Origin of the sequence: Brachybacterium halotolerans subsp. kimchii (assembly GCF_020792675.1) — a bacterium.
Taxonomy (GTDB): domain Bacteria; phylum Actinomycetota; class Actinomycetes; order Actinomycetales; family Dermabacteraceae; genus Brachybacterium; species Brachybacterium halotolerans.
Window position 1 is genome coordinate 2,212,521 of the sequence record NZ_CP086254.1, and the last position, 55,832, is coordinate 2,268,352.

Below are 55,832 nucleotides of genomic sequence, written 5' to 3' on the forward strand. Positions count from 1 at the left end.
GGCCCCGGCCGATGGCCGCCGACCCCGTGACGCCGCTCACCGCACGGGGTAGCGTCGAGCCATGAAGAAGCTCATCGATGCCACGGCCGACGTCGTCGTCGACGCCCTGCGGGGCATGGCCCTCACTCATCCCGATGACCTGCAGGTGGACCTCGAGAACCGCGTGGTGCTGCGCGGCCGCCCGAAGGCCGACGGCAAGGTCGCGATCATCTCCGGCGGGGGCAGCGGGCACGAGCCGCTGCACGGCGGCTTCGTGGGCGAGGGCATGCTCGACGCGGCCTGCGCGGGCGAGGTCTTCACCTCCCCGGTCCCCGACCAGATCACCGCCGCGATCGCCGCCGTGGACCGCGGCGCCGGCGTGCTGCAGATCGTCAAGAACTACACCGGCGACGTCATGAACTTCGAGATGGCCGCGGAGCTGGCCGACGCCGAGTCCGGCACCGAGGTGCGCAGCGTCGTCACGAACGACGACGTCGCCGTCGAGGACTCCACCTTCACCGCCGGCCGCCGCGGCGTGGGCGGCACCGTGCTCGTCGAGAAGATCGCGGGCGCCGCCGCCGAGGAGGGCCGGTCGCTCGACGAGGTCACCGCGATCGCGGAGAGGGTGAATCAGAACGCCCGCTCGCTCGGCGTGGCGCTGACCTCGGTGACCGTGCCCGCGAACGGCAAGCCGTCCTTCGAGCTGGGCGATGACGAGATCGAGATCGGCATCGGCATCCACGGGGAGCCCGGGCGGCGCCGGGAGAAGATCGCCCCGGCGCGCGAGGTCGCCCGCACCATGCTCGAGCCGATCCTGGCCGAGCTCCCCGGCGAGGGCCCGGTGCTCCTGTTCGTCAACGGCATGGGCGCGACCCCGCTCCTCGAGCTCTTCATCCTCGCGGCCGACGCCCACGCGGTCCTCGAGGAGGCGGGCGTCGAGGTCGCGCGCGACCTGGTCGGGAACTACATCACGAGCCTCGACATGGCCGGCGCCTCGATTACCCTGCTGCGCCTGGACGAGGAGCTCACCGCGCTTTGGGACGCGCCGGTCGCCACGCCCGCGCTGCGCCGCGGGCTCTGAGCCCGTCGGCCGTACCCGTCGGCCCTACCCGGCGGTCGCCCCGTCGGCCGCCCCTCATCAGCCACCACGAAAGGAGCTGGCGATGACCAGCGAGAACACCCCCGTCTCGGAGCTCGGGCTGCCCGAGCTGACCACCTGGCTGCGCCGCTGCACGGAGCTGGTCGACGAGAACGCCCCGTATCTCACCGACCTCGACGCGGCGATCGGCGACGCCGACCACGGCGCGAACATGCAGCGCGGCTTCGACGCCGTCGCCGGGATCCTCGACGCCGAGTACGAGGACGTCCAGGCGCTCATGAAGAAGGTCGGGATGACGCTCGTCTCGAGCGTCGGCGGCGCGTCCGGGCCGCTCTACGGCACGTTCTTCCTGCGCTTCGCGACCAGCGCGAAGGGGGCCGACGCGCTTGACCTGCACGCCCTGTTCGCCGCGCTGCAGGCGGGCGTGCACGGCATCGAGGAGCGCGGCAAGTCGATGATCGGCCAGAAGACCATGCTCGACGCCTGGGTCCCGGCGCTCGACGCCTACCAGCGGGCGGGCGAGACCCTGCAGGGCGCGGTCCTCGCCGGTGCCGCGGGAGCGCAGGAGGGCCGCGACGCGACCGGTCCGATGGAGGCCACCAAGGGACGCGCCTCCTACCTGGGCGAACGCTCCGTCGGCCACATCGATCCCGGCGCCGCCTCGACCGCGCTGCTCTGGGAGGCGCTGGTCGACGTGGTCCGCCCCGGCGGCCCGACGCCCGACGGCGAGGCCGGCGCCGACGGAGAGACCCGCGCCGACGGAGAGGCGGCCTCATGACCGGCATCGTCGTCGTCTCGCACTCGCGTCCGCTCGCCGAGGCCGCCGTCGACCTCGCCCGACAGATGGTCCGCGACGGCGGGCCCCGCATCGAGATCGCGGCCGGCGTGCAGGACCCCGAGACCGATCAGCTGGGACTGGGCACCGACGCGGCGGCGATCAGCGCGGCGATCGAGGAGGCCGACGACGGCCAGGGCGTCGTCGTCCTCATGGACCTGGGCTCGGCGATCCTCTCCGCGCGCACCGCCCTCGAGTTCACCGAGCCCGACATCGTCGAGCGCACCCGCCTGAGCTGGGCACCGCTCGTGGAGGGGCTCGTGGGCGCGGTCGTCACCGCCGCGAGCGGCGCCGATCCCGCCGAGGTCGCCGCGCAGGCCGAGGTCGCCTCCGAGGCCAAGCACCAGCAGCTCGCGGACTGACCGGCGCCGCTGCGCCCGGTGCACCCAGCCCAGCCGAGCCGCACCTCACCGTCGGCCCCGTCGGTCCCGTTCCGCAGCGCACTTAGCCAGTCCGGGCCGTGAGAAGTGCGAAACGGTTGCCAAGAGCGCTCTTGGCAACCGTTTCGTACTTCTCACGCGGCCCCCGCGTCCGATCGGCGCGAAGTCGGCGTCCTATCGGCGCGAACGCCGCACCCATGAGCGCGAGCGCCGCCGCCTCGGGATCACTCCCCCGCGGTGATCATCTCCGCGCACTTCTCGCCCATCATCATCACGGTGATGTTGGGGTTGACGGTGACGATCTCGGGCATCGCGGAGGCGTCGACGACGCGCAGGCCGGTGACGCCCTTGACGCGCAGCTGCGGGTCGAGCGGCGAGTCGGCGTCGTCGAGCGGGCCCATCCGGCACGTGCCCACCGGGTGGTAGACGGTGTTGTGGGTGGCGCTGATGTACTCGGCGAGCTCCTCGTCGGTCTGCGCCTCGATGCCCGGGGACAGCTCGCGGCCCGCCCACTCGGCCATGGCCGGCTGGGAGACGATCTCGCGGGCCTTGCGGATCCCGGCGATCATCACGCGCATGTCGTGGCCCTCGGGATCGGTGAAGTAGCGGGGATCGACCTTAGGCTTGTCACGGAAGTCCCGCGAGCGCAGGCGCACGGTGCCGCGCGAGCGGGCGTGGGTGACGTTCGGGGTGAGGCAGAAGACCTCCTCCGCCGTCGGGTAGCCCGCGCGGTAGGTGTGCATGTCGAAGGGCACCGACCCGTAGTGCATCATCAGGTCGGGCCGGTCCAGGCCCTCCTCGGTAGGGGCGAACACGCCGATCTCCCACCACTGGGTGGACTCGCGGACCATGGGCTGCTTCGACTCCCACTGGACCAGTCCCTCGGGGTGGTCCTGCAGGTGGGCGCCCACTCCCGGGGAGTCCACGCGCACGTCGATGCCGTGCTCCTCGAGGTGCTCGCGCGGGCCGATGCCGGAGAGCATGAGCAGCTGCGGGGTGTTGATTGCCCCGGCGGAGACGATCACCTCGCGCCGGGCCTCGATGAGCGAGGGCCGCCCGAAGGCGTTGTCGACGACCTGCACGCCGGTGCAGCGCTGGTCGTCGTCGAACTGGAGCTCCCGTGCCCAGGAGCCCGTGAGGATCGTGAGGTTCTCGCGCTCGAGGATCGGGTGCAGGTAGGAGACGGACGACGAGGAGCGGGTGCCGTCGGCCCGACGGTTGACCTGGAAGAAGTTCGCGCCGTTCACGACGGTCTGCCCGGCGTTGAAGCGCGTGCGGGGGATGCCCGCCTGCTCGCAGGCCTCGAGCAGCGCGACGCCGGAGGGGTCGCGCGGGGGAACGTTCATGAGGTGCACGGGACCGTCGTGCCCGTGGTGGGCGTCGGTGTCCTCGTTGGTCTCGAGCTTCGTGTACAGCGAGTAGGTGCGGTCGGACTCCCAGCCCTTGGCGCCGTGGACGTCGGCCCACTCGTCGAGGTCCTCGCGCGGCGCCCAGAAGGCGATGCAGGAGTTGTGGGAGGAGCAGCCGCCCAGCACCTTCGCGCGCGCGTGGCGCATGAACGAGTTGCCGTTCTCCTGCGGCTCGATCGGGTAGTCCCAGTCGAAGCCGGACTCGAGCAGCTCCATCCAGCGATCCAGCTGCAGGACGACGTCGTGGTCCTGGTCCGAGGGGCCCGCCTCGAGGAGGCCGACGCTCACCTCGGGGTCCTCGCTCAGGCGGGCGGCGACGGCGGCGCCGGCGGAGCCGCCGCCCACCACCACGTAGTCGAAGGCGTGGGTGGTCTGCATGTGTCGTGTTCTCCTTCGTTCGGTGTCGGGCCGGCTCAGTGCTGGGGGAACCAGCCGGTGACCGCGGGGCGCAGGTTCTGGTAGATGTGCTTGGCCTCCTGGTACTCCGCGAGGCCCGTCGGCCCGAGCTCGCGGCCGGAGCCCGACTGCTTGTATCCGCCCCACTCGGCCTGCGGCAGGTAGGGGTGGAAGTCGTTGATCCAGATGGTGCCGTGGCGCAGCGCGCGGGCGACGCGCTGGGCGCGGCCGGCGTCCTGGGTCCAGACGGCGCCGGCGAGGCCGTAGAAGGTGTCGTTGGCGATGGCGATCGCCTCGTCCTCGCTGGTGAAGGTCTCGACGGTGACCGTCGGCCCGAAGGCCTCGTCGCGCACGACGGACATGCCGCGGCGCACCTGGTCGATGACGGTGGGCTGGTAGTAGAAGCCCTCGTCCAGGCTCTCGCCGGTGGCGAAGGCGCCGCCGGTGCGCACGCGCGCGCCCTCGGCCTCGCCGGCGCGCACGTAGGCGTCGACCTTCTCGCGGTGGGCCTTCGAGATCAGCGGGCCGGTCTCGGCGGCCTCGTCGAAGGGGCCGCCCAGGCGGATCTGCTCGGCGCGGCGCACGAGCTCGTCGACGAACCTCTCGGCGATGGACTCCTCGACGATCAGCCGGGCGCCGGCGGAGCACACCTGCCCCGAATGGACGAAGGCGGCGTTCATGGCGTTGTCCAGGGCCGCGTCGAAGTCGGCGTCGGCGAAGACCACGTTGGGGTTCTTGCCGCCCAGCTCGAGGGCGACCTTCTTGACGGTGCGCGCGGCGTTCTCCGCGATCAGGCGGCCGGTGACGAGTCCGCCGGTGAAGGACACCATGTCCACGTCGGGGTGCGTGGACAGCGGACCGCCGACGCTCGCACCGGCCCCGAGCACGAGGTTGCCCACGCCCGCGGGCAGACCCAGGTCCTCGAGCACCTGCAGCATGAGGATCGCGGTGTGCGGGGTGAGCTCGGCGGGCTTGAGCACGAAGGAGTTCCCGGCGGCGAGTGCGGGCGCGATCTTCCACGCGGCCTGCAGCAGCGGGTAGTTCCACGGGGTGATCAGCGTGCACACGCCCACGGGCTCGTGCTCGATGCGGCTGGCCACGTCCGGGTCGCCGGCGTCCACCACGCGGCCGGCGTCCTGCGCGGCGATCCGCCCGAAGTAGTCGAAGCAGGCGGCGATGTCGTCCATGTCCAGGCGCGACTCGACGAGGCGCTTGCCGGTGTCCAGGGACTCGGCGCGGGAGAACTCCTCCTTGCGCTCGCGCAGCTGCTCGGCGGCGCGCAGCAGCAGGGCGCCGCGGTCGGCGGCGGGCACGGAGGTCCACACGCCGGAGTCGAAGGAGCGGCGAGCGGCCTCGATCGCGGCGATCGTGTCCGTCTCGGTGCCCTCGTCGACGACGGCGACGAGCTCGCCGTCCGCGGGGCAGCGGATCTCGCGCGTGCCGCCCTCGGCGGCGGCGCGCCAGGTCCCGTCGATGAACAGGGTGCTGGGCATGGTCTCTCCCTTCGTGGTGGGGCGCAGGCCCCGGGGGTGATGGTCGGTGCTGTCGGCGGGTGGGGTGGGGTCGGGCGGGGTCAGCGCACCGGGGTGGGCTCGTCGTCTGTCCGGTCCTCGTCGGCCCGGTCCCCGCGCGCCGGATCCCCGTCGGCCGACGGGCCCTCAGGATCCTCCTCGACCGCCGGGAAGTCCTCGTGCCAGTCGGTGGTGACGGCCGAGGCGAGGGCCCCGTCGACCCCTCCCTGCGAGACGCGCAGGTATTCGAGGTGCGACTCGTAGAGGTCCAGGACGTCGGTGATTAGGTGCTCCGAGGAGTAGCCGTACACGTCGTAGCCGCGTGAACCGGTCGCGGTGAAGACCTCGAGCCGGTAGTAGTCGTCGTCCTCGGGGGCGACGCGCACGGCGAAGGACGGCATGGGCTGGGCGACGGGGTGCACCTGGTAGACGAAGTCGTCGCATCCGGGCAGGCGCACGCGCAGCACGAGGCTGGGCACGGGATGGCCCTCGACGTCCTGCCGCTCGACGTCGACCTCGGCGCCGCCCTCGCGCATCTCGGAGGCGACCTCCTGCAGGGCCGGGGCGACGGTGCGCTCGAGGTAGCGCAGGGTCGCGCCGCGCTGCGGGTAGGACATGGAGCGGCGCAGTCGCGAGCGCCAGGAGTGCTCGGAGGCGCCGGAGCGGGCCACCAAGGTGGCCCGGAAGCTGTCGACCTGCTGGGTCTCGCTGCGCAGCGCGCGGTACAGGGAGATCATCACCAGGTACAGGACGATCGAGAAGGGCACGCCGATCACGAGCGTCGCCCCCTGCAGGGTGGTGATCCCGCCGACCAGCAGCATCGCGAGGGTGAGCACGCCGGTGAGGACCGCCCAGAACACGCGCAGCCAGGTGGCGCCGTCCTGCTTCGGGTCCTCGATCACGGAGGTGAAGTTCGCGAGGACGAGCGCGCCCGAGTCGGCCGAGGTCACGTAGAACAGCAGGCCGGTGAGGGTCGCGAGCCCGATGAGCAGCGTCGCGCCCGGGTACTGGGCGAGCAGGTCGTAGAAGGCGCGCTCGGGTGTGGCCATCGCGACCTGTCCGAAGGCGTCGTCCCCGCCGATCACGAGCTCGAGGGCGCTGTTGCCGAACACCGAGATGAACAGGGCGATGAACAGGAACGGCACCACCAGCACGCCCAGGACGAACTGGCGGAGCGAGCGGCCGCGGGAGATCCGCGCGAGGAACAGGCCCACGAACGGCGCCCAGGCGATCCACCAGGCCCAGAAGAACAGGGTCCAGGTGCTCGACCAGGTGTCCGGCTGCTCCCACGCGAAGGTGTCCAGGAGCATGCCCGGGAAGCGCGAGAGGAAGTCGCCGACGTTCATCACGAGGCCCTCGAGGATGCGGCGCGTGTTCCCGGTGGCGGCGATGTAGACGAGCAGCACGATCGCGAGGATGACGTTGAGCTCGGAGAGCCGGCGGATGCCCTTCTCGACGCCGCTCACGGTGGACACGGTCGCCATCAGCACGCTCAGCACGATGAGGCCGATCTGCGCGCCGACGCCCTCGGGTAGTCCGAAGAGCTGGTGCAGGCCGTAGTTCAGCTGCACCACGCCGATGCCCAGCGAGGTCGCGATCCCGAAGACGGTGCCCAGCACGGCGGCGATGTCGACCGTGTGCCCGGCCCAGCCGTCCATGCGCCGGCCGAACAGCGGCGAGAGCAGCGTGCGGATGCTCAGCGGCATGTTGCGCCGGTAGGCGAAGTAGGCGAAGGCCGCGCCCATCAGCGCGTACATCGCCCAGCCCACGGGCCCGTAGTGGAAGAGCGTCCAGACGATCGCCTGCCGGGCGGCCTCGATGTTCTGCCCGCCGCCCGTGGGCGGCTCGTAGTACTGGGAGATCGGCTCGGAGACCGAGAAGAACATGAGGTCGATGCCGATGCCCGCGGCGAACAGCATCGCCGTCCAGGTGAACAGGTTGAACTGGGGCCGGGCGTGGTCGGGGCCGAGCTTGACGGCGCCCGTGCGGCCGAGCGCCAGGAACAGCACGAAGGCGACGACGATGCCCGCGGTGACGATGTAGTACCAGCCCAGGTTCTGCGAGGTCCAGGTGACGATCGCTCCGATCACCACCCCTGCCTGAGCGGGCGCCAGGATCGCCCAGAGCGCGACCGCTCCGATCAGGGCGGCCGAGCCGATGAGCACGGGCGGGTTCGCGCGGGGTCCGCGCGGGGTTCCCGGTGCCGGTGCGCTCGGGCCGCTCGGGACTGCGGCCGACGATGCGGCCGACGGGTCCGGCGTCGGCGGGGCCGTGGTGGTCGGGGTGCGGTCGGTGCCTGCTGTCATCTGCTCCTCGTCCTGCTGCGGGCGGTCGCGGATCCCGGCACGAGGACGCCGAACGCCCAGGGCTCGCCGTCGATCCTCCAGCACCCTAGACGAGGCATCAGACGGCAACAGCGGTCGCCCGCAACCGGCTGACCGGTTGCGGCAGTCCTCGGGACAGACCTGCCGTCACCAGCGCAGACCACCGCTTTCCCGGGGTCGTCCGCGCGCAGCGCGGGACAGCCGGAACGCCCGGAGGCGACCCCGCGGATCGGGAGGCACGTCACAGCCCGTGTCCGTACGATGGACCGATGGAGACCTCATCCGCCCCTGAGGCCCTGCCCGCTCCCGACTCCGACGCGCCGCGATGGCAGCACGCGATCTGCTGGCAGGTCTACCCCCTGGGATTCTGCGGCGCCCCGCTGCACCGCGAGGACCTGGGTGCCGAGACCTACGGCGAGCGCCAGGGCGACAACGTGGTCCATCGGCTGGACCGCATCGTCGGCTGGCTCGACCACCTGCTCGCGCTCGGCGCGGACGTGCTGATCCTGAACCCGATCTTCGACTCCGTCTCCCACGGCTACGACACCCTCGACCACCTGCGCGTGGACCCCCGGCTGGGCGACGAGGCGGACCTCGACGCGCTCATCGCGGCGTGCCGCGAGCGCGGCATCTCGCTCGTGCTCGACGGCGTCTTCAACCACGTCTCGCACCTGCATCCGCTGGTGCGACGGGCGCTGGCCGACGGTCCCGACTCCCCCGCCGGCGCGTGCATCCGCTGGTCCGGCGCCCATCCGTACGGCTTCGAGGGCAACGAGGACCTCGTCGAGCTGAACCTCGCCGAGCCCGCGGTCCAGGAGCGGATCGCCCAGGTGATGAACCTGTGGCTCGACCGCGGGATCGACGGCTGGCGGCTGGACGCGATGTACGCGGCGGGCCCCGAGGCCTGGGCGCCGATCCTGGACATGGTGCGGGCAGAGCACCCGGAGGCGTGGATCCTCGGCGAGGTCATCCACGGCGACTACCGCGCCTTCGCCGAGGCCTCCGGCGCGGACTCGATCACCCAGTACGAGCTGTGGAAGGCGATCTGGTCCTCGATCCGCGAGACGAACCTCTTCGAGCTCGCCCACGCGATCGGCCGGCACGAGGCCTTCGTGCACGGCGGAGAAGACGACGGCGAGGGTGCCCCCTTCCTGCCGCTGACCTTCCTGGGCAACCACGACACCACGCGCATCGCCTCGCAGCTCGAGGACGGGCGTGACCTCGCGGTCGCGTTCGCCCTGCTCGCACTGCTGCCGGGCATCCCCGCCATCTATGCGGGCGACGAGATGGGCGCCGTCGGCACCAAGGAGGAGCGCGCGGGCGGGGATGACTCCGTGCGTCCCCTGTTCCCCGCCTCGCCCGACGCCCTGCGCTCGGGCATCGGACCCGACGGCACCTGGCACGGCGAGATCCCCGTCGGCACCTCCCCCTCGCTCGCGCTGCTCTCCCGCCCCGCCGCGCCGCGCCTCTTCGAGGTGCATCAGCGCCTGCTCGGCCTGCGCCGCCGCGAGGGATGGCTCGCGACCGCCCGGATCCGCGTGGACGAGGACTCGCTGACCAACGCGTCCGTGCGCATCGTGCTCGAGCCCGACGGCCTCGCCCCGTCCGATACCCCGCGCGGCCTCGCCCTCTGGCTCAACCTCGGCGACGAGCCCCTCGACCTGCCGAACGACGCGGAGGTCCTCACGCAGGTCTCGGGCGCCGACATGCTCGATGCCGTCGGCCCCGCCGCTCCCGGCACCGTGCCCGCCCACGGAGCCGCCGCGGTGCGGTGAGCGATGCGGTGCAGTGCGGTGACGGCCCGACCCCGCCGCCTCACACACCCCCTGCACCTGTCCAGCGTCGCGTCATAGGCTCGGCCCCATGAGCACCTCCACCGCGCTGAAGCCCGCCGAGTCCGTCCGCACCGCCCCCGTCGTCGCCACAGGTCTGCTGGGCGGCTGGATCACCGCGCGGGAGACGGGCATCCGCCCACTCGGCGGCGTCGTCCTCGCCGCCGCAGGCGTCTATGCGGGCCGCACCTGGCTCGCCAAGCGCGGCGCCGGCACCACCGCGGCGCTGAGCGCGCTGTACGTGCTGGGCTTCGGGCTCTCCCACCCGCTCGCGAAGAAGATCGGCCCCTGGCCGTCCGTGCTGGCCGTCGCCGGCGCGAGCGCGGGCGCCGCGGCGCTGCTCTCGGACGCGAAGCCCGCGCGGGACTGAACCGCGCCGAGCGGCCGCAGCGACCGCACAGGACCGAGGGACCACCCGCGACGCCGCGCCGTCGTCCGGCCCGACTCGACGTCCCGCTCCGATCACGCCTCGGAATCCTCTGGATTCCCACGTGATCGTTGACTAGGCTAAAGGGCCGGTCCGCACGAGGCTCCCGATGCCCCCGGAGCCCGCCGGACCGGCCCGCCCCGCATCCCGCCCCTTCTCAGCCCGGTGCCCCGACCTGTCGGAGCATCCGGGCTGGACCGTCCTCCCCGCCCGCTCCGCCTCCTCAGCCCGCGCCGCACTCCCCCGCCCATCACCGCACAGCGAGGTGCCGCCTCTTCATGATCGCGTCCATGGGCCGTCTCTGGCAGACGGTCCGCCCCATCCGCTTCCGCCTCTTCCTCGGACTCCTCAGTGCGCTCGTCGCCTCCACGAGCGCCCTGCTCATCCCGCAGGCCCTCGAATGGATCATCAACCGCCTGGACACCGATCCGACCGCCGCCGCGGTGTGGACCGGCGGCGCGCTGGTGATGGGCATCGGGCTCCTCGAGGCCTCCCTCATCTGGCTGCGACGCATGTTCGCCGTCTCGCCCTCGACCACGGTCGAGAAGGAGATGCGCGTCAGCTTCTACCGCAAGGTCATCCACCTGCCCGTCGCCTTCCACGACGCCTGGGGGTCCGGCCAGCTGCTCTCGCGCATGATGAGCGACATCAGCCTGATCCGCCGCTGGGTCGCCTTCGGCATGATCATGATCGTCACCGACGTGGTCACGATCATCGTCGGCATGGTGCTGCTGTTCCGCTCGAGCTCGCTGCTCGCGCTGATCTTCGTCTGCGCGGCGGTGCCGGTGTGCATCCTGGCCTTCCGCTTCAACCAGCGCTTCGCCTACCTCTCGCGCCTCTCGCAGGACCAGAACGGCGACCTCGCCACCACCATCGAGCAGTCCGTGCAGGGCATCCGCGTGCTCAAGGCCTTCGGCCGCGGCCCGACGGCCCTCGAGGGCTTCACCGCGCAGGCCGACGAGCTGCGCCGCACCGAGGTGAAGATGGCGACGGCCATGGCCACCTTCAACATGTTCATGTTCATGCTCCCCGAGCTCGCCCTCGGCCTCGCGCTGCTGCTGGGGCTGTACGAGACGGCGCACGGGAACATGACCGTGGGGCAGATGGCCTCCTACTTCGCGACCGCGACGATGGTGATCGGCCCGGTGCGGATGCTCGGCAACCACCTGGGCCAGGCGATCAACACGAACACGGCGCTCGACCGCCACTTCGAGGTCATGGACCTGTCCAACGACATCACCTCGCCCGAGAGCGCGGACGAGCCCGCCCCCGCCGGCTCGCGCGGCGACGTGCGCCTGACCGGCGTCCACTTCCGCTACGCCGACGCCCCCTCGCGCATCCCCGACGTCATCGACGGCGCCGACCTGCACATCCGCCCCGGGGAGACCATGGCGCTGGTGGGCGTCACCGGCAGCGGCAAGTCCACGCTGCTGCAGCTGATCCCCCGCCTCTACGACGTCACCGCCGGCCGCATCACCATCGACGGCGTCGACGTGCGCAACATGGACCTGGTGGACCTGCGCTCGCTGACGGCGGTCGCCTTCGAGGACGCCACCCTGTTCTCCGACACCGTGCGCGGCAACGTCATGCTCGGGGCCGACGAGACGCTCACCCCCGAGCAGTCCGAGGAGCTGCTGCACCTCGCGCTGCGCACGGCCGACGCGGGCTTCGCCCTCGATCTGACCGACGGCCTGGACACCCGCATCGGCGAGGAGGGCATGAGCCTCTCCGGCGGCCAGCGCCAGCGCCTGGCGCTCGCCCGCGCGATCGCGGCGCGGCCCTCGGTGCTGCTGCTCGACGACCCGCTGTCGGCCCTGGACACGAAGACCGAGGAGCGGGTGACCGACCGTCTGCGCGAGGTGCTCGAGGGCACCACCACGCTGATCGTCGCCCACCGCACCTCGACGGTGGCCCTCGCCGACCGCGTCGCGCTCATCGACCACGGGGAGATCGTCGCGGTGGGCACCCACACCGACCTCATGCGCAGCTCCGCCCGCTACCGGTACGTGATCGCGAACCAGGAGGAGGAGGCCCGCAGCAACCAGGACATCGAGACCCTCACCGGGGAGCTCGATCTGCGGGAAGTCCAGGAGACCGCAGGGAAGGAGGGCGAGCGATGAGCGCCCCCGCACGCGAGGAGGACGAGGAGCAGCGCGTCCTCTCCCCCGAGGAGAACAGGCAGGCCCGGTCCCGCTCGCTGACCCTGCTGCGCGAGCTGCTGCACCCCGTGCGCGGCCAGTTCGCCGCCATGAGCGTGATGGTCGTGATCGCCCAGCTCGCGGTCGTCGCGGGCCCCGCGATCATCGCCTGGGGCATCGACAACGCCCTCACGCCGATGGTCGAGGGCAACCCCGCGCCAGCGCTCGGCGCCGCCGCCCTGCACCTGAGCTGCGCGATCGTCGGCGGCGTGCTGACCTTCGGGTACGTCCGCCAGGGCACCGTGGTCGGTGAGCGGATGCTGCTGAGCCTGCGCCGGAAGGTCTTCCGCTTCACCCAGAAGCAGGACCTCGAGTTCCACGAGCGCTACACCTCCGGCCGCATGGTCTCCCGCCAGACCTCCGACATGGAGGCCCTGCGGGAGCTCGTCGACTCCGGCGTCGACATCCTCGTCGGCTCCACCCTCTCGATGGTGTTCACGGTGATCCTCATCGTCACCATGGACTGGGTGACCGGCGTGGTCATGCTGCTGATGCTGATCCCCGGCGTCATGCTCACCAGCTGGTTCCAGAAGCGCTCGCGCGAGCAGTACCGGCAGATCCGCACCCATTCCGCGCGGCTCATCGTCCACTTCGTGGAGACCATGGGCGGCATCCGCGCCGTCCAGGCCTTCCGCAAGGAGCCGGCCGACGAGAAGCGCTTCGACGACCTCGCCCAGGACTATCGGGACGCCTCGCTGGCCTCGACGATGACCTTCGGCATCTACCAGCCGGCCCTGCGCATCCTCGCCAACGCGACGATCGCGGTGGTGCTGCTCGTGGGCGGCTTCCGCGTGCTCGGCGGCCACCTCGAGGTGGGGTCGCTGGTGGCGCTCGCGCTGTACTCGCGGCGCTTCTTCCAGCCCATCGACCAGCTCGCGAGCTTCTACAACACGCTGCAGAGCGGGCTGTCGGCCCTCGAGAAGATCGCGACGCTGCTCGCGGAGTCGCCGAGCGTCAAGGAGTCCGAGCACCCCACGCCGATGCCGGCCTCCACCGGGCGCGTCGACTTCGAGGACGTCTCCTTCCGCTACACGGCCGACGGCCCCCTCGTCCTGAAGCCCCTGGACCTCCACATCCCTCCGGGGCAGACGATCGCCCTGGTGGGGCAGACGGGCGCGGGCAAGTCGACGGTCGCGAAGCTCATCAGCCGCTTCTACGACGCGACCGAGGGCGAGGTGCTGCTGGACGGCGTGGATCTGCGGGACATCTCCATGGAGGACCTGACGCGCAACATCGTCATGGTCACCCAGGAGGCCTACCTGTTCTCCGGGACGGTCGCGGACAACATCGAGTTGGGCATGCCCGGTGCCCCGCGCGAGGACATCGAGCGGGCGGCCCGCGCCATCGGCGCGGACGACTTCATCGAGAACCTCCCCGACGGCTACGACACCGACGTGAACAAGCGCGGCGGCCGCGTCTCCGCCGGTCAGCGGCAGCTGATCTCCTTCGCCCGCGCCTTCCTCGCCGATCCGCGCGTGCTGATCCTCGACGAGGCCACGAGCTCGCTGGACATCCCCAGCGAGCGCATGGTCCAGGAGGGGCTGACCAAGCTGCTCGGCGAGCGGACGGCGCTGATCATCGCCCACCGCCTCTCGACGGTGATGATCGCCGACCGGGTGCTCGTGGTCCACGGAGGCGAGGTCGTCGAGGACGGCTCCCCCGCCGAGCTGGTCGCCGCCGGCGGCCGCTTCGCCGCGCTCTACCAGGCCTGGCAGGAGTCCCTCTGACGGCACCCCTGGGCGATGTCGCGCAGACGACATCGCTCAGGGGGTGCCGGCCTCCGTTCCGGGTGCTATCTTCCGACATATCCCCGTCGGACCGGGTCCCCGCAGGACGATGACGCCCCGCGGCCCCTCAGATCCTCCAGAGGTCACCATGCATCTGCCCCTCCTCCAGCGCGCCCGATTCCAGGACGTCCGCGTCCGGCCCCTGCTCGCCCTCCTGCTGCTGCTCGCGCTCGTCGCGGGCCCGATCGCGGTCGCCCCGTCGGCCGATGCGGCGACGAAGAAGCCGCTGGACATCGTGAAGATCGTCTACGACCCCTCGGGCCGCGACACCTGGAAGAACGGCCACCTGAACAAGGAGTACATCGTCCTGAAGAACACAGGGAAGAAGACCCTCTCGCTGACCGGGTACACGCTGCGCGACAACGGCCCGCAGCGCTTCCGCTTCCCCAAGGGCACCAAGATCAAGCCCGGCAAGACCCTCACGATCCGCTCGGGCAAGGGGAAGAACACCTCCTCCACCCTGTACTGGGGCACCAAGAGCTACATCTGGAACAACACCCACGACACCGCCCGGACGTACAACTCCAAGGGCAAGAAGCTCGAGTCCTGCTCGTACAAGAAGCTCACCAAGAAGGCGACGAAGAAGTACGTGCGCACCACCGCGACGACCGCCTACTGCTGACGCCGCCGGGTCGTCCTGCGGCACCTGCACGTCCAGCCGGCGAGCAGGTGCCGCACGGGCCGGGCGATAGAGTGGGAGAGCTCCCGCGACCTCGGACCCCACCGGCGGTGTGTGTCCGCTTCGCCCGAAGCCCCTGACCGCCCGTCGCTGCCGGTCCCGCGCAGCCGGCGCCCACGACCCCGGAGCCGCCCATGATCAACCTGGCGCTGGTCATCGGCCTGCTCGCCGTCACCGTCGTCTGCGTCGCCCTGGGCGAGCGTCTGCGACTCCCCTATCCGATCCTCATGCTCCTGGCGAGCTCCGCGATCGCCTGCATCCCCGGTCTCCAGCACCTCGAGATCGACGAGGACCTGATCCTCCCCCTGTTCCTGCCGCCGCTGCTGTTCGCGACCGCGCAGAAGACCGACTGGTCCGTCTTCCGCTTCCGCTGGCGCACGCTGCTGTTCCTCGCCGTCGGGCTCACGGCGACCACGGCCGTGCTCGTGGCGGGCGCCGTGTTCTTGCTCGTGCCGGCCGTGTCCATCCCGCTCGCGCTGATGGTGGGAGCGATGGTCGCCCCGCCCGATCCGGTCGCGGTCGAGGCCGTCGCCGGCCCCGCGCGGATGCCGAGGCGGCTGCTGTCGATCCTGCAGACCGAGGGCCTGTTCAACGACGCCGTCGCGATCGTGCTGTTCACCGCCGCGCTGAGCGCGCTCACCGGCCCGGACACCCTGGGTGTGGGCCAGGGCGTGGGCCTCGTGCTGAACTTCTTCGTGGGCGCCGCGATCGCCGTCGCGATCGGCCTTGTGATCGGCTTCCTCTACCGCTTCGCCTCGCACCGCGTGACCACGACGGCCGCGCGCACCGCGATGAGCGTCGTGGTCCCCTTCGCCGCCTACATGCTCGCCGAGGAGCTGCACGCCTCCGGGGTGATCGCCGTGGTGGTCACCGCGCTGGAGACCCGCCGCCGCGCCCGCGCGGAGGACTCCGAGGCCCGGATCTCGCGCGCGACCTTCTGGGACGTGGCGAACCTGCTGGTCACCGGCCTCGCCTTCGGTCTGATGGGCATGCAGCTGCGCGACATCGTCGCGAACGAGGGCGCGGACGTGCTCCGCTACCTCCCCGTCGCGGCCGTGGCCTGCGTGATCGTGGTGGCGGTGCGACTGGTGGGCATGCTCCTCATCAAGCCGATCGTCCGCTTCGACGCCGGCGAGGTCCTCTCGCTCAAGGACTCCTCGGTCCTCACCTGGTGCGGGATGCGCGGCCTGGCGACCCTGGCCCTGGCCCTCGCGATCCCCACCTCTGGGGTCTCCGGGGCGGAGGCCGACGCCCGCAACATGATGGTGATCGTGGCCTGCTCGGTGCTGCTGGTGACCCTGGTGCCGACGGGTCTCGGGCTGGGCTGGCTGCTGCGCCTGCTCAAGCTCCAGGACGACGGCACGGTCGCCGACCAGGAGATCGCCGAGCTCACCCACCGTGCGCAGCGCGCCGCCCTGGGTGCGATCCACGAGCGCTTCGAGGAGACCGGCGAGCTCACCGAGGAGCAGATGCGCGCGGTGAAGAAGCGCTTCAAGGGCCTGCGCCAGGAGCTGGACTCCACGACGCAGGCGATGAGCGCGATCAACCCCGACGGCTCACCGGTGGACCCCGAGGCGCAGAAGGCCCTCGCCGCGCGGCGCAAGAAGATGAAGCGGGGGCGCGAGCTCATGGTCGCCGCGCAGACCGTGGGCCTGGACGCCGCGCGCACCGAGGTGCTCCTGGCGCGATCGGAGCCCGGCATCGACCCCGAGGCGGCCGACGTGGTGCTGCGTCAGCTGGACCTCCAGATGCTCGCGGCCCCGCCGCGCATGCGCGCCCGCAAGCACTGACGAGCACCGAGATCGGCGGGAGCTTTCCACCCCCGGGGCGGGTGCCTGCCCGGTCTGCAGCGCGCAGCCCCCGGCCCCGGGTCGGACGTCACCCCTCGGCGCCCTCGTGCACGCCGGGCTGGGGGATCGGCTCGAGGTCACGCAGCTGCGTGACGTGGCGCGGCTCGAGCTCCTCGATCGAGTGCACCTGGAGCAGGCGCATGGTGCGGGCGACCTCCTCGGAGAGGATCTCGATGGTGCGGTCCACGCCGCGACGTCCGCCGGCCATGAGGCCGTAGAGGTAGGCGCGGCCCACGAGCGTGAAGTCGGCGCCGAGGGCCATCGCGGCGACCACGTCGGAGCCGTGCATGATGCCGGTGTCCACGATGATCTCCGTGGCCGAGCCGACCTCGCGCTTGACCTCGGGCAGCAGGTGGAAGGGCACGGGCGCGCGATCGAGCTGGCGGCCGCCGTGGTTGGAGAGCACGATCGCGTCGACGCCCAGGTCGGCGAGCTTCTTCGCGTCCTCGACGTTCTGCACGCCCTTGATGGCGATCTTCCCGGGCCACATCGCGCGGATCTCGCGCAGGTCGTCGTAGTCGATCGACGGGTCCATCGCGGAGTCCAGCAGCTCGCCGACGGTGCCGCCCGTCGAGGTGAGCGAGGCGAACTCGAGCTTCGGGGTGGTCAGGAAATCGATCCACCACCAGGGCCGCGGGATCGCGTTGATGACCACGCCGGGGGTGAGCTGCGGCGGGATCGAGAAGCCGTTCTTCTTGTCGCGCAGGCGGGCGCCCGCCACGGGGGTGTCGACGGTGAAGAAGAGGGTGTCGAACCCGGCCTTGGCGGCGCGCTCGACCAGCCCGTAGGAGATCGACCGGTCCTTCATGACGTACAGCTGGTACCAGTTGCGCCCGTGCGGGTTCGTGGCGTGCACGTCCTCGATCGAGGTGGTGCCCAGGGTGGACAGCGTGAAGGGGATGCCCGCGGCGCCCGCGGCGCCCGAGCCGGCGATCTCGCCCTCGGTCTGCATGAGCCGGGTGAAGCCGGTGGGGGCGATGCCGAAGGGCTGCGCCGAGGGACCGCCGAGGATCTCCACGCTCGGGTCGACGTGGGAGACGTCGGTGAGGATGCCGGGGTGGAACTCGACGTCCTCGAAGGCCTTGCGGGCACGGCGCATCGAGATCTCGCGCTCGGCGGCGCCGTCGGTGTAGTCGAAGGCCGCGGCCGGGGTACGGCGCTTGGCGATCTTCCGCAGATCGTAGATGGACTGCGCCTTCTCCAGTCGGGTCCCGGTGAAGTCGAGCGAGGGCTTGCGGAACTTCATCAGCTCGAAGATCTCTTCGGGCTTGGGGAACTGGCGAGTGACCATGGGGCCTCCTTGTGCGAGGTGCGGTGTCGGGGCATCGCGTGCGGATCTTTCCTGGACCTCGGGTCGACGACGGCGGCACGTCGCCGTCGGCCGAACGGACGGGGATCGGGAGAGCCGGCGGTGTGGGACTCCGTCGGCCCGCCCCCTCAGCGTGTCACGAGTTCGAGCACGGGGACGCCGGGCGGGGTGAAGCCGAAGACCTGGCCGTAGAAGGACAGCGAGGACTCGGTCGCCCGGATGATGCTCTCCGCCTTGCGGAAGCCGTGCTGCTCGCCGTGGAACAGCAGGTAGGCGTGCGGAATGCCCTTGGCGGCGAGCGCGTCGCGGAACATCTCGGACTGGCTGGGCGGGACGATGCGGTCCTCGTCGCCCTGCAGCAGCAGCACGGGGCACTCGAGCTCGTCGACGTGGCTGAGCGGTGCCCTCTCCGCGTAGAGGTCCTTCCGCTCGGGGTAGGGGCCGACGAGCCCGTCGATGTAGCGGGACTCGAAGTCGTGGGTGTCGCGGATGAAGTTCTCGAGCTCGGCGACCCCGAAGCTCGAGACGCCCGCGGAGAACGTGCTGGTGCGGGTCAGGCATGCGAGCGTGGTCCACCCGCCGGCGCTGCCGCCCTCGATGCCGAGGCGCCGGCCGTCGGCCAGTCCGGAGGCGACCAGGTGGTCCATGACGGCGACGGTGTCGGCGACGTCGACCACCCCCCATTGGCCCTTGAGGCGGTCGCGGTAGGCGCGCCCGTAGCCGGTGGAGCCGCCGTAGTTGACCTCGACCACGCCGATCCCGCGCGAGGTGTAGTAGGCGACCGGGAGGCTGAGCACGGGAGGCACGGCCGACGTGGGTCCGCCGTGCACGCGGGCGATGACGGGCGGGAGCTCGTCGGCCGGGCCCTCGATGCCGCTCTGGCGCGGAGCGAACCAGATCGCGTGGACGGTGCCGCCGTCGGGCAGCGGCACCTCGATCTCCTCGGCGCTCGGGAGGACATCGGGGTCGGGAGCGTCGTCCCGCGAGGAGCGCACCTGGCGGAGGGCGCCCATGTGCGGGGCCGCGAACCCGCCCTCGATGCGGGTGAGGTAGATGGCGGAGAAGCGGGCCGGGGAAGCGCCGAGCAGGACGAGGCCGCCGTCCTCGCACACGTCCATCCCGGCGATCGAGGTGAGCGGCAGGTCGAGGTCGACGACCTCCCCGCTCGAGATCGTGAGCATGCCCAGGGTCTCGCCGGCGTGCCCGTGGGCTGCGAGCACGTGATCGGCGTCGAGCACCGCGTACCACGTGGTGCCGAGCCCCCACATGGCGCCGCCGAACTCCTGCCGCGCGAAGGGCGAGTCCGCCGGGAGCACGGCGCGACTCCCGTCGGCCGCGGACCACACGCGCGGGTTCCACCAGCCGGACTCGTCGGAGACGAACATCAGGCGCTCGTCGTCGAGCCACTCGGGCTGCAGCACGGAGATCTCCCGGTCCCCCTCGGCCGCCCCGCCGGGCCCGCCGAAACTGCCAGGGCCGACGGGCCCGCTGGGTCCGCCGGCGACGATCTCGCCGGTCCCGGCGCTGCCGCCGATGAGCGGGGCGACATGCAGGAGCGTCCCGTCCCAGGGCATCTGCGGATGCTCCCAGCTGATCCAGGCGACGCGGGTGCCGTCGGGGCTGAGGCGTGGGTAGGCGACGAAGCGGGAGGCGGGGGTGACGCGGCGGATCGCGCCCGGGTCCACGGCGGCCGAGCCGTCCAGCGGGACCGCGGCGACGAAGCGCTCGATGTGCGGGGCGCCGTCGGGATCCGTGCGGGGCCCCTCGGCCCCGCCGGTGTGGTCCTCGCAGATCCACCAGACCTCGCGGGAGCCGTCGGCGAGGGTCACCGGGGTGGGGCAGGCCCATCGCAGCGAGGGCCCGTGGGCGGACTCGACCTCGGGGCCGACGGGGGTCAGGGGACGCGGCTCGCTGCCCTCGGTGAACGCATAGACCCGCTGGTCATCGAAGTTCACGAAGAGCACGAGGGGGGCGCGGAGGACGGCGGGGTCCTCGTCGACGAGGGCGTCCGGGATGGCGGCCCACGACCCTCCGCCGTACTCGTGCACGCGGGAGCGCGCGTTGAAGGGCGCGGGCAGCACGGTGACCGTCCCGGCGTCCTCGGGGGCCGGCGCGGGAGAGCGCCCACCCGCGCCGGTGGGCGTGGCGACGGGATCGGCGGTGCGCACGATCGCCTGCCGCCCGCCCTCGGCGGCGATGCCCTCGAGCCACCACAGCTGCTCGCCGACGAACACCGGGCCGCCCAGACGCGCTCCCCCGGTGGCGAGCTGCTGGGCGGTGATGGGCGAGGGCCAGGTGCCGTACGGGAGCGTCGTCGTCATGGGGCCAGGGTATGCCGGGCGGCGCGGAGCGGGCAGACTGGACCCATGGCAGACTCCACCGACCCTCGCGTCGCCGTCTACCTGGACTTCGACAACATCGTCATGTCCTGGTACGACCGCGTGCACGGGCGCCACTCCTTCAGCCGCGACCGCCAGAAGATCGCCGCCGACCCCACCGACCCCGAGGTCGCCGAGCGCCTCGCGGAGGCCACGGTCGACGTGGGCGCACTCATCGACCACGCCGCATCCTTCGGCTCCATCATGCTGACCAGGGCCTATGCCGACTGGTCGGCGCCCGTGAACGCCGACTACCGCTCGCAGCTGGTCGCGCGCGCCGTGGACCTCGTGCAGCTGTTCCCGGCCGCCGCCTACGCGAAGAACGGCGCGGACATCCGCCTGGCCGTCGACACCGTGGAGGACTGCTTCCGGATCCCCGACCTCACGCACGTCGTGATCGTCGCCGGGGACAGCGACTACGTCCCGCTCGCCCAGCGCTGCAAGCGCCTGGGCACCTACGTCGCCGCGGTGGGCGTGGCCGGCTCGACCGCGAAGTCCCTGGCCGCTGCCTGCGACCAGTTCGACTCCTACGAGACCCTGCCCGGCATCGAGCTGCCCGAGAAGCCGGCGAAGTCCCGCTCCGCGCGCGGCGGCTCCGGCACGAAGAAGGGCCGGGGCGGGGCCGACGGCGGGAACGGATCGGACGGAACGAACGGCGCGGGCGGGTCGAGCGGGTCCGACGGGTCCGACGGGGCCGACGGGGCCGACGCTCCCGGCGCCGGGTCCACCGGCGCCGAGACGGCCGACGGCTCCGGCTCCGCTGCCAAGGGGTCGAAGGGCGCCAAGGGCTCCGCCGGGAACGGCGGCAAGGGCGGCAAGCACAAGGGCTCCGAGCGCGGGGGCGATGCTGCTGACAGCGCGGACCAGGTCGAAGCTGCCTCCTCCGATGCGGACCTCGATGCTCTCGATGCGGATCTGGACATCGACGACTCCGACGACATCAGCCCCGAGGAGGCGCAGGCGGCGGCGAGCAGGCTGCTGGGCCGCGCCCTGCAGCTGGGCGAGCGGGACGACACCGAGTGGCTGCACAGCTCGCTCGTGAAGACGTACATGCGCCGCATGGACCCCTCGTTCAGCGAGAAGCTGCTGGGCTTCCGCTCGTTCTCCGACTTCCTCAAGGCCAACGACGACATCGCCGAGCTCGAGGAGACCGGGCACGAGCGCCTGGTGCGCGCGATCGAGCCGCCCGTGAAGCAGACGGCCAAGCGCTCGGGCAGGCGCCGCCGCACCAGCTGAGCGGCCCCGTCGGCCGACGCGATCGGCGGGCGAGGTCGGCGCACGTGATCGGCGCACGTGATCGGCGCACGCGATCGGCCGGCGAGAGGTGAGTTGTTGCTCTTATAGAGCCCGAATAGCAGCAACAACTCACCTCTCGGTGCTCGGTCCGTCGGCCGTCAGTCGTCGGTCGTCGGTCGTCGGTCGTCGAGATCGGCCGGCTCTCGGCGTTGCGGCTCTCCTTCGCCGTCCGGTTCCTCGGCTCCACCTCGCCCCCGGACCCTCGGCTCTCCCCTTGACTCCTGACCCCGGCAAGCGCATGCTCGACATGTGCGGATTTCCGCACATGTCTTGGCGGAGGTCCCCGATGGCCGATCCCGATGCCCGTGCACGGCACACGTCGGTCTGGGACGCCCTCGCCCATCCCGCACGGCGCCGGATCGTCGAGATCCTGCGGGGCGCTCCCGCGCCCACCGGGCGGATCCACGAGACCCTCGAGGACGAGGGCCTCTCGACCAGCCGCTTCGCGACCCTGCGCCATCTGGAGCAGATGCGCGAGGCGGATCTCGTGCTCGCGACCCGCAGCGGCCGTGAACGCATCAACGCCCTGAACGGCTCCGCCCTCTACGAAGCGACGATCGGCTGGCTCGCTCCGCCGGATCGCTCTCTCGCCACCTCCCTGCACCGACTGCGACTCAGCGCCGAGGAGAGCGCCATGTCCGAGGTACGCCACCTCTCAGTCCACCAGTCGATCCTGATCAGCGCCCCGCGCGAGCGGATCTGGTCCCTGCTCACGCGGGACACCCGCTCGTGGTGGCGCCCGCCGTTCGCACTGCTCGGCGACGCCGACGAGGTCGAGCTCGTGATCCCCGAGCGCGCCGGCGGGTCGGTGATCGAGCGCTCCGGGCCAGGTCCCGAGCGGACCGCAGCATGGGGCATGCTCGTGCGGCGCGAGGAGGGCACCCTCCTGGAGTGGACGAGCGTCGTGTGCGGTGCCCCAGGGGCGAGCGGCACCGTACGCATCACCCTCGAACCCGCGGAGGAAGCCGCTGCGCGCCTGACCGTGACCCAGGACGCCGTGGGAGTCCTGCCCGACGGCATCGACGCGGACATCGAGCTGGGCTGGTCGAACAAGCTCACCACGATCTCGGGCCTTCTCGCGGGGGCCGACGGGCACGATGCCAGCTGAGCGGGCTCCGCGCCCGCACCCCCTCCTCCTCCGCTCACCGCTCACCGCTCACCGCTCACCGCTCACCGCTCACCGCTCACCGCTCACCGGACGGATCGTCCCGCATCGCATCACCCAGGAGAACGCCATGTCACTCACGACCATGCACGTCACCCAGTCCATCGTGATCGCCGCGTCCCGGGAGGCCGTGTGGCGCGCCTTCCGCGAGCACCCCTCTCAGTGGTGGGGCGCGCCCTACACCCTGCTCGATCAGCCCGGGTCCGCGATCGAGATGCCCGTCGAGGTCGGTGCGCCGATCGTCGAGCACTCCGGATCCCACCGCGCCGCATGGGGCATCCTCACCGAGATCGACCACGAGCGCACCTACGCCTGGACGGGGAACATGGGGATGGGCGGTCCCAGCTGGGGCACCGTCTCCTACGTCTTCGCCGACGAGGGCGAGGGCACGCGCGTCACCGTCGACCACGTGCAGATGGGCGAGATCCCCGATGGCGTCGCCGCCGGCTACGACGCGGGCTGGCTGGACCTGAACGAGCGGCTGCGGCTGTTCGTCGAGGAGGGCGAGGCGTACGGGCTCGCGGGCACCAACACGGCTCCGCCGTCGATCGGCTGACCCGACGCGAAGCGTCCTGACCCGGCCGATCAGCGCAGTTCGGGCCCGGCCCGGAATGCAGATCCGTCCTCGCCGAATAGGTGCTGCCGGCCCACCGGGTCCACCGGGCCCACGGAACCGGGCCTCAGACGAGGATCTCGCCCTGGATGCCAGTCCTCACCGTCCCGCCGATCCAGATCGTCCCCTCGGCGTCGACGTCGACGAGCACGCGGCCGTGGCGTCCCAGCCGGGTGCCCTGCCGGACCGTCCACGGCGGGGCGAACCGTCCACGCTCCAGCATCCACTGCGCGATGCCGGCGTTGAGGCTGCCGGTCACGGGGTCCTCGTAGCCGGGCGTGCCGGAGACGGGATCGGGCGCGACGAAGCCGCGGACCTCGTAGGCGGGCCCGTCGGCGCCCGTGGTCGGGGCGTCCGCTGTCGCCCCGACAGCACCAAGCGCGCCGATCTTGCGCCCCGGGATCGCCGCGAGATCGGGCTCGAGGTCGAGCACGTCCTGCGCCGAAGCGAGCTCGAGGACGCACCAGCCGGCGCCGTTGTCGACCCAGGCATGATCGAGGACGTCCGCGGGATCGATGCCGAGCGCCGCGGCGGCGTTCGCGACGTGCTCGGCGTCCATCGGTCCGCTGCGCACGAGGGGCGGGGCGGCGAAGGCGAGCTCGTCGCCGCGCACCCGCACCTCGACGAGACCAGCACGGCATTCCTGCACGACGATGCGGTCGTCGGCCGAACCCGTCGCTTCCTCGCCGCCCGCCCGGCCGGCGAGCCAGGCGGAGGCGCTGCCGAGGGTCGGGTGGCCGGCGAAGTCGAGCTCGGTCGAGGGGGTGAAGATGCGGACGCGGTAGTCGGCGCCGGCTCGCGTGGGGGCGAGCAGGAACGAGGTCTCGGAGAGGTTCGTCCAGGAGGCGATGCGCTGCATCTGCTCATCGCTCAGACCGTCGGCATCGACGACGACGGCGAGGGGATTGCCGGCGAACGCATCCGCCCCGAACACGTCGACCTGTCGAAAGCGCCGGGTGCTCGGCGTCCTCCTGGTCTCAGTGCTCGGGGCGGATGCGGATGCTGCGGCGTCGGCCGCGTGGGCGCTGGAGGCCGCGGAGTGCGAGGTCATGGCTCGATCCTGTCAGACCGGCCGTGCCTCGGCCCGCTCGCGGTCAGCGGCCGCAGTCGTCGAGGGCCTGGGTCTCGGCAGTGATCGCCTCGACGCCGTAGTCATCGGGCTGGGATTCGGGGACGTCGGTGCCCACCAGCGAGGCGCCCGCGGTCTCCTTGAGGAAGAACAGGGCGACGATGCCGAAGAGACAGCCGAACATGACGTACACGGCCGGGAACTCGAGGAACCCGGTCGCGCTCACCACGGCCTCGTTGATGGGCGCGGCCGTGCCGCCGAAGAACGAGGTGAAGACGTTGTACGTCACCGCGAAGCCCGCGAAGCGCACGTGGGCCGGGAACATCGCCGGGAAGGTCGCGGAGATCGTCGACAGCTGCGGGATGTACAGCAGTCCCAGGACCGCGAAGCCGATGATCGCCCATACGAACCCCTGGCCCATCAGGTAGTACATCGGAAGGGCCATCACGAACAGGCCGATCATCGATGTCCACCACATCTTCTTGCGGCCGATGACGTCGGAGAGCCCGCCGCAGAAGGGAAGCAGCGCCATCATGATGACCTCGCCGATGAGGATCGTCGCCAGCGATTCGTTCGCCGACATGTTGATCTTGGTCTCGAGGTAGCCCGGCATGTACGTGAGCAGGGTGTAGTTCGCGATGTTCAGCGGGATCACGAGGCCCGCCATCGTGAGGATCGGCTTCCAGTAGTCGCGGATCAGGTTGACGAGACCGTGGACGGCGGACTGCTGCGCCTCGCCCTCGTGCTCGAGGTCCTGGAAGACCGGGGTCTCGTCGAGGCGCGACCGCAGGTAGAGGCCGATCAGACCCATCGGCAGCGCGAGGAAGAACGGCAGGCGCCAGCCCCACGAGGCCATGGCGTCCTCGGAGAGGATGAGCTGCAGGATCAGCACCACGATGGTGCCGAGCGCGAAGCCGCCGAGCGTGCCGAACTCGAGGAAGCTGCCGTAGCGTCCGCGACGCTTGTCTGGCGCGTACTCGGCCATGAACGTGGCCGCGCCGCCGTACTCGCCGCCCGTCGAGAAGCCCTGCACGATGCGCAGCACCGCGAGCAGGATCGGCGCGAGGATGCCCACCTGCTCGTAGGTGGGGAGCACGCCGATGAGGGTCGTGGCCAGGGACATGATGATGATCGTGAGGGCGAGGACGTGCTTCCTGCCCAGACGGTCGCCGAGCGGCCCCCAGATGAAGCCGCCGAAGGGGCGGGCGATGAAGGAGATCGCGAGGAACGCGTAGGTCCAGAACTGGGCCGCGGAGCCCTCGGGGAAGAAGTGGGAGGCGATGTAGGTGGCGACCACGGCGTAGACGCCGTAGTCGTACCACTCGGTGGCGTTGCCCATCGCCGAGGCCGCGACCGCTTCCTTGATGGTCTTGCGAGGCGGGAGATCCGCGAACGGGGTCCCTCCCGTCGTCGTCGTGGGAGGTTCGTCCGGGTGCTTGAACGGGGCTGCGGATGACGTGTTCACGTTTCTCCGATCGACGATGACGCACGGGACTCGCCCCCGCACTCGGATTCGGCCGACGCCTCAGCGTATGTGGCCTACCAGACACATGCCAGAATGCACAGCTTCTTACGGTTGTGTTCACCGGACATTGCGGGCGGACACGCCCGGACTCATCCGGTCATCGGGCCCCGCGCCGCCCGGGCCATCGCCCGTACAGTGGGCCCATGACCTCGTCTTCCGCTGTTCCGAGCCCTGATCCGACCCTGCCGTCGACCGCCCGCGAGTTCGTCGAGGCCCTCGTCGCGCTCGACACCACCTCGGACACCGGCAACCTGCCCGCGATCGAGCTCATGGAGCGGGCGCTGCGGGAGGCCGGCGCCGAGGTGCACGTGCTGCCCAGGGGCGACGGGAGGAACGCGAACCTCGTGGCGACCTTCCCTGCGAACGAGGAGGGCGATCCCAGCGCCGACGATCCCAGCGCCGACGCTCTCTTCGTCGACCCCGAGGACCCGACGCGCCGCGGCGTCCTGCTCGCCGGGCACGCGGACTGCGTGCCGGTGACGGGCCAGGACTGGGCATCGGACCCCTTCACGCCCACCGAGCGCGACGGACGGCTCTACGGCCGCGGCACCGCGGACATGAAGTCCTACCTCGCGATCGCGACGGCGCTCGCCCCCGAGTTCGCGGCCGCCCGGCGCACCGTGCCCGTGCACATCGCGGCGACCTGGGAGGAGGAGACCACCTGCAACGGCGCCCGCGCGCTCGTCACCCAGCTCGAGGAGCTCGGGATCCGGCCCGCGGTCGCCTTCGTGGGCGAGCCGACGTCGATGCGGGCCGTGCCCGCCCACAAGTCGATGAACGTGCTGCACGCCGACTTCCACGGCGTCGCCGCCCACTCGAGCCTGCTCCCCCACGGCCTGAACGCGATCCGCTACGCCGCGCGATTCGTGGACTGGTTCCACCGCGAGATCATCGACGACCTGCGCGAGAACGGCCCGCACGATCCCGCCTTCCCCGTCGCCTGGACCACCGGCGGCGTGAACCTCTTCGACGGCGGCATCGCCACCAACACCGTCCCCCAGGACGTCCATCTGAAGTTCGAGTTCCGCGCCCTGCCGCAGGTCGACGTCGATCCGATCGTCGCCCGCATCCAGGAGGAGATCGACCGCCTCGACCAGCAGATGAAGGCCGACGCCCCCGCCGACCCCTCGGACCCCGCCGCCGCCCAGCGGGTCGGCGCGCAGCTCGACGTCATCTCCCTGCTGTACGGACTCGACGGCTCGGCCGACGGCCCGGCGGCCCGCGCGGCCGTGGCCCTCGGCGCCGAGCGCACGGAGGAGAAGGTCACCTACGGCACCGAGGCGGGCATCTACGAGCACGCGGGCATGGCCGCCGTGGTCGTGGGGCCCGGCGACATCGCCCAGGCCCATGGCACCGACGAGTTCGTGGAGATCACCCAGCTCGAGTGGTGCGAGCGGTTCCTGCGGAACGTCGCGGGGGCGCTCGCGGCCTCCTGAGCACCGGCGCGGCTCGCCCGCATCCGCGCCTTCCCATCTCCCGGACGCCTCTCCGGGGCCTCGAGCCCCGTGGCACCATGGACTGCGGTGAGCCGGGAAGTCTGGTCGGCATCGGGGCATAGAGTGCCCTGATCCCCGACCCCGTCCTGCCCTGGAGGCCAGATGACATTCCCGGCCTGGACGATCGCCCCGTTCGTGCTGATGCTCGCGGCGATCGCGATCGCACCGCTCGTCCCCTCGCTCTCGAAGCTCTGGGACCGCCCGCGCAACCAGCTGATCTACGCCCTCCTGCTGGGCCTGCCCGTCGCGATCGGCGTGATCGCCGTGGGCGAGTGGCACCTGGTCGTCGACGCGCTCGTGGAGTACGGGCAGTTCATCGCGCTCCTCCTCGCCCTGTTCATCGTCTCCGGCGGCTTCTTCCTGCGCGGCGACATCGCGGCGACGCCGCGCGTGAACACGATCTTCCTCGCGATCGGCGGGGTGCTCGCGAGCTTCATCGGCACCACGGGCGCCGCCATGCTGCTGATCCGCCCGCTGCTGAACACGAACCTCGAACGTCGGCACAAGGCGCACACCGTCGTCTTCGCGATCTTCATCGTCGCCAACTGCGGCGGCCTGCTCACCCCGCTCGGCGACCCGCCGCTGTTCCTGGGGATGCTGCGCGGCGTGCCGTTCACCTGGACCTTCCACCTGCTGCCGATGTGGCTGTTCGTCAACGCCCTGCTGCTGCTGACGTACTGGGCACTGGACCGCCGGATCATCGCGCACGAGGCGAAGGAGGACGTCTACGCGGACACCGTGAACGTGATCCCGCTGAAGCTCGTGGGCGCGAGCAACGCCATCTGGTTCGCGATCATCATCCTCGCGGTCGCGCTCATCCCCTCGCTGGATCCCGACGCGATCGTCGAGGGCGATGCGACGTGGACCCAGTACGTGCCCTGGCGGGAGATCGTCATGATCGGCGCGGCCCTGTGCTCGCTGTTCCTGGGCAGCCGCAGCATCCGCTACGACGAGAACGAGTTCGAGTTCGGGCCCATCCAAGAGGTCGCGGCGCTCTTCGTCGGCATCTTCCTCACCATGATCCCGGCGCTCGCTGTGCTGCGCTCCGCCGCCCCGTCGCTCCCTCTGAACGAGATCACGCTGTTCGTGTTCACGGGCGGTCTGAGCTCCGTCCTGGACAACGCCCCCACCTACGCAACCTTCTTCGAGATGGCCTCGCAGCTGCCGGGCGAGCCGCGCGTGGCCGACGTCCCCGAGCTGTACCTGATGGCGATCTCGCTGGGCGCCGTGCTCTGCGGAGCGATGACCTACATCGGCAACGGCCCGAACTTCATGGTGAAGTCGCTCGCCGAGACCTCGGGCGTGAAGATGCCCAGCTTCGGCGGCTACGTGCAGCGCGCCGTCATGTACCTCGCGCCCACGCTGATCGCGATGATGCTGCTGTTCATCGCCCAGCCCCTGTGGCTGAAGGCCATCGGGCTCGCCCTCACCCTGCTGCTGCTGGGCCGCATCGTCATGCTGTTCGTGACGACCGACGGCGAGGTCGGCGCGGCGCTCGCGCATCTCGACCCCGACGTGCGCGGCACGCGCCCCGCCGTCCCGCCCGTCGGCCGCAGCCGGAAGCCCGCAGGGGCCTTCGACTCCCCGCCCCGGCCCGATGAGCCCTGAGACCCCGGCACCCCCACACCCGAGGAGAGCCGCATCATGACCAGTCGACGACGCACCGAGCACGAGTCCCGACGACGCCGCAGGATCCTCGAGCGCGGCACCTACCGCGAGCACCTGCGCATCGAGCGGATCCTCACGCAGGAGACCACCGGCGGATTCGTGCTTCTGGGGGCGACCGTGCTCGCCCTCGTGCTCGCGAACTCTCCGCTCGCCCCCGCGTACTTCGGGGTGCGCGATGCGCATCTGGGCTTCGACGTGGGCAGCTTCCACCTGAACCTCAGCATCGGGCACTGGGCGGCCGACGGACTGCTCGCGATCTTCTTCTTCCTCGCGGGCCTCGAGCTCAAGATGGAGTTCACGGTGGGCGACCTGCGCTCACCGGGGAAGGCGCTGGTGCCGGTCGTCGCCGCGGCCGGCGGCGTCGCCGTGCCCGCCGTCATCTTCACGGTCATCAACGTCTTCGGTCCGCCGGGGGCGCTCACGGGCTGGGCGATCCCCGCCGCGACGGACATCGCCTTCGCCCTCGCCGTGCTCGCCCTGCTGGGCTCGCACCTGCCCAGCGCCGTGCGCACCTTCCTGCTGACCCTCGCGATCGTCGACGACCTCATCGCGATCCTCATCATCGCGATCTTCTACTCGAGCGACCTGCACCTGCTCTACCTGGTGCTCGCGATCGTGCCGATCGCCGCGTACCGTCTGCTGGCCACGCGCGCCGAGTCCCTGTTCCGGATCTCCTACGGCGCGGCATGGTTCCTGCTGCTGCCGCTCGGGGCGATCACCTGGGCGCTGTTCCTGAACTCGGGCGTGCACGCGACGATCGCCGGCGTGGTCCTCGCCTTCATGGTGCCGGTGCGCTCGCGCACCCGCCTGGGCGCGAAGTACTCGCTGGCCGAGACCTTCGAGCACCGCTTCCGGCCGCTGAGCAGCGGGATCGCCGTGCCCGTGTTCGCGTTCTTCAGCGCGGGCGTGGCCGTGGGCGGCGCCAGCGGACTCCTCGAGGCCTGGGAGTCGAGCGTCGCGATCGGCGTGGTCATGGGGCTCGTGTGCGGCAAGATCATCGGCATCGTCGGCTCGACGTTCCTGGTCACGCGTCTGCAGCGCGCGAACCTCGATCCCGATGTGCGTTGGATGGACCTCGTGGGCATGGCCGCCCTCGCGGGCATCGGCTTCACCGTCTCGCTGCTCGTCTCGGAGCTCAGCTTCGAGGCGTCCGACCCCATGCACGACCACGCGAAGGTCGGCGTGCTCACCGCCTCCGTGCTCGCCGCCGTGGTGGGCGCGGTGATCCTGCTGCCCCGGGACCGGCACTACAAGCAGGTCGCCGAGCGCGAGGCGGCCGACGCGGATGCCGACGGGGTCCCCGACGTGTTCGGCGGGGATGCGGAGGAGCCCTCGGATCAGCGCCCGTAGGCGCGGGCCGGGATCTGGGTGGCGAGCTTCCCCCCGGAGATGTCCAGCAGGGTTCCGGTGATGTAGCCGGCGGCGTCGCTCGCGAGGAAGATCAGCAGGTTCGCGACGTCGTCCGGGCTCTCCCAGCGCCGCAGCGAGAGCGTGTCCAGGAGGCGGTCCTGGGCGTCCTGGGGCATCTCGGCGAAGCCGTTCATGGCGGTGGGGACCATGCCCGGCGCGTACGCGTTCACCGTGATGTCCCACGGGCCGAGCTCGGACGCGAGCACCCGCGTGAACTGGACGACCGCCGCCTTCGAGGCCGCGTAGGCGGCGCTGCCGACGCTCGGCACGATGGCCGCGAAGGACGCCGCGTTGATGATCCGGCCGCGGCCCGCCGCCTGCATGACCGGGGCGACGGCCCGGCTCATGAGGAAGACGCCTCCCATGTTCACGTCGAAGCACGCGCGCCAGCGCTCCCACTCGAGATCGGCGACGGGCCCCTCGACGTTGATGCCCGCGTTGTTCACGAGCACGTCGATCGTGCCGTGGCGCGCGACGATCTCCGAGACCGCGGCGGAGACCGACGCCGGGTCGGCCACGTTGCAGGTGACACGGGTGATCGCAGGGGCCGACGGGTCGCTCGAGCGAGCAGGTTCCGCGGCACCGTCGGATGCATCCTCGGGGAAGGCGAGGTCCAGGGCGACCACGCGCGCGCCCTCCGCGGCGAAGCGCCCGGCGATCACCGCGCCGATGCCGCGCGCGGCGCCCGTGACGACCACGACGCGGTCCTTGAGATCCAGCTCCATCGCTCGCTCCTCCTCGGTGGTGCGCGCCGAGGCCCCGGTGGTGAGCACCGACGCCCCGGTGGTGTGCGTCGACGCTCTCTGCCCGGTGTTCAACGCGGTTCTCGAAAAAGCATACTATTCAGAGCGACGCGCTCGGCACTCCTCTCGCCGCGCGCACGCCGACCCTCCGGAGGATGCCATGACCACGCACGACGCACCGCAGTCCCGAGCGGCCGACGCGCCCGCGCGGCGGGTCCTCTGGGTGACCGGCGGCGGCAGCGGCATGGGGCGCGCGAGCGCGATCGCCGCCGCCCGCGCGGGGTGGGACGTGGCGGTGAGCGGCCGGCGGGCCGACGCCCTCGAGGAGACGGTCCGCGCGATCGAGGACGTCGGCGGGACCGGGCTGGCCCTCCCGCTCGACGTCCAGGACCGCGAGGCTGTGCGCTCGGCGGTCGAGCAGGCCACCGGCCGCTTCGGACGGCTCGACGGGCTCGTGCTCGGGGCCGGTCTCAACGCGCCGCACAGGCGCTGGGAGGATCAGGACCTCGGCGAGTTCGACCAGGTCGTGGCCACGAACCTGACCGCCGTGGCGAGCGCTCTGGATGCCGCCCTCCCGCACCTGCGCGCGAGCGGCGGCGTCGCCGTCGTCATCTCCTCGTTCGCGGGCTGGAGCTTCCAGCCGGGGGCCGGCGTCGCCTACTCGGCGTCCAAGACGGCGCTCGGCTCCCTGGTGCGCACCCTGAACCAGCAGGAGGCAGGTCACGGCGTGCGCGCGTGCCACCTGTGCCCGGGCGACGTCGCGACCGACTTCCTCGACCAGCGCCCCGAGGTGCCCGACGCCGTGGCCCGCGCCGTCATGCTCAGCCCCGAGGACGTGGCGCGCGCCGCCTGCTTCGTGCTCGACGCCCCGGCGCACATGCGCGTGGACGAGCTCGTCGTCTCGCCGGTCTCGCAGGCGTGAGCGGGCACGACGGGCTGCCGCCGGCGAGCGGGCACGACGACCGGACCGGCGCGCATCCGACGCGCTTCGACCGGGCGCTCGACGAGCTGGGAACGGCGATCGTCCGCGGCGACCTGCCCGCGGGGCACGCGGACACCGTCGAAGGCCTGGTCGGGCGCACGGGCGCCTCGCGCAGCGTGGTCCGCGAGTCCACGCGCGTGCTGACCGCCCTGGGCATGCTCAGCGCCGGGCGGCGCGTGGGCCTGCGGGTGCGCGGCCGCGAGCACTGGGACGTGCTGGATCCGCTCGTCATCCGCTGGCGCCTCGCCGGACCTGAAAGGACGACGCAGATCGCCGAGCTGCGCGCCCTGCGCCGCGCCGTCGAGCCGGAGGCCGCCGCCGCGGCGGCGAGGCGGGTCGCCGCCGGTGAGGCCACGGGAGTGAGCCTCCGTGCGCTCGAGGGCGCGGCCGCGCAGATGCGTCAGTGGGCGGGCGTCGGCGCGGTCCCCGGGGTCGACGGCCCGGACTCGTTCCTCGCCGTCGACAGCGCCCTGCACGCCGCGGTCCTCGCGCTCTGCGACAACGCGATGTTCGCGCGGCTGCGCACGGTGATCGAGGAGAGCCTGCGCGAGAGGGCGCTCGTGGAGCGCGCGGACCTGCCGCCCGATCCGCACGACGTGGACCTGCATTTGCAGGTCGCCCGCGCGATCAGAGAGGGCAGCGCCGAGGACGCCGCACGGGCCATGCGCGAGATCGTGGTGCGGACGAGGTGAGCGGTGCGGACGGGGCGGGTGGTGGCCTCGCCCCTCAGCGCCCCCGCGTCGTCGGCTTCACGCAGACCACGGGGCACGGAGCCTCCATGATCACGCGCTGGGCGGTGGACCCCAGCAGCATCTTGCCGATGGGGGTGCGGCGGCGCACCCCCAGCACGACCTGGTCGATCTTCTCGTTGTCGATGGTCTGCAGGATGTCGTCGGCCGCGTCGTCGCGCCGCGGCACGACCCGCAGCTCGAAGTGCACGCCGCTGGCCTCGAGCCGCTCGTGCAGGGGCTCGCGCCCCGCGTCGCCCGCGCTCTTGCGGGGATCGTCGCTGCGCTCGGAGGCGAGCACCACGAGCGTCGCGTCCTTGGTCCTCGCCTCCTCCAGTGCGTACTCGAGGGCGGCTTCGCTGGTGGGGCTGGGCACGTAGCCGAGCAGGATCTTCATCGTCGACTCCAGGTGTCTCGGGGTGGCTCGGATTGCTCAGGTTGCTCGGGTTGCTCGGGGAGGATCGGGATCTCGAGGTCTCGGCGGGCGCCGAGACCAGGCACCCGGCCGCTCACTCGCGGCCGATCTCGTCCTGGTCGTGGAAGCGCGTGCGCCGGCCCTTGATCGCGGAGTTGTACAGGTAGGTGATCACGTACAGCACGAGACCCACACCGAGCAGTCCGCCCGCGATGTAGTAGTTCTCCTTGGGCTGGGCGAGGGGGGTGACGAGGATCAGCGAGGTGACCCCGCCGATCACGGCCACCACGATGGGGGTGCGGAAGTGCCCCTTCGCGCCCGGGTCCTTGCGGAGCACGATCACGGAGACGTTGACCAGGCAGAACACGATCAGCAGCAGCAGCGCCGTGGTCCCGCCGAGGTTCTTGATGATGGTCTCCGGCAGGGCGTAGCTGACGACCACCACGAGCGCGAAGGCGAGGAGCGTCGAGAAGACGATGCCTCCCACGGGGCTGCGGCGCCCCTTGAGCACGACCCCCAGGAACGGCGGGAGCACGCCCTGCTTGGCCATGCCGTAGAGCAGGCGCGAGGCCATCATCATGTTGATCAGCACGGTGTTGGCGACCGCGAAGATCGAGATGATCGGGAAGATCGTGTCCATCGGAAGGTTCGGCGCGCCGTGCGAGACCACGCTCAGCAGCGGCGTGGTGGCGGTGGTGAGCTCGCCGATCGGGACCACGGCGACCGCCGTGAGGGAGACCAGCACGTAGACCACGCCCGTGATCGACAGGCCGCCCAGCAGCATCTTCGGGAAGTTCTTCGAGGGGTTCACGGTCTCCTCGGCCATGTTCACCGAGTCCTCGAAGCCGACCATCGAGAAGAACGCGAGGGCGGTCGCGCCGATCACGGCCATGAACATGCTCTTGTCCTCGGGCGCCTCGAACAGCACCACGCGCGAGAAGTCCGCGTCGCCGCGACCGATCGCGAGGAAGCCGATGATCAGCACCATCGCCAGGCCGCTGAGCTCGATCAGCGTGAGCACCACGTTGGCCTTCACGGACTCGCTCACGCCGTAGGAGTTCACGCAGGCCACCACGGCGATGAAGACGAGCGCGATGATCACGGCGACGTGATGGGAGCCGGCGGCCCCGAGGGTGTCCTCGAGGTGGAAGACGGCCAGCACGTTCTCCGCGAGGAAGATCGCGCTGTTCGAGGCCGAGGTGATGCCCGAGGACAGCACCGCGAAGGTCACCATGAAGGTGACGAAGTGGATGCCGAAGGCCTTGTGGACGTACAGCGCGGCGCCCGCGGCCTGCGGGTACTTCGTCACCATCTCCACATAGGACAGCGCCGTCATCATCGCGACCACGAACGCGAGGATCACCGGCAGCCAGCCCGCGCCGCCCACCTGGCCGGCGACCTGGCCGGTCAGCGCGTAGACGCCGGTGCCGAGGATGTCGCCGACGATGAACAGCAGCAGCAGGCCGGGGGTGATGGCCTTCTTGAGCTCGGTGCCCTGGCCCGGGGACGAGCCGTCGCCGTCGGGGGCGGTGAGGGTGGGATCGCCGGGTGCGCCGGAGCCGGCGCCGGTTTCCTGGGTCATGAGGGACTCCCGGGGTCGGAGGTGGGGGAAGGTCTCGGGGCGGGTGCGGCGCACGGCGCGGATCTCGCGCTCAGGGACGCCGACTCGGGCGGGCGGGGCACCCGCAGTGCGGACCTGGGCCCGCGATCTGGGGATCCTACCTCAGCGTGAGCGCGCTCACCCGATCAGCGCGACCGGCCCTAGGGTGGAGGAGTCCGTGCGCAGCGCGACGTCGGCCGCCCCTCCCCGGAGCGTCGGCCCCGCGTCGCATCCCGCGCACGCCCGCACCACCGCCCCATTTCCCGCATCTCCGCCCGTACCCGCACGAGGAGTCCCATGAGCAGCGTCGCGAACATCGCCCTGGCCGACGGCAACACCATCCCCCAGCTCGGCTACGGCGTCTGGCAGGTCGAGGACGAGGTCGCGGCCGACGTCGTCGGCCAGGCCCTCGAGGCCGGCTACCGCCACATCGACACCGCCAAGGCGTACGACAACGAGGAGGGCGTGGGCCGCGCCCTGCGCGCCTCCGGCCTCCCGCGCGAGGACGTCTTCGTCACCACCAAGCTGTGGAACGACGACCACGACTACGACCGTGCGATCGCCGCTCTCGACGCCTCGCTCGAGCGCCTGGGCCTCGAGTACGTGGATCTCTACCTCATCCACTGGGCGAAGCCCAAGCAGGGCAAGCACGTGGAGGCGTGGAAGGCGCTCGTCGAGCTGCAGCGGCGGGGCAAGGCGCGCTCGATCGGCGTCTCGAACTTCCCCAAGGCACAGCTCGAGGAGATCATCGAGGCCACGGGCGTGACCCCGGTGATCCATCAGATCGAGCTGCACCCCGACTTCGCCCAGGAGGAGCTGCGCGCCTTCGGCCGGGAGCACGGCATCCTCACCGAGGCCTGGTCGCCCCTGGGTCAGGGCGGCGAACTGCTCCAGGACCCGGTGATCACGGAGATCGCCGCCGCGCACGGGGCCACCCCCGCGCAGGTCGTCATCGCCTGGCACCTCGCGATCGGGAACATCGTGATCCCGAAGTCCGTGACCCCCGAGCGCATCGTCTCGAACCTGGCCGCCGCCGAGCTCGAGCTCAGCGACGAGGACCTCGAGCGCCTCGCGGCCCTCGACCGGGGCGAGGCGGGCCGGATCGGCGCCGATCCGGCGGGCATCGAGTTCTGAGCCGCCGCGGACCGGCGGGACGCTAGTCCTCGGCGCGCTCCTCGCGGGGGCGTCGGCCGGTCGCGGCGCGGGCGACCTCCTCGGCCGCGGCCTGGACGGCGCGCGTGCACTCGGCGACCTTGTCCTCGCCCAGGCGGTTGGACTGCCAGGTCAGGCCGATGGCCGCGATCGGCCAGTCGGCGTGGTCGAGCACGGGCGCCGCGACCGAGCGGTACCCGGGGGTGATCTCGCCGTCCTCGCGGGCGAAGCCGTCGCGGCGCACCTGCTCGAGGATCGCGGCGAGCTGCGCGGGCGTCGTCGGCCCCACCCCGGGCCGACGGGGCACGAGGTCCTCGCGGGAGGTGAACAGGCTGCGCAGCTGCACGAGGGGCAGGGCCGCGAGCATCGCCCGGCCGGTGGCGGTGAGATGCGCGGGGAGGCGCACGCCCTGATCGGTGACGAGGCTGCCGCGCCCCTTCGCGCGGTCCTCGACCACGTAGAGGACGTCGCGGCCGTGGAGCACCGCGAGGTGCCCGGACTCGCCGATGGCGTCGACGGTGCGCTCGAGGACGACCCGGCCCACCCGCGCGAGCGGCGCATGGCGCATGTACCCGACGGCGACCTCGTAGGCCGCGGGCCCCAGCGCGTACAGCCTCTCCTGCGGAAGATGCAGCGCATAGCCGTGGGCGACGAGCGTCCCGAGCAGGTCGTACGTGGTCGACCGGGGCAGCTCGAGGTCCTGGGCCACGCGCGCGGCGGCGACGGGCGCCCGCCGTGAGGAGAGGTAGGTCAGCACGCGCAGGGTGGCGTCCGCGGCCGGCGCTTTGGGCGGCTTCGGGGACGTCTGGTCCGGGGTTCGGGATGCCATAGTCCGACCAGGATGCCATCGCTCGCCCGGAACGTCGGACTCGTCGGCCCGATCTCCTCCGCCGCGCACCGCCCGGTTCCAGGCGCACGCACCGAGGTCGACCGGCCAGATCCATAGCCTTGCTTATGTGACCCTATGGTCAAGGCATTGACCTCGCCGGGGCGTGCTCCTAACGTCGTCCCTCGTGAGCACCACGACCCCCTCCCCCGCCCCGCGCAGCACCCGCAACCCGCTGCGCGCGATCGCGCGCATCCCCTTCGGCTGGCAGGTCCTCATCGGCCTGGTCCTCGGCGTCGCCCTCGGCCTCGTGGCCTCGGCGATGGGCCCCGGCAGCGGAGAGGAGGGCGCCAACTGGCTGACCACCACCCTGGACACCATCGGCACCGCCTTCGTCACGCTGCTGAAGGCCCTGGTCCCGCCGCTGATCTTCCTCGCGATCGTCACCTCCATCGCGAACCTGCGGAAGGTCACGAACGCCGCGCGCCTCGCCTGGAAGACCCTGCTCTGGTTCGCGATCACCTCGCTGATCGCCGTGCTCATCGGCATCGGCCTGGGCGCGATCACCAGCCCCGGCGCGAACTCGAGCGTCTCGGCCGACGCCGCGCAGGCCTCGGACACCCAGGGCACCTGGCTCGACTTCCTCATCGGCCTGGTCCCCTCGAACTTCCTCGGCATCGAGGGCAGCGCGGGCGACGACGGCTCGGTCTCCCTGAGCTTCAACGCCCTGCAGATCCTCGTCATCTCGATCGCCGTGGGCATCGCCGTGCTCTCCGTCGGCGAGAAGGCCGAGCCGTTCCTGAAGATCACCGGCTCCGCCCTCGAGATCGTCCAGAAGCTGCTGTGGTGGGTCATCCGCCTGGCCCCGATCGGCACCGTGGGCCTGCTGGGCAACGCCGTGGCCAGCTACGGATGGGACGCGATCGGGCAGCTCGGCGTGTTCGTGGCCGACGTCTACATCGGCATGCTGCTGGTGCTGCTCGTGGTCTACCCGATCCTGCTGCGCACCAGCGGCCTCTCGATCGGCTCGTTCTTCCGCGGCGTGTGGCCCGCGACCTCGCTCGGCTTCGTCTCCCGCAGCTCGCTGGGCACCATGCCGATGACCCAGACGGTCACCGAGCGCATGGGCGTGCCGCGCCACTACGCCTCCTTCGCGATCCCGCTGGGCGCGACCACGAAGATGGATGGCTGCGCCGCCATCTACCCGGCGCTCGCCGCGATCTTCGTCGCGAACTTCTTCGGCGTCCCGCTCGGGATCACCGACTACCTGCTGATCGTGCTGGTCTCCGTGCTGGGCTCGGCGGCGACCGCCGGCATGACCGGCGCGACCGTCATGCTCACCCTGACCCTGTCGACCCTGGGCCTGCCGCTCGAGGGCGTGGGCCTGCTGCTCGCGATCGACCCGATCCTGGACATGGGCCGCACCGCCCTGAACGTCACCGGCCAGTCCCTGGTCGCCGTGATCGTCGCCAAGCGCGAGAAGATCCTGGACCAGAGGGCCTACGACGACTCCGTGCGCACCTCCTTCGCCGAGATCCAGGCCGATCAGAAGGCCGAGGCGGACGCGTTCGCCGAGGTCGAGGCCGAGGTGGCCGAGCAGGAGGCCGGCGCTCCGGCACCGGACGCCCTCGCGGATCCCGCTGCGCACGCCGCGGGCGGCGAGACCCGCACCGAGGCCGCCGAGGCGGCGCGCCCGCAGGTCTGAGCTGCTTCGCACGGGGTGCGCGCGTGCCCTCCGGGGCCGCGCGCACCCCGACTCATCGGTACAGGTCCTCGGGGATGCTCGCGAGCCGGGACCCGCGGACCTGGCCGCCCAAGCCGTACAGCCGCTGGAAGCTCATGAGGAGCGGTCGCCAGCGATCGGGGTCGATGTGGTCGGCCCGATCGGGATCGCGGATGCTCTCGTGCACCCGCACGGCGATCACCTCGAGCTCGCACACCGCGGCGCGCGAGCGCTCCAGCCGGCACTCCATCAGCACCGGGCACTGGACCACCCCGGGCGCCCGGACGTGGATCGAGGGGCGCGGCGCGAGGCCGGCGAGAGCGAACTTGTCGGCATAGTGGCGGTATCCGCGACGGTGCTTGCGCTCCGGGATCTCCGGCGAGCCCGTGGTCAGCGCCAGGGCGTCGACGGCCCCCGCCTGCTCGGCCGAGGGCAGGGCGAGCACGGCCTCCCCCTCAAACTCGAGGTTCTCGCGAGTCCGCGAGTCCTCGGCGATGCCGAGGACCGCCGTGCGTCCGATCCAGAACGCCGAGGAGATCGGCGCGAGATTGGGCGAACAGTCCGGGTTCAGCGTGCTGACCAGCACCACCGGGGTCCCGAAGTAGAGGATCGCCGGGTCGATGCGCTCGTGGAGAGGAGCGGCGTCATGCTCGGCGTGAGCGGTCGGCGGGTGGCCGGGCGACGGAGGCGCAGGTTCCATGGCTCCAGCGTCGGCGCCGACCGCGCCCGCGACCGGTGGAAATCGGTCGCCGCGGTCGGTCGCAGCGCGGTACCGTCCCGGGCGTGGAGACCGGAGACGACGCCCGCGAGATCCCGCTGACCGGTGGGAACGCGAGCGAGGACGTGGTGCGCGTCGGCGACACCGTGCGCAAGCCGTGGCCCGCCGGCACGCCGCTCGTCGCCCGGTACACGGAGGCGCTGCGCGCGGCGGGGATCGACGTGCCCGCCCACCTGGGCCGCGACGACAAGGGCCGGCAGATCATCGAGCACGTGCCGGGCGTCCTCGCCATGGACATCGGGCAGCTCGACGTCGGCCAGCTGGAGCGCGTCGGCCGCCTGGTGCGCGACGTGCACGAGGCGAGCGCCGCCCTGCCGCGGGACCGGTTCCCACTTTCCCCGATTCCGGGGACCACCGCCGACGGGCGCGGGACCTCCGAGCCGCATGGCGCCCGCTGGGAGGTGCTGCTGCCCGCCCCGACACCGCCCGAGCTGATCTGCCACCACGACATCGCCCCCTGGAACCTGCTGGTGGACGGCGAGCGGATGATCCTCATCGACCTCGACGGCGCCGGGCCGAGCACCCGCGCCTGGGACCTCGCATATGCGGCGCAGTCGTTCTCGGGAATGGTCGCCGGGGCCGACCTCGAGGAGGTCGCCGCGCGCCTGCGGGCCCTCGTCGTGGACGGTTACGGGGCCGACGCCGACCTGCGCGCCCAGCTGCCGCGACTCCTGGCCGAGCGCGCGCAGGCGATGCACGACCTGCTCGCACGCTCGCACACCGAGGGCAGGGAGCCGTGGGGGTCGATGTTCGTCACGGGGCACGGCGAGCACTGGCGGGCGGCGGCCGCGTTCGCCGCCGCCCGTGAGGACGGGTGGCGCGACGCGCTCAGCTGAGCGCGCGGAGAGCCCGCCGCGTCCGCTCGATCTCGCGGCTGCGGCGGTCCAGGCGCTGCTCGACGCGCTCGAGCTCCCGGCGCAGGTCCGGGCACATCTCGACCTCGTGCCCGTCGGCGCCGCCGCGCACGCAATCCAGGTAGGCGCCGATCACGCGGGTGGCCAGGCCCGCCTCGATCATCAGGCGGATCCGCTCGACCGTCGGCAGATCCGACGCGTCGTACTGCCGGTACCCGGCCGGTGTGCGCCCCGGGGCGAGCAGGCCCTGGTCCTCGTAGTGGCGTAGGGCGCGCGGGGAGACGCCCGCGCGGTGAGCGAAATCGGCGATGAGCATCTGCGGCTCCTCACGGCACGAACGGGACGGGGGACGGCGCTTGACCTTCTCACTGACGGTAACCCCTAGCGTCCGATCCCATGACGCACGCCGATCGACTTCTCATCGTCCATGGCTTCGGGGCCTCACCCCAGGACCACTGGTTCCCGTGGCTCGCCGCCCTCCATCCCAGGGCGGAGCGGATCGCGCTCCCTGATCCGCTGTCCCCGCGCGCCGGGACGTGGGTCCCTCTCGTGGCCGCCGCTCTCGACCGCCTCGGCGACGGCACGGCCGTGGTCGCGCACAGCCTCGGGAACGCCACCGCGCTGCAGGCTCTGCGCGCCCTCGCCGACGCGGGGCATCCCGTGCACCTGAGCGCCTTCGTGGGCGTCGCCCCGTTCGTCTCTCCCGTGCCGCCCACCGGCGACCCGCAGCTCGACGCATTCCTCGGGGAGAGCCCGTCGGCCGCGGGAGTCCAAGAGTGGCGCACAGCCGCCGACGCCGCCTCCCCACCGGGAACGGCGCCTCAGCACGCGTTCTACGAGGGTCTCGACCTTCACGCGCTGCGACCCGTGCTGGGGAGCGTGCGGGTGCTGCGCTCGGACGACGATCCGATCGTGCCGTCGCGCCTGAGCGACGACGTCGCGACCGGGCTCGGGGTGCGCGCGCACGTGGTGACCGGAGCGGGCCACTTCCTCGCCGAGGACGGCGTCCGCGAGCTGCCGGAGGCCGTGCCGGCCCCGGTACCCTCCGGGACATGGACGCCGCCGACCGGCCCCGCACCGCCGTCGACCCGGACCGCGCCGACCGCTCCCCCGCGGACGCCGCCGCCGCGACCGGGCTCAGCCTCGACACCCTGCGCTACTACGAGAGGGAGGGGCTGATCGGCCCGATCGCACGGGACGTCGGCGGCCGTCGCCGGTATTCCGCCGACGACGTGGCCTGGATCGGCATCGTCACCTGCCTGCGCGACGCCGGCCTCGGCATCGAGGACCTGCGACGGTTCACGAGGCTGCTGACGCAGAGCGCGGACCCCACGGATCGCGTCGCCTTCCTGGAGGAGCGCCGCACCGAGCTCGAGGAGCGGCAGCGGGCGACGCGGCGGGCCCTCACGGTGCTCGACGACAAGATCGCCTACTACAGCGCGCGCGACCGAGCGCAGGGGTGACGGTCGCGGGGCGAGTCCGCCCCCTCCGACGGCGTCGGCCCTCACCCCGCAGCGTCGAGGGTCTCCCTCTCCTCCGCCGTGAGCACGGTGGTCGCTCCTCGCCAGGCCTCCTCGAGCTGCGAGATCCTGCTGCCGCCGATGATGGGCACCAGGGCGGGGGCACCTCCGGTGAGCCAGGCGAGCGCCACCTGGCCGCGGCTGAGCCCGCGCGCGCCGGCCACCTCGGCGAGGGCGGTCATGCGCCTCTCGTTGCCGGGGTGCCGGTACTCGGGGGCGAGCGGACGATCCGCGCGGTCGTAGGCGCCGCGCAGCAGCGGCGTGTAGACCCAGCCGGTCAGCGCGGGGTCCCGGCGCAGCAGGTCGAGTCCGTCGGCGGCGAGCATGCCGAGCTCCACGGGCTGGCCCTCGACCTCGGTGCCGGGCAGGGGCTGCAGGTAGGAGAAGCGCTGCTGGTAGGCCGACGGAACCGCCAGACCCGCGTCCCGGGCATGGAGCCGGGCCTCGGCGAGGCGCCAGGAGGGATGGTTCGACAGGCCCCAGGCGCGCACGCGCCCGTCGGCCACGAGGGACCCGAACGTCTCCACGACCTGCGTGAACGGCACCTCATGGTCCTCGATGTGCGCCCAGTAGAGGTCGACGGCGTCGAGGCCGAGACGCTCGAGGCTGTGGGAGAGCGCGCGGTCGACCGCATCCGGCGACAGTCCCTCGAGATCGTCCGGGAACCCGCCGGGACGGTTCGGCTCGGCGCCGACCTTGGTGCTGATCCGGACCGGGGCACCGGGGTTCGCGCGCAGCCAGCGGCCGATGACGGCCTCGCTCTGCCCGCCGAGGCCCGAGGGGTCCTGGTCGAAGTAGTAGTTGTCGGAGGTGTCGAGCCAGCGTCCGCCGAGCTCGACGAAGCGGTCCAGGAGCGCGAAGCTCTCGCGCTCGTCGAGGCGCGTGCCCATGTGCATGGTGCCGAGGGCGGGCGGTGCGGGCGTCGTCGGGAGGGCGGGTGTGGGTGCTGTGATGCGTGCCATGCGCATGAGCATGGATGCTGGAGCGCGCTCCAGGTCAAGGGGCCTCCGCGTAGCCTTCTCGGATGCCACCATGCACCTGCGCGACCACGAGGCCGGCCGAGCGCCTATGACGCCCTCCGCCCTGGCGCTCGTGCTCACCGCCGCGGTGCTGCATGCCCTGTGGAACCTCGCCGCGAAGCGCGCGAGCGGCGACGGGTACGTGTTCGTGTGGTGGTACAACGTCTTCTCCGCGGTGCTGTGGCTGCCGCTGGGGCTCGTGCTCCTCGCCCGCGCAGGGTGGCCCTGGGGCTGGGAGCTGCTGGTGGGCCCCGCGGTCTCCGCGGTCTTCCACATCGCCTACCAGCTGTGCCTGCAGACGGGCTACCAGCGCGCCGACCTGGGCGTCGTCTACCCCGTCGCCCGCGGGACGGGCCCTCTGCTGACCGTCGTGCTCGCCCTCACGGTGCTCGGGGAGCGCCCCGGGTGGCCGGCGATCGCGGGGGCCGTGGTGGTGATCGCCGGGATCGTGGTCGTCGCCACCGGAGGTGCGCGCGCCCTGCGGCACCGGGCGTCGACGGGCATCGCCTGGGGCGCCGCGACCGGCGCCGGCATCGCGGCGTACACCCTCTGGGACGACCACGCGGTGACCACGTGGTCCCTCGCGCCCGTCGTCTACTTCTCCTTCGGCTGCACCCTGCAGGCGCTCGCGATGACGCCCGGCGCCCTGCGTCGAGGGCGCGTCGCACCGGTGGACGGGGTGCTGCGCCGACGGTGGCGGGAGGTCGGGGTGGTCGCCGTGCTCTCGCCGCTCGCGTACGTCCTCGTGCTCGAGGCCATGCGGACCACGCCGGTCTCGCTCGTGGCACCCGCCCGCGAGTCCTCGATCGTGGTGGGATCGCTGCTGGCCTGGTGGCTGTTCCGCGAGCCCGACCCGGTGCGACGGGTGCTCGGGGCGGCGATCGTGCTGGGCGGCATCGTCCTCATCGTGGCGTGATCCGGCCTCGCGCAGAGATCGGCGCACGGCCGGCCTTGCGCTTGACGCGACGTCAACTCCTAGCGTCGCTCCTGCCGACGCGGGACCGCCGCGTTCGACGAGGATGATCCGGCGACCCGGCCGAGGACAGGCCGAGAACGGGCCGAGGACAGGAGGACCGATGACGACGCAGCCGGCCGACGTGCCGATCGGGGAGCTCGCGCAGCGCGTGGGCATCTCGACCCGCACCCTGCGCCACTACGACGCGATCGGACTGCTCCCGCCGTCGCGCACGGATCACGCCGGGCAGAGGTTCTACGACGACGAGGCCGTGGCCGTGCTGCTGCGCATCGTCGCGCTCAGGGACCTCGGCCTGGGGCTCGAGGCGATCCGGGAGATGCTCTCCCGGCCCACCTCGAGCGTCGACGCCCTCGCCGAGCACTCGGACCTGCTGCGGGAGCAGATCTCCCGCCTGAGCAGGCAGCTCGCGTCGGTCACCACGACCCTGCAGTCACTGCGGAGCAAGGAGAGCATCATGACCGAGCGCACCTTCGACGGTTTCGACCCCGAGGTCTTCGAGCAGGAGGTCACCGAGCGCTGGGGCGCCGCGGCCCACCAGCAGTCGATCGCGGCCTGGAACTCGATGAGCGCCGAGGAGAAGGAGGCGGAGCTCGCCCTCTCCCAGTCCCTCGTCGACGCCTTCGCCTCTGCCGACGAGCAGGGCCTGCCCCCGGAGGATCCTCGGGTGCAGGCGATCTGCAGGCGGCACGTCGCCTGGCTCGCCCGGTACACCGACCCGACGCCGGCGTACATCCGGAACCTGGTGCCGATGTACGCCGACGACCCGCGGTTCGACGCGACCTACCGGGGCCATGGCGCATACGTGCGCGACGCCCTGCTCGCCTACGTCGACTCGGGGGCGATGGGCCCGGGCTGACGGGATGCAGGCGAGGCGGGAGGCGGCCGCAGGCGAGGCACGGCAGGAGATCCGGCCGGGCCTGTCGCGGACGGGCCACTGGTGAGGAGCCGTGGCAATATCGCCATGGCTTCTCACCAGCGGCCCTTCCGTGACAACCGCCCGTCGACGACCCGCGCCCGGGCACCCCTGCCCCGTGCCCACTTCCCCGTGCCCCGTGCCCGTGCCCCGCGCTCCCTTCCCCGTGCCCCGTGCCGCGCACTGTGCGCCGCACCGCATATCGTGAGCCGGCCCGCGCCCCGGGATCTGTGACCTCCGCGGCCGTCCCGGGCCGGATCCCTGGCCCCGGGGCGGCGCCCCCGGATAGGCTCCCAGCGTCCCATCAGCAGTGCATCACCTCGGGTCCGCAGACCATCCGGCAGTTCTTCTCCGGTGCGGGCCGTCCAAGGCGGCACCCCACCGTCCGGAGGATCGATGACCTCGCCGCAGCACCCGACGACGGCCCCGCAGGCCACCACCCTGACGCGCGCCGCCGGCCTCGCCTACTTCCCGATCGCGTTCGTGGCCCGCTTCCCGTTCGCGATGATGGTCGTGGGCACGCTGACCCTCGTCGTCTCCGCACGCGGCTCGATCGCACTGGGCGGACTGAACTCGGCGGTGGTGGGCCTCGGTTCGGCGCTCATCGGCCCGCTGCTGGGCGCGGCGGCCGACCGGATCGGCCAGCGCCCGGTCATCCTCCTCGCGGGGATCGTGAACTCCCTGGCCCTGCTCGCGATGGCCGCCGTGGCCTTCAGCTCCCTGCCCGATCCCGCGGTGCTCGCCGTGGGCTTCGTGATCGGGGCGTCGTCGCCGCAGATCGGCCCGCTCTCGCGCAGCCGCCTCGTGCACCTGATCCTCACCCGTCTGCCCTCGGCGCGCCGCGCGAAGAGCCTCAACGCGACCATGGGCTACGAGTCCGCGGCCGACGAGACCGCCTTCGTGTTCGGCCCCGTCGTGGTCGGCCTGCTGGCCACGACGATGAGCGCCGCGGCCCCGATGATCGGCGCGGCGGTCCTCACCCTCGTCTTCGTCACGGCCTTCGCGCTGCATCCGACGGCGCGCGTCGCGGCGCCGGCCACCGGATCGCCCGTGGTCCAGGCGCCGGCGCGGGAGCTGCGCAGCGCGCGCGTGCTCGTGGTGGTCGCGGGCGCGCTCGGCGTCGGCCTCTTCTTCGGCACGGTCCTCACGTCGCTCACGGCCTTCCTCGCGGAGACCGGCCACGGCGACTCCGCCGGGCTCGTCTACGGGATCATGGGCGTGGGCTCGACGATCCTCGCGCTGAGCATCTCGCTGTTCCCCGAGCGCTTCGCGCTGCGCTGGCGCTGGGTCGTGTTCTCCGCCCTGATGCTCGCCGCGATGGTCGCCTTCGGCCTCGCGGGCGGCCTGGCCGGGACCGCGGGCGCGATGGCGATCGCCGGCATCGGGATCGGGCCGACGGTCGTGACGCTGTACAGCCTGGCCGCGGACCGCTCGCCGCGCGGGCGCTCGGCGACGGTGATGACGATGCTGGGCTCGGCGACGATCGTCGGCCAATCCGGTGCCTCGGCGCTGACCGGTGCCTTCGCCGAGAACGTCGGGGCGCAGGCCGCCATGTGGCTGCCGGCCGGCGCGGCCTCTCTGGTGGTGCTCGCGGCTCTCGTGAACGCGGCGCTCGGCGGGGCCGCCGCTCCCTCCGCCTCGCAGCACGAGGTCATCGACGAGGCCGAGGAGCTGCTCGAGAGGCCCACCGAGCACCTCTGAGGCGCAGGGCGCAGGCCGCGGGCCCGTCGCCCTCGGTCAGCGCGCGGCCGGGTGGCCGATCTCGCGCAGGGAGCGGGCGAGCATCGACAGCTGCTCGAGCGTCTCGTCCTCCCAGGTCCGCGCGGTGCGGGCGGCGTGGGCGCCAGGGGTAGAAGGTGTGGAAGGGGTGGAAGGGGAGCCCGTCGACCGGTCCTCGGCCGCACGAGCTGCCCCGACGACCGCGCTCACCTCGGCCACCCGCTCCTCGTCGGCGACATCGCGAGCCAGGGCCGCGACGGCATCGCAGGCGTCGGCCACCCGCGGATCGACCGTGCGCGCGTCCGCCGGAACCGCCGGGGCCGTCGGGGCCGTCGGATCCATCGGGCCCTCGCTCGCAGTCCGTGCCATGACGCGGCTGGTCACGGTGCGGGCGATGCTCACGGAGGTCGCCACCACGGTGAGCCGGCGGCGCACCCGGCGCGGACGGTGCTCGGTGAGGTGGTAGCGCGTCATCGGCGCGGCGGCGAGCGCGAGCCGCCTGCGGGCGCCGATCGTCGCGAGCAGCAGGGCGTCGACCTCGTGCTGGGCCCCCGGGCCGGGGTCGCGCAGCGCGAGCGCCGTGCCCTCCATGAGGTCGCCGATCGACGCGGCGACCTCACGCTCAGCACGCGCCACGGTGTCGCGCGTGCTGACCGGGGCGAACAGCAGCGCCACCAGCACGCCGATGCCCGCGCCCGCGACCGTCTCCGCGAGGCGCAGCAGGAGCAGGGCGTCGGAGAACAGTCCGAGGATCCCGTAGAGCTGCGCGACCAGGATCGTCACGAACAGCATCATGTAGGCGTAGGAGATGCGGATCAGGTAGAAGCCGCAGAAGACGCTGATGAGGATGACCGCGAGCTCGATCATCGGGTGGCCCGCGGTGAGGGCGGCGAGCGCGATGCCCACCACCAGGCCCAGCACGGTCCCGATCACGCGGTTCAGGGACTTGCCGAAGGAGTCCATGCGGGTGCCGGTGCCCGTGAACACCACGAACGCGGCGATCACCGCCCAGTAGTAGCGGGAGTCGCTGATCAGGGTGCCCGCGAGGATCGCGAGCGCACCGGCGATCGCGACCTGCACGGCCTGCCGCGTGGTCGCCTGCGTGCGCACGACGGGGTTCCAGCGGGCGCCGCGGGCGCGCACGTCCTTGGCGACCGAGGGCGGCCCCGGCAGCATGCCCAGTCCGGTGAGCGCGGCGGCCGGCGTGAACTCGGCGTTGCGCTCCAGGTCCGGGGGCAGATGGGGATCGGCCGGCCGTTGCACGAGCTCGTCGATGCCGCGTGCCAGGGAGCGCACCTCGCGGCGCAGGCGCTCGGCGTCCATCGCCCCGTCGGCCGCGGAATCCTGCCCGGGAGCGCCCTCGCGCGCCATCATCCGCTCGAGCAGCGCAGCGACCCTGCGGGCGCTCTCGTCCTCGCCGTCGGCCAGGTGGACAAGCGCGCGTGCCGCGAGCGAGCGCACGCGCGGCGGAGCCTGCATGAGGTGCAGGGACGCCCAGCCCACGAGGTCCAGGGAGAGCTGCCCCTCGAGCAGACTGCGGCGCAGGGTCTCGGCGCTCCAGCCCACCGGCAGCGCCCGCGCGTTCGCCGCCCATCCGTCGCTCATGAGCACCATCTCGTCGAAGAGCTGGCGCTCGTCGAAGACGCGGCGGGTCAGCCGGTCACGCTCCCGCTCCGACTGCGCGCGCAGCCGGGAGGCCATGAGCCGCAGCAGTCGGCTGCGGCGCGCGACCATGCTGCGGAAGACCCTCGCGAGCGTGCGCCGCGGATGGGGTCGGAACACCGTGGTGCACAGCAGGGCGACGACCGCGGTGCCCACGACCACGGCGAGCATCAGATGCGGCAGCTGATCGGGCGTGGGGCGCAGGAACAGCGAGAAGAAGAACCCCATCCACAGCAGGAAGCCGTAGAAGAAGAAGTCGAGGCCGAAGCGCCGCACGTACACGGCACCGAACATGACCAGCACGAACACGAGGTGCGAGAGCCACAGGGAGCCGCCGACGAGGGTCCCGACCACGAGGCCGACCCCCATCGCCACGGGGAAGAACAGTGCTGCGCGGAGGCTCTCGCGGGCCATCGGCCGCGCGAGCGCGTTCGAGCCGATCATCGCGATCACCGCGCCGAGGATCATCGTCGGCAGCAGCGCGGCGGGCTCCAGGTGCAGGGCTGTCCCCAGCAGCGCCTCGGCTGCGAGGTTCGCGGCGACGCAGCAGGCCCCGGCGAGCCCCATGCGGAGTCTGCTCAGACCCGGATCGGAGGCGATGAGAGCGTCCAACGGGCGCGAGAGCAGCGGCGGCACTGGGCGGGAGCCTCCTCGGGCGGCAGGGGTGTCGGGGACCCATGGAGTCTAGCCGCGCCTCCCGAGCGCTCCCTGCCCGTCGCCGTCCCCTCCCCGCTCATCCTGCCGAGCGCAGGACCTCCTCGAGCACCTCGCGGGTGCGCTCGGGCCGCTCGACCCAGGGGAAGTGGCCGGCGCCCTCGATGATCCGCTTGCGTCCGCGACGCGCATGGGCGGCGAGCGCGACGACGCCGGCGACCTGCCGCGGATCGGCGAGCCCGTGGAGGAACCAGACCGGCGCCTCGATCGTCTCGAGAGCGGCGACGAGGGCGTCGTCGGCCACCAAGGGATCGGCCGCCAGCAGCCGGTTCGCGGTGTGCTCGATGTCCAGGCCGGCGGCGGCGAGGCGCTCGGCGCGCACGATCCCGTCGGCGGTGTCGGCGAAGTCGGTGGCCCACTGCAGGGCGCGCCAGCGGGTCTCCTGCTCCCCGGAGCGCGCCTCCGGTCCGAGGGCGTCGAGCCGGGCGAGCTCCTCGGTGATCCCGGCGGCCCCGCGGCGGCGATCGCGCTCGGCGCGGAAGTCCGTGCGCCAGTCCCCGATGCCCGTGCCGCTGAGGAAGCCGACGGCGGCGACGTGCTCGGGGTGCGCGCCCGCATAGGCCAGGGCGAGGGAGGCGCCGAAGGAGTGGCCGACGACGATCCATCGCTCGTGGCCTCCGTGCCGGTTATCGAGCGCGGCGCGCAGCTCCTCGAGGTCGGCGACGGAGCGCCGCACGGCCAGCTGCTCCTCGGGCACGGGCCTGGGCGTGCTGCGTCCGCATCCGCGCTGGTCGTAGCGGTGGACGAGGGACTGGTCGGAGAGCAGTGCGGCGAGGTCGCCGAGGTCGTCCCAGAGGCCCGGCCCGCCGTGGACGAGCACGACGGGCGGATGGGCCCCGGCCTCGCCGTCGGTCCAGGTGGCGAGCTCGGTGCCGTCGGCGAGAGGGATCATGCGCATGGGGCCGACGGTATCCGGGACGCACGGCGCACCGCGCGACGCCTGCTTCACAGGACAGAAATCGTCCGCATCGCGGCGCAGTATGTACTCATGGCCTCGGAGGGCACCGCTCCCGGCCCCGCGCCGACCCAGGAGCACACCATGTACGCACCCACGCAGGACACCGAGATCGACGGCCTCGTCGGATACATCGACGCACAGCTCGACGCCCTGCGCGCGAGCATCCACGGCCTCACCGAGGAGCAGGCGCATGCCGCGCCCTGCCGCAGCGCGCTCTCGGTGGGTGCGCTGGTCAAGCATGCGATCTACGGGATGCGCGAAGCCACCGAGCGCCTGACCGCAGGGCCTCGGCTGGATCCCCTCACTCCGGAGGCCTTCGCGAAGCACGCGGACAGCACGCGGCTCGGCGACGACGAGTCGGCCGCCGCGCTGCTGCCCGCCTTCGACGCCGCGCGCGCGGACTACCTCGCCGCTCTGCGATCGACGGACCCGGCGGCGGCCTCGCAGGAGGCGCCGGCCCCCTGGGCCGGGATCACCGCACCCACGCCGATCCTGCAGCGCTACTACCTGGTCCATCAGGTCGAGGAGCTGGCCCGGCACGCGGGCCACGCGGACATCATCCGCGAGCAGATCGACGGGGTCACGATCCCCGAGATCCTCATGACCCTGTCCGGGCAGGAGGCCAACGAGTTCTTCACCCCCTACGAGGCGCCCGCCGGGACGATCACGGGCTGATCGGAACCCGCAGGTCCGGCCGCCCGCGCACGTCAGCGGCCCTCGCCGCCCAGCCGCCGCATCTCGGCCTGGATCCGGTCCTCGCTCACCCCACCGCCGAAGACGCCGAGCACCTGCCAGAGCAGCCCGATGCCCCAGAAGGCGATGGGGAAGAAGGGCCAGAAGAAGCCGCCGCCGTTGCGCGCCCAGAACACCACGAGCATGCCGTTCACGACGACGTACACCGCGATGCTCATCGCGAGGTTGCGACGGGCGTGCAGACGGTCGACGGCGCGGCGGCGGAGATCCGTCTCCGCGTCGCTGCTGTCCGAGCGGGGGAAGCTGTCGTCGAAGCGATCCATGGTGACCCTCCTGGCCGAGCGCCGTCGGCGCGTGTGCTGTCGTTGCACTCGACGCTAGGCGGCGCCCGTCCCGACCTCCCCTGACAGCTGTCACGTCCGCACCGGGACAACCCTCCTGTCCCGTCGGCCGGGCCGCCCGATAATCCCGTTGCCCACCTGCACGCCCCGCCGTAGCGTCCGCCCCATGACGCACCAGAACACCGACGACCTGCCCCTCCCCCGCGCCGCGCTGCTGACCGGCGTGGGCCGGCGCCGCGGGATCGGCGCCGCGATCGCCCGCGCGCTGGCGGAGGACGGCTTCGACCTCGCCCTGAGCTTCTCCGACGACTACGACCGGCGCGTGAACGCCGAGCCCTCCGACGTCGAGGTGCTCGCCGAAGAGCTGCGCGGCCTCGGCCGGCGCGTGGTGCTCGTCCCCGGCGACCTGTCCGATCCGGCCGAGCCCCCACGGATCCTCGACGCGGCGAGCGCCGAGCTCGGCCGCCTGGGTGCGCTCGTCATGTGCCACTGCGAGTCCGTGGACTCGGCGATCCTCGACACCACCGTGGAGAGCTTCGACCGCCACTATGCGGTGAACGTGCGGGCCAGCTGGCTGCTGCTGAAGGCCTTCGCCGAGCAGGTGGAGGTCGGCGCCGACACCCCCGGCGGGGCGGTCGTCGCCCTCACCAGCGCACACCGCCCACAACCTCCCGTACGGCGCGACCAAGGGCGCTCTGGACCGGCTCGTGCTGGCCGGCACGCACGAGCTCGCCGATCGCGGCATCCGCACGAACGTCGTGAACCCCGGCCCGATCGACACCGGCTGGATGGACGACGCCGTGCGCGAGGCCGGGGCCGCCCAGACCCCCGGCGGGCGTCTCGGGGCCCCGAGCACGGTCGCGGACCTCGTGCGGTTCCTGGTCTCGGCGCGCGGCGGCTGGATCCGCGGCCAGCTGCTGCTGTCCAACGGAGGTTTCGCGACGCCCGCGGTGTGACGCTCGCGGTGTGAGGCCCGCTGTGTGAGGATGCCCGGCCGCATCGAGGGCGAGGGGGCGCGGGCGCGGCCGTGGAGACTATGCTCGCCCCGGCGCAGGGACGGTGTCCCGCCTCCTGGACGCCCTCCGCGCCCTTCGCGCACCTCCTCCGCCCCCGCCAGAGAAGAGCACCCGGCATGACCCAGATCGGTCCCGACGGCAGCACCCGCTTCGCCGAGGAGCAGAACCAGGTGCTGCATCGGACGCTCGGGCGCTTCGACATCGTGTTCATCGTGGTCTCGGCCGTCGTCGGCCTCGAGATGCTCGGCTCGGTGTCCTCGCAGGGGCCGGAGACGTTCACCTGGCTGGTCTTCCTGATCATCGTCTTCCTGGTGCCCTACGCGCTGGTCTTCGCCGAGACCGGCTCCGCGTTCGTGGGCGAGGGCGGCGTGTACCTGTGGGTGCGCCAGGCCTTCGGCCGCCCCGCCGCCGCCGTGGCCTCGGCGTTCACCTGGATCACGCAGCCCGTGTGGGTGGGCGGCTCGATGGCGTTCCTGTGCGCGGAGGCCGCCCGTGAGCACCTCGTGCACTTCGCGGCGGGCTCGCTCGCCGACTACGCCTTCAAGACCGCGTTCATCTGGATCACCGTGCTCGCGGCGATCCTCTCCCTGAAACGCGCGAAGTGGATCCCGACGATGGGCGCGGTCTGCAAGATCGTGTTCCTGGCCCTGTTCATCCTCACCGCGGTCATCTATGCGGCCCAGCACGGCGTGCAGAGCCTCGCGATCGGCGACTTCTCCCCCACCGTCCAGGGCTTCATCACCCTGACCCCGCTGCTGCTGTTCGCGTTCCTGGGCTTCGAGTCGGGCTCGAGCGCCTCGGGCGAGATGAAGAACGCGGAGAAGGACGTCGCCTTCTCCGTGCTGCGCTCCTCGGCGATGGCCGGTGTGCTCTACCTGATCCCGGTCTTCACGATCCTGCTGGTCATCCCCCACTCCGACATCGACGGGGTCTCCGGCCTGCTGCGCGCGGTCGCGACCGTGTTCTCCGTCTACGGCACCGCGGCGCCCGTCGTGCTCACCGCGGCGGTCGCCCTGTTCCTGCTCGCGAACATCGGGCAGGGCGCGGCCTGGATGATCATGTCCGACCGCATGCAGGCGATCGCCGCGGCCGACGGCTCCTTCTTCGGCGGCTTCTTCGGGAAGTTCCACCGGAGCCTGGGCACCCCGATCCGCGTCAACCTGCTCTCCGGCACGGTCGCGACGGTGTTCATGATCGCCGCGATGCAGCTGACCGGCTCGAGCGCGGCGCTGTTCAACGTGGTCCTCTCCGTCGCCATCACCACCTACCTGTTCAGCTACCTGCTGGTGATCCCCGCTGCCGTGCGCCTGCGCCTGCGCTTCCCGGACCAGCCGCGGCCCTTCCGCGTGCCCGGCCCGAACGGCGTGTTCGTCGCCCTGGGCGTCGTGACCACGGCGTTCGTGGCGCTCGGCTCCTGGGTCTCCGTGTTCCCGGGCACCCTGGAGACGCTTCTGGGCGTCCACTACGACTTCTCGAGCGCGATGGGCGTGCCCTACACGGCCTTCGAGGCGCTCACCCTGGGCACGATCGTCTTCATCATCGCGATCGCCCTCGTCGGCTTCGTCACCGGACGCGGCCTGCGGCGCGAGACGGTCGCGGCGGAGTCGGCCGCGGTGGAGGACTCCGGGATCAGCCGCTGACCCCGCTCCTCGCCCGTCGGCCGACGGGCCCGAGTATCCTCCCGCGCCGCATGGCGAGGACCAGCATCACCAGTCCCGCGGCGAGCCCGACGAGCACGGTGACGAGCGAGCCCTCGATGCCCATCGAGCCGCCCGTCAGCCACGTCGGCCCATGGATGTCCGCGATCAGCAGGCCGTTCTGCCGCCCGGTGCCGGAGACCACGGAGGAGAACACGCCCGCCTGCACCGCGTTCCATGCGATGTGGATGCCGATCGCGAGCCACAGCCGGCGCGTGAGCAGGTAGGCGGCGCCCAGCAGGATCCCCGCCTCGACGACGAGCCCCAGGGCGCTGGCGGGGCTCGCGCCGTCGTTCGTGAGGTGGATCAGGCCGAAGACGAGCGAGGTGAGCACGAGCGCGCCCCAGCTGCCCATCCAGGCGTCGATGATCCGCAGCAGGATGCCGCGGAAGAAGATCTCCTCGACGAATCCGGCGCCGATGCCGATCGCGAGGGGCGCGAGCAGCTGCGGGGAGGCCGCGATGCCGGTGATCCGGTAGCCGCCGAGCAGGGCGATGAGGGCGACGCTCAGCGAGATCAGCACGGCGCCGATGATGAGGCCGACGACGAGCTCCGCGAGCTTGCCGCGCCCGCGCAGGGCGAGACCCGGGCTCCGGCCGACGGGTCCGACGATCACCAGGAAGCCGCCGACCCCGATGGCCGCGGCGATCACGGCGCCGAGCAGGAACGCCCAGGGAATCGGCCCGTCCGCGACGTCACCGCCGGCGAGAACGGAGGCGAGGACCGAGACCGCCCCCATCACGACCTCGGCGGCGAGGAAGAGGACGACGCCGAGGATCAGCTGGAGCCACCGACGGCGGTCGCTGCGGTCGATGGAGTCGATCGGGTCCGTCGGGCGGAGAGCCGGCGGCGGGGCCGAGGTGCTCATGGCACCGATCATGGACCCGATGGGCGCCCGTGTCCCGGCCCGGGCCCGAACCGTCGGGTCTGCGGGTCAGGGGGAGTCGGGCAGGCCCGACTCCCCGTCCCCCTCCGCGGGGACGTCGAGGGTGATGGTGCCGCTGTCCAGGAAGTCGGCGTCGCGGCGGGGATCCGTCTCGCTCGCGCTCTCGGCCTCGGCGACCTCCTCGATGCCCTCGTCGGGCCGCGACCAGGGGAAGGCGGCGGTCGGCGGGAGCGAGGGGATCGCTCCGCGCCGCAGGGTATTGCGGGGCTGCTTCTCGTCGGTGGATTCGTCGTCGGTCATGGTGGTCTCCTCTCCGTCGTCATGCCTACGGTGGCACATGGCTGATTTCGTGAAGCAGCGACCCGGCGCCCCGCAGGGCTTCTTCGCCGCCGAGGCCGCGGGCCTCGCCTGGCTCGCGGCCCCGCGCGCGGTGCCCGTCGTCGAGGTGCTCGAGGAGGGCGCGGATCATCTGCGGCTCGAGCGCCTCGAGTCGGTGCGGCCGTCCCCGGAGGACGCCCGCGCCTTCGGCGAGCGCCTCGCCCACCTCCACGACGCGGGCGCCGAGGGCTTCGGCGCCGCCCCGTCGGACACCTCGTGGTTCGGCCCGCTCGAGAGCCCCTTCGAACTGCCGACCACCGCCCGCGAGGACTTCGCGACCTTCTGGGCGCGGGACCGCCTGGAGCCGCTGGCCCGTCGGGCGGGCCCGCAGCTCGGGGCCGACGGGTCCGCCGCCGTCGACAGCGCGATCGAGGCGATCGCCGGCGGCGCCTTCGACGGCGTGAGCGGCGAGGGACGCGAGGACCCCTCGCGCGTGCACGGCGACCTGTGGTCCGGGAACCTGATGTGGACGTCGTCGGGCGGGACGCTCATCGACCCCTCCGCGCACGGAGGTCACCGCCTCGAGGACCTCGCGCTGCTGACGATGTTCGGCGCGCCCCATCTCGACGCGATCCTCGCGGGCTACGATGCCGCGCATCCGATGCCGACGGGCTGGCGCGAGGACCTGCCGGCGCACCTGTTCTTCGCGCTGCTCGCGCACGTGGTGCTGTTCGGCGGGAGCTACGGGGCCGAGAGCGTGCGCGTCGCCGAGCGGATCACCGAGCGCGCCCGGGATCTCGCGGGCTGAGCGCGGCCCGAGCGCGCTCTGGTCACACCCGCGCGAGGATCTCCCCGTGCAGCAGCACGAACCAGCCGGCGGGGTCGTCGGCCCAGCGCTTCCAGTCCTCGCCGATGGCGTCGAGCTCGGCCTGCGTCGCGCGGCCGGCGTCCAGGAGCTGCTGGG

The 55,832-nt window shown here is 72.2% G+C and carries 47 protein-coding genes and 2 pseudogenes (1 of these 49 only partly in view); 29 read left to right on the plus strand and 20 right to left on the minus strand.

Annotated features, from left to right (window positions below):
• Positions 1-61: 61 nt before the first annotated feature.
• The 3 genes from dhaK to dhaM all read left to right on the plus strand — a co-directional run bounded on the left by dhaK (position 62) and on the right by dhaM (position 2,275).
• Positions 62-1,060, plus strand: coding sequence for a dihydroxyacetone kinase subunit DhaK (gene dhaK, locus Bra3105_RS09955; protein WP_228356559.1), 999 nt, complete (start codon positions 62-64; stop codon positions 1,058-1,060).
• Positions 1,061-1,142: 82 nt separating this feature from the next.
• Positions 1,143-1,856 (plus strand): dihydroxyacetone kinase subunit DhaL, encoded by a 714-nt coding sequence (gene dhaL, locus Bra3105_RS09960; protein ID WP_228356560.1) that lies wholly within the window; start codon positions 1,143-1,145, stop codon positions 1,854-1,856.
• Positions 1,853-2,275 carry a dihydroxyacetone kinase phosphoryl donor subunit DhaM gene (dhaM, locus tag Bra3105_RS09965; RefSeq protein ID WP_228356561.1) on the plus strand — a complete coding sequence of 141 codons (423 nt, stop codon included), beginning with the start codon at positions 1,853-1,855 and terminating at the stop codon, positions 2,273-2,275. The genes dhaL and dhaM overlap by 4 nt, the downstream gene beginning before the upstream one ends.
• A gap of 242 nt (positions 2,276-2,517) precedes the next feature.
• Here dhaM and Bra3105_RS09970 read toward each other — a convergent pair whose 3' ends face one another.
• The 3 genes from Bra3105_RS09970 to betT form a co-directional block, all read right to left on the minus strand.
• A complete protein-coding gene (locus Bra3105_RS09970) occupies positions 2,518-4,080 on the minus strand; it encodes a GMC family oxidoreductase (protein WP_228356562.1) in 1,563 nt (520 codons plus the stop codon).
• 35 nt (positions 4,081-4,115) lie between these two features.
• Positions 4,116-5,591 (minus strand): aldehyde dehydrogenase family protein, encoded by a 1,476-nt coding sequence (locus Bra3105_RS09975; RefSeq protein WP_228356563.1) that lies wholly within the window; start codon positions 5,589-5,591, stop codon positions 4,116-4,118.
• 80 nt (positions 5,592-5,671) lie between these two features.
• Positions 5,672-7,915: a choline BCCT transporter BetT gene (gene betT / locus Bra3105_RS09980; RefSeq protein WP_228356564.1), complete on the minus strand. Its 2,244-nt coding sequence runs from the start codon at positions 7,913-7,915 to the stop codon at positions 5,672-5,674.
• Positions 7,916-8,202: 287 nt separating this feature from the next.
• On the opposite strand from betT, the gene Bra3105_RS09985 reads away from it, so the two are divergent.
• From Bra3105_RS09985 to Bra3105_RS10010, 6 genes are all read left to right on the plus strand, one after another.
• Entirely contained in the window at positions 8,203-9,708 is a 1,506-nt protein-coding gene (locus tag Bra3105_RS09985) for an alpha-amylase family glycosyl hydrolase (protein WP_228356565.1), read from the plus strand.
• An 88-nt stretch (positions 9,709-9,796) separates the two neighbouring features.
• Positions 9,797-10,135, plus strand: coding sequence for a hypothetical protein (locus tag Bra3105_RS09990; protein ID WP_200503224.1), 339 nt, complete (start codon positions 9,797-9,799; stop codon positions 10,133-10,135).
• Between the two features lie 335 nt (positions 10,136-10,470).
• Positions 10,471-12,312: an ABC transporter ATP-binding protein gene (locus Bra3105_RS09995; RefSeq protein ID WP_228356566.1), complete on the plus strand. Its 1,842-nt coding sequence runs from the start codon at positions 10,471-10,473 to the stop codon at positions 12,310-12,312.
• A complete protein-coding gene (locus tag Bra3105_RS10000; RefSeq protein ID WP_228356567.1) occupies positions 12,309-14,117 on the plus strand; it encodes an ABC transporter ATP-binding protein in 1,809 nt (602 codons plus the stop codon). The genes Bra3105_RS09995 and Bra3105_RS10000 overlap by 4 nt, the downstream gene beginning before the upstream one ends.
• Positions 14,118-14,265: 148 nt before the next feature.
• Entirely contained in the window at positions 14,266-14,799 is a 534-nt protein-coding gene (locus tag Bra3105_RS10005) for a lamin tail domain-containing protein (RefSeq protein ID WP_228356568.1), read from the plus strand.
• Positions 14,800-14,990: 191 nt separating this feature from the next.
• Positions 14,991-16,646: a cation:proton antiporter gene (locus Bra3105_RS10010; RefSeq protein WP_200503228.1), complete on the plus strand. Its 1,656-nt coding sequence runs from the start codon at positions 14,991-14,993 to the stop codon at positions 16,644-16,646.
• A gap of 88 nt (positions 16,647-16,734) precedes the next feature.
• On the opposite strand, the gene Bra3105_RS10015 is transcribed toward Bra3105_RS10010, so the two are convergent.
• Both Bra3105_RS10015 and Bra3105_RS10020 read right to left on the minus strand, forming a co-directional pair.
• Positions 16,735-17,997 (minus strand): alpha-hydroxy acid oxidase, encoded by a 1,263-nt coding sequence (locus Bra3105_RS10015; protein ID WP_228356569.1) that lies wholly within the window; start codon positions 17,995-17,997, stop codon positions 16,735-16,737.
• 146 nt (positions 17,998-18,143) lie between these two features.
• Positions 18,144-20,336, minus strand: a complete 2,193-nt coding sequence (locus Bra3105_RS10020; RefSeq protein WP_228356570.1) for a prolyl oligopeptidase family serine peptidase — start codon at positions 20,334-20,336, stop codon at positions 18,144-18,146.
• Positions 20,337-20,381: 45 nt separating this feature from the next.
• Between Bra3105_RS10020 and Bra3105_RS18640 the strand changes: the two genes are divergently transcribed.
• From Bra3105_RS18640 to Bra3105_RS10040, 3 genes are all read left to right on the plus strand, one after another.
• Complete coding sequence (locus Bra3105_RS18640; RefSeq protein WP_407650873.1) at positions 20,382-21,629, plus strand: NYN domain-containing protein; 1,248 nt, start codon at positions 20,382-20,384, stop codon at positions 21,627-21,629.
• A gap of 346 nt (positions 21,630-21,975) precedes the next feature.
• Positions 21,976-22,797, plus strand: a complete 822-nt coding sequence (locus Bra3105_RS10035) for a helix-turn-helix domain-containing protein (protein ID WP_228356571.1) — start codon at positions 21,976-21,978, stop codon at positions 22,795-22,797.
• Between the two features lie 127 nt (positions 22,798-22,924).
• On the plus strand, positions 22,925-23,410 hold the full coding sequence (locus Bra3105_RS10040) for an SRPBCC family protein (RefSeq protein ID WP_200503232.1): 486 nt from the start codon (positions 22,925-22,927) through the stop codon (positions 23,408-23,410).
• A 124-nt stretch (positions 23,411-23,534) separates the two neighbouring features.
• On the opposite strand, the gene Bra3105_RS10045 is transcribed toward Bra3105_RS10040, so the two are convergent.
• Together Bra3105_RS10045 and Bra3105_RS10050 are read right to left on the minus strand one after the other, a co-directional pair.
• The gene (locus tag Bra3105_RS10045) at positions 23,535-24,518 is read right to left on the minus strand and encodes a PhzF family phenazine biosynthesis protein (RefSeq protein ID WP_228356572.1); all 984 of its coding nucleotides are present in this window, start codon (positions 24,516-24,518) and stop codon (positions 23,535-23,537) included.
• A 43-nt stretch (positions 24,519-24,561) separates the two neighbouring features.
• Positions 24,562-26,001 carry an MFS transporter gene (locus Bra3105_RS10050; protein ID WP_228356573.1) on the minus strand — a complete coding sequence of 480 codons (1,440 nt, stop codon included), beginning with the start codon at positions 25,999-26,001 and terminating at the stop codon, positions 24,562-24,564.
• A gap of 203 nt (positions 26,002-26,204) precedes the next feature.
• On the opposite strand from Bra3105_RS10050, the gene Bra3105_RS10055 reads away from it, so the two are divergent.
• From Bra3105_RS10055 to nhaA, 3 genes are all read left to right on the plus strand, one after another.
• On the plus strand, positions 26,205-27,497 hold the full coding sequence (locus Bra3105_RS10055) for a M20/M25/M40 family metallo-hydrolase (RefSeq protein WP_228356574.1): 1,293 nt from the start codon (positions 26,205-26,207) through the stop codon (positions 27,495-27,497).
• 162 nt (positions 27,498-27,659) lie between these two features.
• Positions 27,660-29,165: a sodium:proton antiporter gene (locus Bra3105_RS10060; protein ID WP_200503235.1), complete on the plus strand. Its 1,506-nt coding sequence runs from the start codon at positions 27,660-27,662 to the stop codon at positions 29,163-29,165.
• A 36-nt stretch (positions 29,166-29,201) separates the two neighbouring features.
• Positions 29,202-30,575 (plus strand): Na+/H+ antiporter NhaA, encoded by a 1,374-nt coding sequence (nhaA, locus tag Bra3105_RS10065; RefSeq protein ID WP_228356575.1) that lies wholly within the window; start codon positions 29,202-29,204, stop codon positions 30,573-30,575.
• On the opposite strand, the gene Bra3105_RS10070 is transcribed toward nhaA, so the two are convergent.
• Positions 30,563-31,360, minus strand: coding sequence for an SDR family NAD(P)-dependent oxidoreductase (locus Bra3105_RS10070; protein ID WP_228356576.1), 798 nt, complete (start codon positions 31,358-31,360; stop codon positions 30,563-30,565). The genes nhaA and Bra3105_RS10070 overlap by 13 nt on opposite strands.
• Positions 31,361-31,538: 178 nt before the next feature.
• On the opposite strand from Bra3105_RS10070, the gene Bra3105_RS10075 reads away from it, so the two are divergent.
• Both Bra3105_RS10075 and Bra3105_RS10080 read left to right on the plus strand, forming a co-directional pair.
• Positions 31,539-32,300, plus strand: a complete 762-nt coding sequence (locus Bra3105_RS10075) for an SDR family oxidoreductase (protein WP_228356577.1) — start codon at positions 31,539-31,541, stop codon at positions 32,298-32,300.
• Positions 32,297-33,052 carry a FadR/GntR family transcriptional regulator gene (locus tag Bra3105_RS10080; RefSeq protein WP_228356578.1) on the plus strand — a complete coding sequence of 252 codons (756 nt, stop codon included), beginning with the start codon at positions 32,297-32,299 and terminating at the stop codon, positions 33,050-33,052. Before Bra3105_RS10075 ends, Bra3105_RS10080 begins: the two co-directional genes overlap by 4 nt.
• A 34-nt stretch (positions 33,053-33,086) precedes the next feature.
• On the opposite strand, the gene Bra3105_RS10085 is transcribed toward Bra3105_RS10080, so the two are convergent.
• Complete coding sequence (locus tag Bra3105_RS10085; protein WP_228356579.1) at positions 33,087-33,485, minus strand: universal stress protein; 399 nt, start codon at positions 33,483-33,485, stop codon at positions 33,087-33,089.
• Between the two features lie 112 nt (positions 33,486-33,597).
• A complete protein-coding gene (locus tag Bra3105_RS10090; RefSeq protein WP_228356580.1) occupies positions 33,598-35,085 on the minus strand; it encodes an APC family permease in 1,488 nt (495 codons plus the stop codon).
• 315 nt (positions 35,086-35,400) lie between these two features.
• On the opposite strand from Bra3105_RS10090, the gene Bra3105_RS10095 reads away from it, so the two are divergent.
• A complete protein-coding gene (locus Bra3105_RS10095; RefSeq protein WP_228356581.1) occupies positions 35,401-36,237 on the plus strand; it encodes an aldo/keto reductase in 837 nt (278 codons plus the stop codon).
• 22 nt (positions 36,238-36,259) lie between these two features.
• On the opposite strand, the gene Bra3105_RS10100 is transcribed toward Bra3105_RS10095, so the two are convergent.
• Positions 36,260-37,084, minus strand: coding sequence for an IclR family transcriptional regulator (locus tag Bra3105_RS10100; RefSeq protein ID WP_228356582.1), 825 nt, complete (start codon positions 37,082-37,084; stop codon positions 36,260-36,262).
• Positions 37,085-37,268: 184 nt separating this feature from the next.
• Here Bra3105_RS10100 and Bra3105_RS10105 point away from each other — a divergent pair, with 184 nt between their 5' ends.
• Positions 37,269-38,786, plus strand: coding sequence for a dicarboxylate/amino acid:cation symporter (locus Bra3105_RS10105; protein ID WP_407650874.1), 1,518 nt, complete (start codon positions 37,269-37,271; stop codon positions 38,784-38,786).
• A gap of 52 nt (positions 38,787-38,838) precedes the next feature.
• On the opposite strand, the gene Bra3105_RS10110 is transcribed toward Bra3105_RS10105, so the two are convergent.
• Positions 38,839-39,504, minus strand: coding sequence for a flavin reductase family protein (locus tag Bra3105_RS10110; RefSeq protein WP_228356583.1), 666 nt, complete (start codon positions 39,502-39,504; stop codon positions 38,839-38,841).
• Positions 39,505-39,587: 83 nt separating this feature from the next.
• Between Bra3105_RS10110 and Bra3105_RS10115 the strand changes: the two genes are divergently transcribed.
• Positions 39,588-40,418, plus strand: coding sequence for a phosphotransferase enzyme family protein (locus Bra3105_RS10115; RefSeq protein WP_228356584.1), 831 nt, complete (start codon positions 39,588-39,590; stop codon positions 40,416-40,418).
• Here the strand turns inward: Bra3105_RS10115 and Bra3105_RS10120 are convergent.
• A complete protein-coding gene (locus tag Bra3105_RS10120) occupies positions 40,411-40,752 on the minus strand; it encodes a MerR family DNA-binding transcriptional regulator (protein WP_228356585.1) in 342 nt (113 codons plus the stop codon). The two genes, Bra3105_RS10115 and Bra3105_RS10120, sit on opposite strands and share 8 nt — an antisense overlap.
• 80 nt (positions 40,753-40,832) lie before the next feature.
• On the opposite strand from Bra3105_RS10120, the pseudogene Bra3105_RS18645 reads away from it, so the two are divergent.
• Both Bra3105_RS18645 and Bra3105_RS10125 read left to right on the plus strand, forming a co-directional pair.
• A pseudogene (locus Bra3105_RS18645) lies at positions 40,833-41,450 on the plus strand (RBBP9/YdeN family alpha/beta hydrolase); the annotation flags it as partial.
• Between the two features lie 38 nt (positions 41,451-41,488).
• Positions 41,489-41,899, plus strand: coding sequence for a MerR family transcriptional regulator (locus Bra3105_RS10125; protein ID WP_228356586.1), 411 nt, complete (start codon positions 41,489-41,491; stop codon positions 41,897-41,899).
• A gap of 41 nt (positions 41,900-41,940) precedes the next feature.
• On the opposite strand, the gene Bra3105_RS10130 is transcribed toward Bra3105_RS10125, so the two are convergent.
• The gene (locus tag Bra3105_RS10130; RefSeq protein ID WP_228356587.1) at positions 41,941-42,918 is read right to left on the minus strand and encodes an aldo/keto reductase; all 978 of its coding nucleotides are present in this window, start codon (positions 42,916-42,918) and stop codon (positions 41,941-41,943) included.
• 70 nt (positions 42,919-42,988) lie between these two features.
• Here Bra3105_RS10130 and Bra3105_RS10135 point away from each other — a divergent pair, with 70 nt between their 5' ends.
• From Bra3105_RS10135 to Bra3105_RS10145, 3 genes are all read left to right on the plus strand, one after another.
• A complete protein-coding gene (locus Bra3105_RS10135; RefSeq protein ID WP_228356588.1) occupies positions 42,989-43,891 on the plus strand; it encodes an EamA family transporter in 903 nt (300 codons plus the stop codon).
• Positions 43,892-44,051: 160 nt separating this feature from the next.
• Positions 44,052-44,807, plus strand: coding sequence for a MerR family transcriptional regulator (locus Bra3105_RS10140; RefSeq protein ID WP_228356589.1), 756 nt, complete (start codon positions 44,052-44,054; stop codon positions 44,805-44,807).
• A 453-nt stretch (positions 44,808-45,260) separates the two neighbouring features.
• Complete coding sequence (locus Bra3105_RS10145) at positions 45,261-46,565, plus strand: MFS transporter (RefSeq protein ID WP_228356590.1); 1,305 nt, start codon at positions 45,261-45,263, stop codon at positions 46,563-46,565.
• Between the two features lie 36 nt (positions 46,566-46,601).
• Here the strand turns inward: Bra3105_RS10145 and Bra3105_RS10150 are convergent, their stop codons facing one another.
• The gene (locus Bra3105_RS10150; protein ID WP_228356591.1) at positions 46,602-48,812 is read right to left on the minus strand and encodes an FUSC family protein; all 2,211 of its coding nucleotides are present in this window, start codon (positions 48,810-48,812) and stop codon (positions 46,602-46,604) included.
• 166 nt (positions 48,813-48,978) lie between these two features.
• Positions 48,979-49,857 carry an alpha/beta fold hydrolase gene (locus tag Bra3105_RS10155; protein ID WP_228356592.1) on the minus strand — a complete coding sequence of 293 codons (879 nt, stop codon included), beginning with the start codon at positions 49,855-49,857 and terminating at the stop codon, positions 48,979-48,981.
• Between the two features lie 90 nt (positions 49,858-49,947).
• Between Bra3105_RS10155 and Bra3105_RS10160 the strand changes: the two genes are divergently transcribed.
• Positions 49,948-50,592 carry a mycothiol transferase gene (locus tag Bra3105_RS10160; protein WP_228356593.1) on the plus strand — a complete coding sequence of 215 codons (645 nt, stop codon included), beginning with the start codon at positions 49,948-49,950 and terminating at the stop codon, positions 50,590-50,592.
• Between the two features lie 32 nt (positions 50,593-50,624).
• On the opposite strand, the gene Bra3105_RS10165 is transcribed toward Bra3105_RS10160, so the two are convergent.
• Entirely contained in the window at positions 50,625-50,933 is a 309-nt protein-coding gene (locus tag Bra3105_RS10165) for a 2TM domain-containing protein (RefSeq protein ID WP_228356594.1), read from the minus strand.
• A gap of 184 nt (positions 50,934-51,117) precedes the next feature.
• On the opposite strand from Bra3105_RS10165, the pseudogene Bra3105_RS10170 reads away from it, so the two are divergent.
• Both Bra3105_RS10170 and Bra3105_RS10175 read left to right on the plus strand, forming a co-directional pair.
• Positions 51,118-51,907: pseudogene (locus Bra3105_RS10170) on the plus strand (SDR family oxidoreductase).
• 176 nt (positions 51,908-52,083) lie between these two features.
• A complete protein-coding gene (locus Bra3105_RS10175; protein WP_228356595.1) occupies positions 52,084-53,607 on the plus strand; it encodes an APC family permease in 1,524 nt (507 codons plus the stop codon).
• Here the strand turns inward: Bra3105_RS10175 and Bra3105_RS10180 are convergent.
• On the minus strand, positions 53,597-54,532 hold the full coding sequence (locus Bra3105_RS10180) for a CPBP family intramembrane glutamic endopeptidase (protein WP_228356596.1): 936 nt from the start codon (positions 54,530-54,532) through the stop codon (positions 53,597-53,599). The genes Bra3105_RS10175 and Bra3105_RS10180 overlap by 11 nt on opposite strands.
• Positions 54,533-54,598: 66 nt before the next feature.
• Positions 54,599-54,850, minus strand: a complete 252-nt coding sequence (locus Bra3105_RS10185) for a hypothetical protein (protein WP_228356597.1) — start codon at positions 54,848-54,850, stop codon at positions 54,599-54,601.
• A gap of 37 nt (positions 54,851-54,887) precedes the next feature.
• Here Bra3105_RS10185 and Bra3105_RS10190 point away from each other — a divergent pair, with 37 nt between their 5' ends.
• Positions 54,888-55,676, plus strand: a complete 789-nt coding sequence (locus Bra3105_RS10190; protein ID WP_228356598.1) for a fructosamine kinase family protein — start codon at positions 54,888-54,890, stop codon at positions 55,674-55,676.
• Positions 55,677-55,698: 22 nt separating this feature from the next.
• Here Bra3105_RS10190 and Bra3105_RS10195 read toward each other — a convergent pair whose 3' ends face one another.
• On the minus strand, positions 55,699-55,832 hold the final stretch of the coding sequence (locus Bra3105_RS10195) for a methyltransferase domain-containing protein (RefSeq protein WP_228356599.1). Its footprint extends 691 nt past the window's final position; 134 of the gene's 825 nt are visible here — the last part of the coding sequence; the start codon falls outside the window, past its right edge; the stop codon is at positions 55,699-55,701.

What these genes read in the sequence shown, in the direction of transcription:
- Bra3105_RS10110 (WP_228356583.1), bottom strand. Translation starts at nt 39,504, where the DNA reads ATGGAACCTGCGCCTCCGTCGCCCGGCCACCCGCCGACCGCTCACGCC.
- Bra3105_RS10165 (WP_228356594.1), bottom strand. Translation starts at nt 50,933, where the DNA reads ATGGATCGCTTCGACGACAGCTTCCCCCGCTCGGACAGCAGCGACGCG.
- Bra3105_RS09970 (WP_228356562.1), bottom strand. Translation starts at nt 4,080, where the DNA reads ATGCAGACCACCCACGCCTTCGACTACGTGGTGGTGGGCGGCGGCTCC.
- Bra3105_RS10180 (WP_228356596.1), bottom strand. Translation starts at nt 54,532, where the DNA reads ATGAGCACCTCGGCCCCGCCGCCGGCTCTCCGCCCGACGGACCCGATC.
- Bra3105_RS09985 (WP_228356565.1), top strand. Translation starts at nt 8,203, where the DNA reads ATGGAGACCTCATCCGCCCCTGAGGCCCTGCCCGCTCCCGACTCCGAC.
- Bra3105_RS10175 (WP_228356595.1), top strand. Translation starts at nt 52,084, where the DNA reads ATGACCCAGATCGGTCCCGACGGCAGCACCCGCTTCGCCGAGGAGCAG.
- Bra3105_RS10015 (WP_228356569.1), bottom strand. Translation starts at nt 17,997, where the DNA reads ATGGTCACTCGCCAGTTCCCCAAGCCCGAAGAGATCTTCGAGCTGATG.
- Bra3105_RS10120 (WP_228356585.1), bottom strand. Translation starts at nt 40,752, where the DNA reads ATGCTCATCGCCGATTTCGCTCACCGCGCGGGCGTCTCCCCGCGCGCC.
- Bra3105_RS09990 (WP_200503224.1), top strand. Translation starts at nt 9,797, where the DNA reads ATGAGCACCTCCACCGCGCTGAAGCCCGCCGAGTCCGTCCGCACCGCC.
- Bra3105_RS10155 (WP_228356592.1), bottom strand. Translation starts at nt 49,857, where the DNA reads ATGCGCATGATCCCTCTCGCCGACGGCACCGAGCTCGCCACCTGGACC.
- betT (WP_228356564.1), bottom strand. Translation starts at nt 7,915, where the DNA reads ATGACAGCAGGCACCGACCGCACCCCGACCACCACGGCCCCGCCGACG.
- dhaK (WP_228356559.1), top strand. Translation starts at nt 62, where the DNA reads ATGAAGAAGCTCATCGATGCCACGGCCGACGTCGTCGTCGACGCCCTG.
- Bra3105_RS09975 (WP_228356563.1), bottom strand. Translation starts at nt 5,591, where the DNA reads ATGCCCAGCACCCTGTTCATCGACGGGACCTGGCGCGCCGCCGCCGAG.
- Bra3105_RS10150 (WP_228356591.1), bottom strand. Translation starts at nt 48,812, where the DNA reads ATGGGGCTCGCCGGGGCCTGCTGCGTCGCCGCGAACCTCGCAGCCGAG.
- Bra3105_RS10045 (WP_228356572.1), bottom strand. Translation starts at nt 24,518, where the DNA reads ATGACCTCGCACTCCGCGGCCTCCAGCGCCCACGCGGCCGACGCCGCA.
- Bra3105_RS18640 (WP_407650873.1), top strand. Translation starts at nt 20,382, where the DNA reads ATGGCAGACTCCACCGACCCTCGCGTCGCCGTCTACCTGGACTTCGAC.
- Bra3105_RS10095 (WP_228356581.1), top strand. Translation starts at nt 35,401, where the DNA reads ATGAGCAGCGTCGCGAACATCGCCCTGGCCGACGGCAACACCATCCCC.
- Bra3105_RS10145 (WP_228356590.1), top strand. Translation starts at nt 45,261, where the DNA reads ATGACCTCGCCGCAGCACCCGACGACGGCCCCGCAGGCCACCACCCTG.
- Bra3105_RS10135 (WP_228356588.1), top strand. Translation starts at nt 42,989, where the DNA reads ATGCACCTGCGCGACCACGAGGCCGGCCGAGCGCCTATGACGCCCTCC.
- Bra3105_RS10000 (WP_228356567.1), top strand. Translation starts at nt 12,309, where the DNA reads ATGAGCGCCCCCGCACGCGAGGAGGACGAGGAGCAGCGCGTCCTCTCC.
- Bra3105_RS10085 (WP_228356579.1), bottom strand. Translation starts at nt 33,485, where the DNA reads ATGAAGATCCTGCTCGGCTACGTGCCCAGCCCCACCAGCGAAGCCGCC.
- dhaM (WP_228356561.1), top strand. Translation starts at nt 1,853, where the DNA reads ATGACCGGCATCGTCGTCGTCTCGCACTCGCGTCCGCTCGCCGAGGCC.
- Bra3105_RS10060 (WP_200503235.1), top strand. Translation starts at nt 27,660, where the DNA reads ATGACATTCCCGGCCTGGACGATCGCCCCGTTCGTGCTGATGCTCGCG.
- dhaL (WP_228356560.1), top strand. Translation starts at nt 1,143, where the DNA reads ATGACCAGCGAGAACACCCCCGTCTCGGAGCTCGGGCTGCCCGAGCTG.
- Bra3105_RS09995 (WP_228356566.1), top strand. Translation starts at nt 10,471, where the DNA reads ATGATCGCGTCCATGGGCCGTCTCTGGCAGACGGTCCGCCCCATCCGC.
- Bra3105_RS10140 (WP_228356589.1), top strand. Translation starts at nt 44,052, where the DNA reads ATGACGACGCAGCCGGCCGACGTGCCGATCGGGGAGCTCGCGCAGCGC.
- Bra3105_RS10040 (WP_200503232.1), top strand. Translation starts at nt 22,925, where the DNA reads ATGTCACTCACGACCATGCACGTCACCCAGTCCATCGTGATCGCCGCG.
- Bra3105_RS10130 (WP_228356587.1), bottom strand. Translation starts at nt 42,918, where the DNA reads ATGGCACGCATCACAGCACCCACACCCGCCCTCCCGACGACGCCCGCA.
- Bra3105_RS10010 (WP_200503228.1), top strand. Translation starts at nt 14,991, where the DNA reads ATGATCAACCTGGCGCTGGTCATCGGCCTGCTCGCCGTCACCGTCGTC.
- Bra3105_RS10070 (WP_228356576.1), bottom strand. Translation starts at nt 31,360, where the DNA reads ATGGAGCTGGATCTCAAGGACCGCGTCGTGGTCGTCACGGGCGCCGCG.
- Bra3105_RS10035 (WP_228356571.1), top strand. Translation starts at nt 21,976, where the DNA reads ATGGCCGATCCCGATGCCCGTGCACGGCACACGTCGGTCTGGGACGCC.
- Bra3105_RS10055 (WP_228356574.1), top strand. Translation starts at nt 26,205, where the DNA reads ATGACCTCGTCTTCCGCTGTTCCGAGCCCTGATCCGACCCTGCCGTCG.
- Bra3105_RS10125 (WP_228356586.1), top strand. Translation starts at nt 41,489, where the DNA reads ATGGACGCCGCCGACCGGCCCCGCACCGCCGTCGACCCGGACCGCGCC.
- Bra3105_RS10100 (WP_228356582.1), bottom strand. Translation starts at nt 37,084, where the DNA reads ATGGCATCCCGAACCCCGGACCAGACGTCCCCGAAGCCGCCCAAAGCG.
- Bra3105_RS10075 (WP_228356577.1), top strand. Translation starts at nt 31,539, where the DNA reads ATGACCACGCACGACGCACCGCAGTCCCGAGCGGCCGACGCGCCCGCG.
- Bra3105_RS10090 (WP_228356580.1), bottom strand. Translation starts at nt 35,085, where the DNA reads ATGACCCAGGAAACCGGCGCCGGCTCCGGCGCACCCGGCGATCCCACC.
- Bra3105_RS10185 (WP_228356597.1), bottom strand. Translation starts at nt 54,850, where the DNA reads ATGACCGACGACGAATCCACCGACGAGAAGCAGCCCCGCAATACCCTG.
- Bra3105_RS10020 (WP_228356570.1), bottom strand. Translation starts at nt 20,336, where the DNA reads ATGACGACGACGCTCCCGTACGGCACCTGGCCCTCGCCCATCACCGCC.
- Bra3105_RS10190 (WP_228356598.1), top strand. Translation starts at nt 54,888, where the DNA reads ATGGCTGATTTCGTGAAGCAGCGACCCGGCGCCCCGCAGGGCTTCTTC.
- Bra3105_RS10160 (WP_228356593.1), top strand. Translation starts at nt 49,948, where the DNA reads ATGGCCTCGGAGGGCACCGCTCCCGGCCCCGCGCCGACCCAGGAGCAC.
- nhaA (WP_228356575.1), top strand. Translation starts at nt 29,202, where the DNA reads ATGACCAGTCGACGACGCACCGAGCACGAGTCCCGACGACGCCGCAGG.
- Bra3105_RS10005 (WP_228356568.1), top strand. Translation starts at nt 14,266, where the DNA reads ATGCATCTGCCCCTCCTCCAGCGCGCCCGATTCCAGGACGTCCGCGTC.